The following is a 57671-nucleotide window of genomic DNA, read 5'->3' as shown; positions in this document are numbered from 1 at the left end:
GGCTGCACGCCGTGCTGCCACCGATCGCGGCGGACGGGACGTGTGTGTCGCTGCGGATCCTTCGTCCCGCTGTGCACGACCTGGCCGCGTTGCGCGAGCTGGGCACGTTCGGGGCCGAGGGTGCGGAACTGGTCGAGTCGGTGGTCGCCGCCCGGCTCGCCTTCCTCGTCACCGGTGGCACCGGCGCGGGCAAGAGCACCCTGCTCGCGGCGATGCTCGGGGCGGTGTCCCCGGCCGAACGGATCGTGTGCGTCGAGGACGCGGCCGAACTCCAGCCCGCGCACCCGCAGTTCGTGCGGTTGACCGCGCGGCCGCCGAACGTCGAGGGCGCCGGCGAGGTCAGCCTGCGGGACCTGGTGCGCCAGGCGCTGCGGATGCGGCCCGACCGGCTCGTGGTCGGCGAGGTGCGCGGCCAGGAGGTCTGCGAACTGCTCAGCGCGTTGAACACCGGTCACGACGGGAGTGCCGGAACGCTGCACGCCAACTCGACGGCGGAGGTGCCCGCCCGCCTGGAAGCGCTTGCCGCCCTCGGTGGCCTGTCCCGCTCGGCTCTGCACAGCCAGCTCGCCGCCGCGGTCCAGGTCGTGCTGCACATGCGCCGGTCCTCGTCGGGACAACGGGAGCTGGGCGAGGTCGGTGTGCTGAGCCGGAGCGACAACGGAGATGTCCGCGTGCTTCCGGTGTGGCAGGACGGCGGGTGGACCAAGCGGCGGGTGCTGTTCTCCGCGTTGCTGCCGCACGGAGGTGGGCCGTGCTGACGCACTCTCTGGCCTGCGCGGCGGCGGCCGCCTTGTGCTGGCCCCCGGTGCGGGGCGCGGTCGCCCGGCTGCGCGCGCTCGCACCGTCGGTGAGACGCCGCGGATTGCCGAAGCCGCGGAAAGCTTTCGCGCTCGGGCTGATGCCACTGCTGTTCGTCATGCCGCCGATGGTGTGGGCGACGGGTGCTCTGCTCGGCTGGGCCGGCTGGCGCCACTGGCACGCGCGCCGGCGATCGAAGTCCGGCCTGGCGATGCGGCGCGCGATGGCCGAGGCGCTGCACGCGATGGTGGTGGACCTCCGGGCCGGCGCCCCGCCCGCACTGGCCGCCGAGTCCGCCGCGTCCGACGCACCCCGTCCGGTCGCGGAGATCCTCGAAGCGGTGGCCGGTGCCGCGCGCTTCGGCGGGAACCTCGCGGAAACGCTGGCCACGATCCCGACGGTCGAGCCGTTGTCCGCGGCCCGGGCGCGACTGGTGCGGGCGTGGTCGCTGAGCCAACGGCACGGACTCCCACTGGCCGACCTGCTCGATGCGGCCCGCCAGGACATCACCGCGGAGCTGAGGTTCACCAGCCAGGCAGAGGCGGCGATGTCCGGCCCCCGCGCGAGCGCGATGGTCCTCGCCACCCTACCCGGTTTCGGCCTGCTGCTCGGCGAGGGAATGGGCGCTCACCCGGTCCACGTCCTGTTCGCCACCAGCAGCGGCAACGCACTCCTCCTGCTCGGCGCCGCGCTGATCGTCGCGGGCAGCGCCTGGAGCGCCCACCTCACAAAACGAGGAGCACCGCGATGAGCGCATCTACCACTGTGGGCGCAGCACTGCCGCCTCCGTTCACGAGCCGAGGAGCACGGCGATGAGCACGGCCGCCGTCGTGGTCGCATTGCTCGGCGCGGCCTTGCTGACCCTGCCGGGGAGGCCAGTCCCCGGTCTGCGGCTGGCCCACCTCTTCCCGTCGCCGCGCGCGCCTGCCCGGATCCGCACGCGCCGGCCGAGGAGTGATCCTCTCGACCTCGCCGCGACGTGGGACCTGCTCGCCGCGTGCCTGCGGTCCGGGCAACCCGTGCCTGCCGCGCTGCGCGCCGTGACCGACGACGTGACAGGTCCGGAAGCAGATGCCCTCCGTGCCACAGCCGGTCTGCTCGAACTCGGCGCCGACGCGACCGAGGCGTGGGCGCCCGCACTCGACTGCCCGGGCACCGCTGAGTTCGCTCGCGCGGCCAAACGGACCGCGCGCAGCGGAACCACCCTCGCCGACGCAGCCACCGGCCTCGCCCGGGGAATCCGTGCCTCCCTCGGCGACCGGGCCGAGGCGCGGGCGCAGCGTGCGGGCGTGCTGATCGCCGGCCCGCTGGGGCTCTGCTTTCTCCCGGCCTTCGTGTGCCTCGGGGTCGTCCCCGTGGTTCTCGGCCTGGCCGGACGCCTCAACGTGTTCTGACCGTCCACGACAGACAAAGGAGAATTCTCGTGTTGTTCCGCTCCAAGCCCACCGGCCGCCACGCCGCCCCGGCTCGCCCTCGGTGGTGGCGCCGCTGGTTCCGCCCGATCGTGACCGATGACGGCGGTATGAGCACCGCTGAGTACGCGATCGGCACGATCGCGGCCGCGGCTTTCGGTGCTCTGCTGTATTCCGTGGTCACCGGCGACTCGGTGGTCGCGGCGTTGACGGGATTGGTCGAGCAAGCGCTGACGGCGGAGTTCTGATGACCGCCCGTTCCCGAGCCGGTCCGGGGGACCGAGGCGCGGTGACCGTCGAGGCAGCGATCGCACTGTGCGCTCTGGCCGTGGTGGTCGGACTGGTGCTCGCAGGCTTCACGGCCCTCGCAAACCAGCTCCGCTGCACCGACGCCGCCCGGGAGGCCGCACGCCTCCTCGCCCGGGGCGAACCGCAGCTGGCCGCGCAGGCGGTCGAGCAGATCGCCCCACCCGGCGCATCGCTCTCGGTGAAGACGGAGGGCGACAGCATCACGGTGGAAGTCCGGGCCGCACCGGCGGGCGGGCCCTTCCCCGGCCTCCACCTGACAGCCAATGCGTTCGCCGTCCTCGAACCGGGAGCCGCCGATGCGCCTCCCTGACCTGATCCACCCGGCGAGCATGGTCACCCCTCGAACGAGAACGACCAGTCGGGGCGGAGGTGCTGCCCCGGACCGGCCTTCCGGATGGCCCTGCCCGAGGGAGGTACGGGTGCCGCCTGGGCAGGCACACGCGGCCCACGCACCCCGGCTACGGAACGACCGGGGCGCGGCGACCGTCTGGGCCGCCTGCGCCATCGCCGCGCTGGTGGTCGTCGCGGGGTTGCTGTGGGGGCTCGGTTCGGCTGCGATTGCCCGGCATCGGGCTGGTGGGGCGGCGGACCTCGCTGCCCTCGCGGCCGCCGGGCAGGTCGGGCACGGGACCGACCTCGCCTGTGGGCGGGCCCGCTGGGTCGCCGAGCGGATGGGGGCTCGGGTGGTGAGTTGCCGCTTCGAGGGGTGGGACGCCCTCGTCGAGGTGGCTGTCGACACCGGGCTCGGCTCGGCCGTGGGGCGGGCCCGTGCCGGTCCCTGAGGTCGGGCTCCTGCGGAACACGGCTGGCCGGGCCGGTGCTCGGCCCCTGGCGGGCAGGCGGCGCTGAAGCCGGGACGGCGGCTCATGGGCCGGCATTGACGGGCGGACCCGTGATCACCTCCGCCGGCTGGCCCAGCGGGGCCGCGTGGTGACTTCATGCCCGGTCCGGAAGGGCCGGTTCGTGCCGGACGTCGCAGGGGGCCTGGTGGGCGTCGCTGCGACGAACGGTCGGTTCCGCGCCGAACGGTAGGTGCACCGTCGGAGGTTGGGCGGTCGCCCTCGCGCGCCGAGCGGTCACGGGGCGTGGTCGGGGCGAGCGGTGACCCCGGGCCGGAAACCGTTGGTACGCAGGAGAAACGTGTGCTGGAGATCACGATTGACGATCAGTGCGGCCGGCCGCTCGTCGTCCGGCCGCACCGGCCGAGCGGCGTTCGGCCGGGCCGAGCAGGTGCTCGACGCTCGTCGCCTCGGAGCGGCCGGTTGTCGCGCGGCGGGTTCCGGCACTTTGCAACTTGCCGTTTATTGGACATCAGACAGCCACCCGGAGCGGTGGAACGAGCAAGGAGTTGTGGACGGAAATGTTGGACACGGATTGGTCGGACAGCTGGCGGGGCGCCTTCCGCATCGAGCTACGTGCGGAGGCCATCGGTCTCGCCTGGCACGGGTGGCCGGTGCTGCCCGGCACCTTTCCGGCGCAGGCGGACGCCGAGGGCTCCTGGACCGGCCCGGTGCCCGTCCACGAGGACTGGGCCGACCGGCTCGGCGCCCACCCCAACGAGGTGGCCGGCTGGTGGACCGGTCAGCCGTACAGCCTGCTCGTCGCGACCGGCACCGTGCTGGACGCCGTCGAGGTCCCGGATGAACTGGGCAAGCGCGCCGCCCGGCTGCTCCGTGCCACCGGCCACCCCGCGCCGATCGTCGCGACGCCCGACGGTCGCTGGCTGTTCCTGACCACGGTCGCCGACCGCATTCCGGAGGAGCTCGCCACCGACGGCGAGGTCCGCTGGCACGGCCAGGGCAGCTGGATTCCGCTCCCGCCCACGCCGTTCCAGCACGGTGTCGTGCACTGGCGGGTCAAGCCGGACGTGTGGGGCTGGCGGCTGCCGTCCGCCAAGGCCGTGCACTCCGTGCTCGCCCGCGCTCTCGACCAGCGGGGTTCCGACCGGACCGCCCTCGTCGGCGCCGGTCAGTTCGCCGCAGCCTGAGCCACCCCGTGGTCGTGCCGGGCACTGTGACGACTCACCGCCCCGAGCACGGTTTCCAGCACGGCCACCGCCCCCGCCTTGTCCAGTGGGTCGTTACCGTTCCCGCACTTCGGTGACTGCACACAGGACGGGCATCCCGCCGGGCACTCGCAGGAGATGATGGCCTCCCGCGTAGCGGCCAGCCAGGGGACAACAGCAGCGAAACCGCGATCGGCGAATCCCGCGCCTCCGGGATGGCCGTCGTGCACGAACACCGTCGCCTCCCCGGTGTCAGCGTGCAACGCGGTTGAGACGCCGCCGATGTCCCACCGGTCGCACGTAGCGAACAGCGGTAGCAGGCCGATCGCCGCGTGCTCGGCGGCGTGCAGGGCGCCGGGGATGCGCGCCGGATCCAGACCGGCGCCCCCCGGCGCCCCGCCGACCTCCCGCGCCCCGGTCGCTTCCGGAGCCCCGGCGGCCTCCGGCGGCCCGCCGACCCCCGACGATGCGGTGATCTCCTGCACTCCGGTGACTGCGCGGGCGCTGGCGACTTCTCTGGCCCCGGCGGCCTCCGGCGGCACGGCGGCTTGTCGTGCTCCGGCGACTGCGCGGGGGTTGGCGACTTCCTTTGCCCCGGGGGCCATGGGTGGCACGGCGACCTCCCGCGCTTCGGCGAGTGCGCGGGCGTCGGAAACTTCCCGCGCCGCGCTGGCGCTGGTGACCTCCCGCGCCTCGGCGATTTCGGAGGCGGCTTCTTGGGAGTTGGTGCCTTCCCGCGTCCCGTTGGCTTCTCGGGTGCTGGCGGCTTCCCCCGCTCCGCCGGTTTTCGGCGCTCCGCTCGGCTCCGCTGGTCGGCTGGCTTCCAGTAGCTCTGGGCTGATCGTGTACCAGACGGCCCGCGTCTCCAGCGTTTGTGCCGGTAGGTCCAGCGCCACCTGGTCCAGCACCTCCCCCGACGGGCGGCGTCGTAGGTAGCCCACCACCTGGGAAGTCACCGCGACCTCGCCCAGGCACACCGTCACGCCGCCGTAGTCCAGGCGCTCCTGGGTGTTCAGCACGGCGATGTCCGCGACCTCCCGGGCGGACGTCGTCCACTCCGGGTCCTCCGCGTGCACCAGCGCGATGCCCGCCTCCAGGTCCAGCTCGTCCACCACGTACGACGAACCCTGGTGCAGGTACACGGCCCCCGGGTGCACCGTCGTGCAGGCCGAGCCCGGGTCGACCGTTCCCAGCAGCCTCGACGTGTCCGCCTCGACCACCGCGATCTGCTCGCCGCCCGAACCGCGAATGTCCACCTCGTAGTGGGGGCGGTCCCGCGACGTCCAGTACCAGCCGCTGGGCCGGCGCCGCAGCAACCTGTCCGCCACCAGGCGGTCCAGCACCTCCCGCGCCGCCGCGCCGCCGAACGTCTCCAGCTCGCCAGTGGTCAACGGCAACTCCGCCGCCGCGCACGCCAGCTGCGGCGCCAGCACGTACGGGTTCGACGGGTCCAGCACCGCCGTCTCCACCGGCCGCTCCAGCACCGCCTCCGGGTGGTGCACCAGGTACGTGTCCAGCGGATCGTCCCGGGCCACGAACACCACCAGCGCGTCGTCACCCGACCGGCCGGCCCGGCCCGCCTGCTGCCAGAACGACGCCAGCGTGCCCGGATACCCCGCCAGCACCACCGCGTCCAGCCCCGCGATGTCCACACCCAGCTCGAGCGCGTTCGTCGTCGCCACGCCCTTGAGCTCGCCCGACAACAACGCCCGCTCCAGCGCCCGCCGCTCCTCCGGCAGGAACCCGGCCCGGTACGCCGCCACCTGACGAGGCAACTCACCGTCCACTTCGGACAACAACCGCCGGGCGCCCAGCGCCGTCAGCTCCGCACCCCGCCGCGACCGCACGAACGCCAGCGTCCGCGCGCCCTCGATGACCAGCTCCGCCAGGATCCGGCTCGCCTCCGCCCCGGCCGACCGGCGCACCGGCGCCCCGTTCTCACCCCGGTGGTCCTCCATCAGCGGCGGCTCCCACAGCGCCACTGTCCGCGCCCCGCGCGGCGACGCGTCCTCGACCACCGGCACGCAGTCCGCGCCCACCAGACGGCATGCGAACTCGCCCGGCTCCGCCGTCGTCGCCGACGCGAGGATGAACACCGGCGACGACCCGTAGTGCCGCGCCACCCGCTGCAGCCGCCGCAGCAACAACGCGACGTGCGACCCGAACACGCCCCGGTAGCTGTGGCACTCGTCGATCACGACGTAGGACAGCTTCCGGAACAGCCGTGCCCACCGCGAGTGCGCGGCCAGGATTCCGCGGTGCAGCATGTCCGGATTCGTGAACACCCACCGCGCGTGCGCCCGCACCCAGTCGCGCTCGGCCATCGGCGTGTCCCCGTCGTAGGACGCCGCCCGCACCCCCGGGATGTCCAAAGCGGACACCGACCGCAGCTGGTCGGCGCCCAGCGCCTTCGTCGGCGACAGGTACAGCGCGCACGCCTTGTCGTCGGCCGCCAGCGTCGACAGCACTGGCAGCTGGTAGCACAGCGACTTGCCCGACGCCGTGCCCGTGGACACCACGACGTGCCGCCCCGCGAAGGCCAGCGACGCCGCCTCCGTCTGGTGCGCCCACGGCCGCTCCACCCCGCCCGACCGCAGCGCATCCACCACGCGCGGATCCGCCCACGACGGCCAGTCGGTGTGCCGCGCCTCCCGGGCCGGCAGATCGGCCACGTGGGTCACCGGGTTCTCCCGGATCCCGGCGGTGACCCGGTGCAGCAACCGCCGCGCGCGCTCGGTTTCCGCCATGACATCCACGGTAGCCAGCTTCGCACAGGTGTACGACAGGACCGGTCGCGTGTGAAAAGATCATGAACCGTGAGAAGGCTCACATGTACCCAGCGTGATCGTTACGGGACGCCCTGACCGCGCCGGATCCATTACCAATACACTCCCCGCAACCGGCACCACTTGTGGTGTAGATCCCATGCCAGCGTCGGCACGGCTTCCCCTAGGCGGGCTGTCACTGGCGACAGGAACGTTTCCAGGAGGACGGATGTCCCGGCAGACCCTCGCGGAGGGCCTCGAGTTTTCCGGAGGTGACTACGGCATCGCGGCCGTGGTCGCCGTCATCGCCCTGGCCGCTCTGGTCATCGGCTGGCTCCTGCTCAAGGAGGTGCTGGCCGCCGGCCAGGGCACCACGAAGATGCAGGACATCGCCAAGGCCGTGCAGGAAGGGGCGGCCGCGTATCTGAAGCGGCAACGCAACACCCTCTCGATCTTCGGGGTCGTGGTGTTCCTGCTGCTGCTCGCGCTCCCGGCGGAGGACTGGAACGAGCGCATCGGCCGCTCGTTGTTCTTCCTCGTCGGCGCGGTGTTCTCGTTCCTCATCGGCTACACCGGCATGTGGCTGGCGACGCGGGCCAACCTGCGGGTCGCCGCTGCCTCCCGTGAGCCGGGCGGCCGGGAGAAGGCGATGCGCGTCGCGTTCCGCACCGGCGGCGCGGTCGGCATGTTCACCGTCGGCCTCGGCCTGTTCGGCGCCGCGGTCGTCGTGCTCGTCTACACCGGCCAGGCGCCGAAGGTGCTCGAGGGCTTCGGCTTCGGCGCCGCGCTGATCGCGATGTTCATGCGTGTCGGTGGCGGCATCTTCACCAAGGCCGCCGACGTGGGCGCGGACCTGGTCGGCAAGGTCGAGCAGAACATCCCGGAGGACGACCCGCGCAACGCGGCCACCATCGCCGACAACGTCGGTGACAACGTGGGTGACTGCGCCGGCATGGCCGCCGACCTGTTCGAGTCCTACGCGGTGACCCTGGTCGCCGCGCTGATCCTGGGCAGCACCGCCTTCGGTGTGGACGGTCTGCTGTTCCCGCTGATCGTGCCCGCCATCGGTGTCATCACCGCGGTCATCGGCGTCTACATCACGCGGGCCCGCTCCGGTGAGAACGGCCTGGTCACGATCAACCGCTCGTTCTACATCTCGGCCGGCATCTCGGCCGTGCTGTGCGCGGTCGCCGCGTTCGTCTACCTGCCCGGCTCGTTCGCCGAGTTCGGCCCGGAGCAGGCCGGCATCGACGGCAACCCGGCGCTGATCGCGTTCGTCGCGGTGGTCATCGGCATCGTGCTGGCCGGCGTCATCCTCAAGCTCACCGGCTACTACACCGGCACCGAGCACGGCCCGGTGAAGAACGTCGGGGAGACCTCGCGCACCGGTGCGGCGACGGTGATCCTGTCCGGCATCTCGGTCGGTTTCGAGTCGGCCGTCTACACCGCGCTGGTGATCGGCGCGGCGGTGTTCGGCGCCTACCTGCTGGGCGGCACGATCGCGTTGTTCGCGGTCGCGCTGGCCGGCACCGGCCTGCTGACCACGGTCGGTGTCATCGTCGCGATGGACACCTTCGGCCCGGTCTCGGACAACGCGCAGGGCATCGCGGAGATGTCCGGCGAGGTCGACGAGGACGCCGCGCAGATCCTGACCGAGCTGGACGCGGTCGGCAACACCACCAAGGCGATCACCAAGGGCATCGCGATCGCGACCGCCGTGCTGGCCGCGACCGCGCTGTTCGGGTCCTACCAGGACTCGATCTCCAAGGCGCTGGCCGACATCGGCGAGTCCGCTGCCGGCGTGAAGTCGTTCGTGGACACGATCGTCAGCCCGAACACGCTGGTCGGCGTGATCATCGGCGCCGCGGTGGTCTTCCTGTTCTCCGGTCTCGCGGTCAACGCCGTGTCCCGCGCCGCGGGCGCGGTGGTGTACGAGGTGCGCCGCCAGTTCCGCGACATCCCGGGGATCATGGAGGGCACCACGCGGCCCGAGTACGGCAAGGTCGTCGACATCGTCACCCGCGACTCGCTGCGTGAGCTGGCCACCCCGGGTCTGCTCGCGGTGTTCGCCCCGATCGCCGTCGGCTTCGGCCTCGGCACCGGCGCACTGGCCGGCTACCTGGCCGGTGCGATCGCGACCGGCACCCTGATGGCGATCTTCCTGGCCAACTCCGGTGGCGCCTGGGACAACGCGAAGAAGCTGGTCGAGGACGGCCACCACGGTGGCAAGGGCTCCGAGGCGCACGCCGCGACGGTCATCGGCGACACCGTCGGCGACCCGTTCAAGGACACCGCGGGCCCGGCGATCAACCCGCTGATCAAGGTGATGAACCTGGTCTCGGTGCTGATCGCGCCCGCCGTCGTGCAGTTCTCGATCGGGCCGGACGCCTCCGCCGGCGTGCGGATCGCGATCTCGCTGGTCGCGGTGGCGATCATCGTCGCCGCCATCGTGGTGTCGAAGCGCCGCGCGAGCGTCATGACCGAGACGCCGAGCGAGGACGCCACCCCGGCGAAGACCGCCTGATTTCCCGCGGAAGGCCGGGCCTGTCGCGCACGCAGCGTGACGGGCCCGGCCTTTTCCATGCCCGGCGGTTGCGATCCGCAATCGTCTCGGTACGGTCGGGAAAGAGCTTCGCGTCGGCAGCTGGAGGTGTGTGGGTGCGGCCCGGGAAGTCCGTGTTCCTGGTGGTACTGACCGGGCTCTGCGTGGGCCTTTCCGGATGCGGCCAGCAACCCGTGAGAAACGTTGAGCCCGGTGGGCCCGGCCTGTCGCGGGAGGAGGTCCAGCTGCAGGACGCCGCCGCGCGGTGGGCCGACGACTACTGCGTCGCGGTCGGCTCGCTGGTCCAGGGGCTGGCGACCATGCCGAGCGTGGACCCGAGCAGCCCGCAGCGCGCCGTGCGCACGTCGAGCGAGCTGCTCGGATCGGTGATCAACGGCCTGGACCGGGCACTGGACGGGCTCAACGAGCTGCCGCCGTCCCCGGTGCCCGGAGGTGACCAGGTGCGTGCCCAGGCCGTGACCGACTTCCAGGGCGTGCGGGACCGCGCCTCCGCCGCCCGGCAGCGGCTCGATTCGACCGAGCCGGGCGCCATCGACGAGGCCACGCTCGGGCAGGCGCACGGCCCGCTGGACGAGGTGGCCCGCCTCGACCTGCTGAACCGCTTCGAGGCCGTGCCCGAGCTGGCCACCGCGGTCGCGCACGCCCCGGTGTGCCGTCAGCTCACCGTGCAGGTGACCGCGACGCCCCGCTAGACGAGCAGTGCGCAACTCCGTTGGTGGTCCGGGCCAGGGCGCGGGGCGCGCTCGGCGGGGTGGCAGCCGGACTGGCTCCGCCTCGACCCGCTAGCTCATGCGAGCGCGGGCGTAGGCGGCCATGGCGTCGCTCAGGTACTCGGCGAATCCGGGCTGGATGGCCTCGTACTGGCTGCGGAAACGCTCGTCGTCGCGGTACAGGCGGCCCAGGCCGGTGTAGGACTCGGCGTCCGGCGTCCAGAAGTTCTCCAGCCAGGCGCGGTGCGCCGCGACCGCGTCGAGCACGCGCTCGTCGTCGACCGGCACGCCCTCGCGGGCCAGTTCGGCCAGGCGCTCGGCGGCCTCGCCGCCCTGCCGCTTGACCTCGGCCCACTTCTCGTCCGACCAGCGCTTGCTCCGCTCGTGCGACGCCAGGGCGTTCGCACCCCACCGTTCGGCCGCTTCCTGTGCCAGCCACTTCGCCTTCTCCGAGTGCGGTGAAAACCCCTCGAACAGTTCCTTGGCGGACATGTGTTCCCCTCCTTCCAGTTCTTCGATGGTCCGGGCGACGGTGTCGGCGAGCCGGTCCAGCCGATCGCGCTCCGCCAGCAGCCAACTCCGGTGCAGCCGCAGCGCCTCCGCCCGGGACACGGACCCGTCGAGGATCCGCGCGATCGTGTCCAGGCCGAGGCCCAGCTCCCGCAGCAGCAGGATCTGCTGCAACCGGATGAGCTGTTCCCGCTGGTAGTAGCGCCTCCCACTGGTGTCGGCGAAGGCCGGTGGCAGCAGGCCGATGTCGTCGTAGTGCCGCAGGGTCCGGGAGGTCACCCCGGAGGCCTTCGACACCTGGACGATCGACAGCGGTTCCTCCATCTCGTCTCCGTTCTCGCCCGTGAAAACCACGGTAGAGGTTGACGCCGCGTCAACTTCAAGAACTTTTTCTCCGCGACGACTCGCGGGAAATCGAACGGGTGTTCTACCCTGTCCGCTGTGGATCAGATGTCGCTCTTCTCGGCGGAGGCGAGCGGCCCGGACATCGCCGACCTGACCGGCGTCCTGTGCGGGCAGGGCCAGATCACCGGCTTCGCGCGCACGGCCGCCCGCCTCACCGTCGAGGTGGACGAGGTGTGGCGGGCGCGGGTGCTGGCCGCCGAGTTCGGCAGGCGCGGGGTGTCGCCCGCGGTGGGCCGCACCGAGGACGGCAGGCCGATGATCCGCACCGCGTTCCGGTCCGACCTGATCGGGCTGGCCAGGGCGTGGCTGGACGACGACGGGAAGTCGCTGCCGGGACGGTTCCGGCTGACCGGTGCGGCCTTGCGGCTGTGGGCGCTCGCGGCCGGACGGCCCGGCGTGCAGGGGTACCTGCTGGCCGTCGACGAACGGGCGCCGGACACGCACGAACCGCTCGCCGAGGCGTTCCGGCAGGTCGGCCTGCCGGCGCAGCTGATCGGGCCGAAGGGCGGTGGGCCGGCGGTCCGGGTCACCGGCCGCCGCAGGCTCGCGACGCTGGCCGAGCTGATCGGCATGCCCCCGCCGGGCGCCGAGCCGGTGTGGCCGCGGCACGCACCGGCCCGGCAGGCGGTCTGATCAGGCGGGGATGGGCACCGGAACGGGCAGCGCGGCCGGCTTGGGCAGCATGCAGCCGTCCCGCGTCAGGTTGAGCTGGTTGTTCTTCGCGAAGCAGGCCGGGATCCGGTAGGTCTGCTGGCCGTAGGTGAGGCCGCGCCGCGCGAACACCACGCCGTTCTCGTCGACCTCGCACGGGTTGTTGAACGTGCAGACCCCGCCGTCGTCGTTGCCCGTGTTGTTGACGCCGACGATCTGCCGGCTGCCCTGGTCGACGATCGGCGAGCCGGAGGTGCCGTGGATGGTGTCGCAGCCGGGGGCGTACCGGATCGAGTCCTTCCAGGTCCACTCCGCCTCGCGCACCGAGTACACCACCCGCTCGATCGAGCAGTTCCACGTGCGGGTGAAGAAACCGGAGACGACGCTGACCGGCGTGCCCACGTCGGCCGGCGAGGCCGCGAGCGTCAACGGGTGGCCGCCGAGCTCGCGGGCGATCTCCCGGTAGGACGAGTCGAGGGCGTACAGCGCGACGTCGGTGTCGGTCATCGTGGCGTAGACGAGCTTCGTGGCGCGGATCCGGCCCAGCTCGCGGCCGTCGGCGCCGAGCAGCACCATCTTGCGGTTGACCGGCTGGTTGACCAGGACCTCGCCCGCCTCCGGCATGCCCGACTCCAGGCAGTGGCCGTTGGTGAGGACGAGCGCCCGGTCGAACTCACCGGACTGGGGCAGCCGGACGAGTGACCCGGAGCAGTTGCTGAGCTTGACGATCCCGCTGTAGTCGTCGGCGGGAGCGGCGGACGCGGCGCTGACCCCGGCCAGTGCGGGAGCGGTCAGCAGGACGGCCAGAACGGTGAGCAGGCGGCGGAACATAGGCGGAGCGTAGCGGAACGGCTACTCAGAAGCCCCGCGCAGCGTGTGTCCGGCATCACGTGCTAGGTGTGGAAAGGGGGAGATGACGCACGCCGACGCCCATCCCGGCCGGGAAGCGCGACGGCGTGTTACGTCACCTCGGGGGACATTACCGGCAGGCAACGTGCACACTTGCTGGTTGAACAGGCGCCGCTGCTTTGGCGGCGGGACGGAGCAGGAGAGCGGACAGCGTGGCTGGATCGACGAAGACGAAGAAGAACGACGCCGGGGCGAACGGCGCCGGTCGTCGACGGTTGGTGATCGTCGAGTCGCCCGCCAAGGCCCGCAAGATCGCGTCCTACCTCGGTCCGGGCTACGTCGTGGAGTCCTCGGTCGGGCACATCCGGGACCTGCCGTCGAAGGCCGACGACGTCCCGGCCAAGTACAAGGGCGAACCGTGGGCGAAGCTCGGCGTGGACGTCGACCACGACTTCGAGCCGCTCTACGTCGTCTCCGCGGACAAGAAGTCCAAGGTCACCGAGCTGAAGAGCCTGCTCAAGGACGTCGACGAGCTGTTCCTCGCCACCGACCCCGACCGCGAGGGCGAGGCCATCGCCTGGCACCTGCTGGAGACCCTCAAGCCGAAGGTGCCGGTGCGCCGGATGGTCTTCCACGAGGTGACCGAGCAGGCCGTCCGCGCGGCCGCCGAGGACACCCGCGAGCTGGACGGCGACCTCGTCGACGCGCAGGAGACCCGCCGCATCCTGGACCGGCTCTACGGCTACGAGGTATCGCCGGTGCTGTGGAAGAAGGTCATGCCGCGGCTGTCGGCGGGCCGGGTGCAGTCGGTGGCGACGCGGCTGGTCGTCGAGCGCGAGCGGGAGCGCATCAAGTTCACCTCGGCCTCGTACTGGGACATCTCCGCCACGATGGACGCCGGCGAGGACGCGACCCCGCGCCAGTTCCCGGCGCGGCTGGTGTCGGTCGACGGCGCGCGCCTGGCCACCGGCAAGGACTTCGACGCCTCCGGGCAGCTCAAGGCGAACTCCCAGGACGTCCGTGTGCTCGAGGAAGCGGCGGCGCGGGCGCTGGCCCAGGGTCTGCAGCAGCGCGACTTCAAGGTCACCAGCGTCGAGGAGAAGCCGTACACGCGGCGGCCGTACGCGCCGTTCATGACCTCCACGCTGCAGCAGGAGGCCGGCCGCAAGCTGCGCTTCAACGCCGAGACGACGATGCAGATCGCGCAGCGGCTGTACCAGAACGGGTACATCACCTACATGCGTACCGACTCCACGACGCTGTCGGAGTCGGCGCTCGCGGCGGCCCGCAGCCAGGCGACCGAGCTGTACGGCAAGGACTACGTCTCGCCGACGCCGCGGCAGTACACCCGCAAGGTCAAGAACGCGCAGGAGGCCCACGAGGCGATCCGGCCCGCCGGTGAGGTGTTCCGGACGCCGGGCCAGGTCGCGGGCGAGCTGCAGGCCGACGAGTTCCGGCTGTACGAGCTGATCTGGCAGCGCACGATCGCCTCGCAGATGGCCGACGCCAAGGGCACCACCATGTCGGTGCGCATCACCGGCACCGCGAGCACCGGCGAGGAGTGCGTGTTCGCCTCGTCCGGCCGCACCATCACCTTCGCCGGCTTCCTCAAGGCCTACGTCGAGGCGGTGGACGCCGACTCCGGCGCCGAGGCCGACGACAAGCAGAGCCGCCTGCCGCAGCTGGTCAAGGACCAGGCGCTGACCGCGACCGAGCTGTCCCCGGACGGCCACGCGACCACGCCGCCGGCCCGCTACAACGAGCCCAGCCTGGTCAGCAAGCTGGAGGAACTGGGCATCGGCCGCCCGTCGACGTACGCGTCGATCATCAAGACCATCCAGGACCGCGGCTACGTCTGGAAGAAGGGCTCCGCGCTGGTCCCGTCGTGGGTCGCCTTCGCCGTGGTGGGGCTGCTGGAACGGCACTTCGAGCGGCTGGTCGACTACGACTTCACCGCGGCCATGGAGGACGAGCTCGACCGCATCGCGGCCGGGAACGAGCAGCGCACCCGCTGGCTGTCGCGGTTCTACTTCGGCGGCGAGCAGGGCGTGGACGGCTCGGTGGGCCGCCTGGGCGGGCTGAAGAAGCTGGTCAGCGGCGGCGTCGAGGACATCGACCCGCGCGAGATCAACTCCATCCCGATGTTCGAGGACAACGACGGCCGCACGGTGCACGTGCGGGTCGGCCGCTACGGCCCGTACCTGGAGCGCGAGGTGGACGGCAAGCCGCAGCGCGCGAACCTGCCCGAGGACCTGCCGCCGGACGAGCTGACCGTGGAGATCGCGGAGCGGCTGTTCGCGACACCGCAGGAGGGCCGTGAGCTGGGCGTCGACCCGGTCACGAACCACCGGATCGTGGCCAAGGAGGGCCGGTTCGGACCGTACGTCACCGAGGTGCTCGAGGAGCCCGAGGAAGCCGAGGGCGCCAAGAAGAGCAAGGCGAAGAAGCCGAAGCCGCGCACCGGTTCGCTGTTCCAGTCGATGTCGATCGAGACGGTGACGCTGGAGGACGCGCTCAAGCTGCTGTCGCTGCCGCGCGTGGTGGGCAAGGACCCGGAGTCGGGTGAGGAGATCACCGCGCAGAACGGGCGCTACGGGCCGTACCTGAAGAAGGGCACCGACTCGCGGTCGCTGTCCAGCGAGGACCAGATCTTCTCGATCACGCTGGACGAGGCGCTGAAGATCTACGCCGAGCCGAAGCAGCGCGGCCGACGCGGGGCCGCGAAGCCGCCGCTGAAGGAGCTGGGCGAGGACCCGGTGTCCAAGAAGCCGATGGTGGTCAAGGACGGCCGGTTCGGGCCGTACGTGACCGACGGGGAGTACAACGCGACCCTGCGCAAGGGCGACAGCATCGAGGGGCTGACCCCGGAGCGGGCGTCCGAGCTGCTCGCCGAGAAGCGGGCGAAGGGTCCGGCACCGAAGAAGAAGGCGCCGGCGCGCAAGGCCCCGGCGAAGAAGGCGGCCGCCAAGAAGTAGGCCTCGAACAGCAGTTCGAGCAAAACTGTCGTACCCCGGGGGCACACTGCCCCCGTGACGACGATCGACGAACTGCTGACCGAGGCCGCCCGGCCGGTGCTGGACACCGTGCCGGAGCGGGCCAGCACCTGGGACCTGTACGCGCCGTTCGCGACGGACGACGACGTCGAGCGGATCCGGTACCCGCTCAGTCGCTCGGCCGATCCGGCCGACCTGGTGGCCGAGGTCGAGGAGCACAACGCGTGGATGGCGCAGCTGCGGGACTCGCCGTTCGTCGAGGGCGGCGACCTGACCGACGACGCGATGCGGGCGTTCGCGCTGATGCTGCGCGGCCCGATCCGGATGGTGCTCACCGGCGTGCACAGCGGGCTGGACGGGCCGCTGGACGTGCGGGTCTACGCCGACACGGCGGCCGGGGTGCTGTGGAGCTGGCGTCCGGACACCACGCAGGTCGGCGGGTGGGGCTTCCGCGAGCTGCGCACCCTGTTCGACCAGGTGGTCGGGTTCGTGCCCGAGCAGCGCCGGGGCCGGTTCGAGTCGGTGATGCTGCAGGCCGGTCCCGCCGGTGAGCTGACCGGCCGGGACGCCGCGCAGGCGGAGCGCGTGCGGCAGTTCCTGCGGCGGCCGCGCACCGGCACCACCCTGGTCGACCTGATGGCGTTCGACCGCCGCTGCGCGCAGTTCCCGCGGCTGGGTTACGTCGTGGTGGACAACGATCTGGGCAGGCACGTGCTGGCCACGGTCACCGAGCCGGGGGAGGGCACGCAGCTGTTCCTGGTTCCGTCCGACCGCGACCGGCTGGCGCAGTGGATGACCGACGCGGTCGAGGCGGCGATGACCTGTGCCTGATCCGGTTGCGCAGAGTGATCGAGGGGTTGCCCGGATGGGCGCGTGCGAGCCGCGAAAAGCCCACTACGCTGGGACGAGGTGTTTCCGAACGCACGGGAGTGGTCACCATGAGTCCGGCGAAGGACGACGGGCGCTTCGACGGGGACGGCACGCAGTCCGGCCTGCCGCCGCTGACGTTCAGCGACGCCGTCTCGGGGTCGGTCAACGACGCCGAGGGCTACCAGCCGTTGAAGGTGGCCAAGCCGGTCGAGCCGGACCCGGAGAAGGTCCGCGAGATGATCGAGGCGATGTCGGACAAGCCGGCCGCGCCGGCCGAGGTGCCGGTGGACGACACGCCACCCGCGGCTCCCGCCCAGGCGGTGCCGCCCGCGCCGCCGCTGGGCATCCTGCCCCGGCAGCGCACCTGGACCGGGCGCAAGAAGCTCGCCTCGTGGCCGCGGCCGTCGTTCCGCCTGCCGCGGCCGGGCCAGGGCGGCTCGGTCCGCCGGGCGAAGCCGTCCAGCGGGTCCACGGCGTTCCTGGTCGCGATCCTGCTGATGGTCGTGTTCGGCGTGCTCGCGATCCAGTTCCTGTCGAGCCTGATCGACACGCTCAGCGGCATCTTCGACTAGCCCACGACGGGACGATCCACCTATTCCGGACACCTATCGCCCACCAGGACGGGCGCTCTCAGACCGTCAGAGCTACCCTGGCCCCACGGTTGGGGGACACCGGTTTGCCGCGCCAGGGGTTCTCCAGCGCCACGGGAGTAAGTGGGGTGGGTCCGATCAGCGAGGTCGTGCACGTGGAACCCGGCGCAGGAGGTGAGGCGCCGGCAGGGCGTGACGCCTCGACGATCCACCGGGCCCGTCGGGTGCTGGCGATCCGGCCGTTCCGGCGGCTGTGGGGGGTCACCTACCTCTGCAGCGTCGCCGACTGGCTGACCATCCTCGGCCTGACCAGCCTCGCGACCCAGCTGACCCCGAGCTACACCGCGCAGAACTTCGCCTTCACCGGCGTCCTGCTCTCCGCGCTGCTGCCCGGCCTGATCTTCGCGCCGCTGGGCGGCCTGCTCGCCGACCGCTTCGACCGGCGCAAGGTCATGTTCGTCGCGGACATCTTCCGCTGCGGTTTCCTGCTGTCGGTGGCGTTCGTCGGCACGTCCTGGTGGCTCTACGTCGCGAACTTCCTGGCCAGCGCGAGCGCGATGATGTGGATCCCGTCCAAGGAGGCGGCGGTCCCGAACCTGCTCAAGCGCCCGGACCAGGTGGAGACGGCCAACCAGCTCGGCCTGGTGATGACCTACGGGCTCGCCACGGTCACCGCGGGCGCTCTCTACGCCGTGGTGACGCGGATCGCGGCGTCGGTGGGCCTGCCGTCCGGGTTCTTCGGCGAACTGGGCGTCGCCAAGGTCATCGTCGTGCTCATCGCGCTGCTGTACCTGGCCAGCGCGATCCTGGTGCTGACCCGCATCCCGGAGCTGTCGGTCCGCAAGCCGCGGATGGCCGGGGTCTCGCACGAGCAGGCCGAGAAGGCCGCGAAGCCGGTCAAGGAGGCGGACAAGCCCGGCCTGGGCGAGCTGATCAAGGACGCCGGCAAGTACGTGCGGAGCACCCCGCTGGTGCGCGGCCTGCTCATCGGCGCCGCCGGCGCGTTCGCCGCGGGTGGCGCGGTGGTCGGGTCGGCCAAGACGTACTCGACGAGCCTGAACGCCGGCGACTCCACGTGGGGCCTGCTGGTCGTGGCCGTCTTCATCGGGCTGGCCACCGGGATGGGTGGCGCGCCGAAGCTGGCCCGGCGGCTGCCGCACGACCGGCTGTTCGGCATCTCGATCGTGCTCGCCGGCCTGGCGCTGATCCTGGTGGCGCTGTCCCCGCACCTGACCGTGTCGCTGCTCGCGGTGGCGATCGTCGGTGCGTGTGCCGGCGCCGCGTTCCTGACCGGTGTCACCATCATCGGCTCCCAGGTCGAGGACGCGATCCGCGGCCGGATCAACGCGATCTACCAGTCGATGATGAAGATCATCGTGTTCGGGTCGGTCGCGGTGGTGCCGCTGCTGATCGGTCTGACGAAGCCGCACCGGGTCACGGTGTGGGACCACGAGATCATCATCGACGGCACCCGCCCGGTGATGCTCGGCGGCGGCGGCCTCGGCGAGATCGTCGGCGTCGTCGCCTACCGGCAGATGGACTCGCGCCGGTCCGAGCCGATCATGGCCGACCTGCGCAACGCCATCCGGCGCCGCCCGCGCCGGGTGAACGGGCTGCTCATCGCGCTGGAGGGCACGACCGCCGCGGACACCGCGGTGCAGGCTTCGAAACTCGCCGAGTGGCTGCGGTCGGTCAGCCCGCGCCCGGTGGTGCTGGCCGCGGATCCGGCGCTGGACGACGAGCGCCTGGCCACGATCATCGGCAACGCTTCGCTGTCCGGGGCGCGGGCGCAGGCGCTCGCGGCCGCCGCGGTGCGCGCCGACCTCGTGGAGCGCAACGTCAACCCCGCGCTGGACGGCGGTTCGATCGTGGTGATGGAACGCTTCGTCGACTCGCCGCTGGCGCACCTGTCCGCCGTCGCCGGGCTGGACGCGAAGGAACTCGAAGGCCTGGCCGACTGGGCCACCGGCCGCCTGCGGCCCGACGTGACCGTGCTGCTGGACGCCGACCCCGGCGCGAACGCGCCCGGGCCGATCTCGGTCGAGGACCAGTGGCGCGTGCAGAACCTGCTCAGCGAGATGGCCGCCGCCGACCCCGATCACTACGTCGTGGTGGACGCCGACGGGCCCGCGGACGAGGTCGGCGACCGGGTGCGCACCGCCGTCGCGGCCGTGCTCGCCCAGCGCAAGCTCGGACTGGCGCCGCTGGCCGAGGGTGAGGACAGGTGACCGCTGTCGTCGCGCCGGCCGGGGTGTGGGCCCAGCTGGTCGGCCAGGATCACGCGGTCGACGTGTTGTCCTCCGCCGCGCGCGCGGCGGCGCAGATCGTGGCCGGGGAACCCGCTCCGGCGGGGGCGATGACGCACGCCTGGCTGCTCACCGGTCCACCGGGGTCGGGCCGGTCGGTGGCCGCGCGCGCGTTCGCGGCGGCCCTGCAGTGCATCACCGGCACCGGCTGCGGCCAGTGTCCCGGCTGCCGCACCGCGATGCACGGCACCCACGCCGACGTGCGGCTGGTCATCCCGGAGGGGCTGTCGATCTCGGTCGCCGAGATGCGCGCGCTCGTCCAGGCCGCCGCACGGCGCCCGACCACGGGCCAGTGGCAGGTCGTGATCATCGAGGACGCCGACCGGTTGACCGAGGGCGCGTCGAACGCCCTGCTCAAGGCGGTCGAGGAGCCGCCGGAGCGGACGGTGTTCCTGCTGTGCGCGCCCTCGGACCACCCCGAGGACATCTCGGTCACCATCCGCTCGCGGTGCCGTCTGGTGACGCTGCGGACGCCGGCCGCGGAGGCGATCGCCCGGGTGCTGGCCGACCGGGACGGCGTCGACCCGGAGCTGGCCGAATGGGCGGCCTCGGTGTGCGGTGGTCACGTCGGCCGGGCCCGCCGCCTGGCCACGGACGACAACGCCCGCCAGCGCCGGGCCGCGGTGCTGCGGATTCCGCTGGGCCTGTCCCGGCCCGGTGACGTGTTCCGGTGCGCCGACGACCTGATCGCCGCGGCCGAAGCGGACGCGACGGAGGAGAGCAAGGTCCGCGACGAGGCCGAGAAGGCCGAGCTGCGCAACGCGATGGGCGGTGACGCGACCGGCAAGGGCGTCGCCGGTGCCAAACGGGCCGCCGAAGCGGCGGTCAAGCAGCTGGAAAAGCGCCAGAAGTCCCGCGCGACCCGCACCCAGCGCGACACGCTGGACCTGGCGCTGGTCGACCTGGCCGGCTTCTACCGGGACGTGCTCGTGGCGATCAGCGGCGCGGACGCCCGGTACAACCACCCGGACCACGCCCAGGACATCGAACAGGCCGCCCGCCAGTGGACGGCCGAATCCACGTTGAAGCGCCTGGAAGCCGTGCTGGCCTGCCGCGAAGCGATCCTGTGGAACGTCAAGCCGCGGATCGCCGTGGAAGCGATGCTCACGGCCCTGCGCCACGGCTGAAAAAAAGGGCGGTGCCGGTTCCCCGGCACCGCCCCTTGTCATCGCCGAGACGTCAGTCCCGCGGGCGCGGCGACGGCTTCACCGGAACGGTCTTCATCCGCTTGCGGGCCGGGAACGCCGCCACGAGCACGACCCCGAGCAGCAGCATCGCGGTGCCGGTCCAGAACATCGGCACCGCCGAGTAAGCGCCGGCCGTGTAGGCGAGCTTCTGCGGCACACCCGGGGGAGCCGCGTTGCCCGCCGGCGGCGGGGGCGTCGTGGTGCTCCCGCAGACGACACCGCCCTCGGGCGCGTACGCCCGCCCGATCTGCTCGCCAAGGGAGATCTGCGCCAGCGACGACGGCAGCGAGTCGCTGCCGGCCGGGAGCAGGTCCTTCAGCCCGGTCGTCGGCAGGATCTTCAGGTCGAGCATCCGGGCGGCGGCGCCCAGCTGGTAGCCCTGGAACGGCTCGGTGAGGTTCTGGCCCTTCTGGGTCAGCTCGGCGATGCTCAGCCGCAGGACGCCGAGGTCGAGCACCTTGCCCGCGGTGTCCGACACCGGCTGCAGGCCCTTCTGCGCGGTCGCGACCAGGCCACCGACCACCGGCAGGTCCTGCAGCGGGCCGAACTGCTGGGACAGGCCGGACAGCGGCAGCCCGATCGGGATGTCCTTCGTCGGGTTGGTCGCGTCGAGCGTGTAGAGCACCTTGCCCTGCCGCTCGATCGTGATCACCGGCGCCGTGTACTCGACCTTCGAGGTCTTCTCGTCACCGGTCGAGGTGACCTTGAGGGTCGGCTGGCTGACGACCTTCAGCGTCAGCTCCAGCGGGGTGCCCTTGAGGATCTCGATGTCGGCGGCCTGCAACGTCGAGATCGACTGGACCGCCTTGTTCGGCGACCCCGGGATGTCGACCAGCTGCACCACCGACCGCGAGGACAGCGTGTTGGGCAGGCTGAGCACGGCGTTCGTGCCGTCGGACCTGGTCTCGGCGCCGCCGCTGAGCAGGCCGCCGAGGGTCTGCAGGCCCTTGGCCGGGTCGAAGCCGTCGGCCAGCTGCACGTTCTGCAGGTCCAGGCCGTCGATCGGCAGGTTCGGCAGCGACGGGATGACGTTGAGCAGCGACAGGCTCGCGACGGAGGTGCTGGCGTCGGCGATCGTGCCGACGCACGGGCCGAGCGTCGGGCTGTAACGCGCGTGCACCTTGCCGTTCAGCAGACCCACGTTGAGCAGCGGGTTCTCCGGCGCGTTGAGCCCGCCGGTGAGCGGCTGCTCGTTGTCCGGCAGCGCGGTCTGCACGAGGCTGCCCGGCGCCTGCGGCGCGTTGCCGCCCACCGCGAGCCCGAACGGGGACGACTGGGCGATCGCCTTCTCGTAGCTGAGCAGCGCCTCGGAGTTCGCCTGCGCGCTGGACAGGCCCATCCCGGCCTCGAGCGCGGACTGCTTCGGCAGCTGATCGCTGAAGCCGGGCAGGATCGTGCTGGTCGGGACCGAGTTCGGCAGCAGGCGCAGCACCACGATCGCGGCGGCCGCGTCGGCGACGGCGTGGCCGAGCGGCTGCGGGCCCTCCTGGCCGATGAACGGCGGCTGCCCCGGGTTGGCCGGCTGCGGGGTCGGGGTGGTGGGGATCGTGCTCTGCGCCACGGCGGGCGTGGCCGACAGGACGAGCACGGCCGCGGCGACCGGCAGCGCCAGCGCGCGAGGCATGCGTCGACGCATGTGGAAGGTCCTCCCAGTACGACGGGCCGATCCCGTGTGATCGGCGTCGCACAGCCTAACGACGCGGGGGGTGCTGAAGTGACGCGAAAGGGGTCGCTACACTAGTTCGTGTTGCCGCCTTAGCTCAGTCGGCCAGAGCGGCTCACTCGTAATGAGCAGGTCAGGGGTTCGATTCCCCTAGGCGGCTCCGGCAACGGTCGGGGGCTCTCCACTCGGAGGGCCCCCGATGTCGTTTCCGGCCTAGGCTCTCCGGCCATGGCCCGCCGCTCCGAGACGATCAGTCCGACCGCCCACTACACCGGTTACGTGTGGGTGCGGCACGGGCTCTCCGATCCCGCCTTCGCGACCGGCGAGGGCCGCGTGCTGCACCGGCTCCTGCGGCCGCTCATGGCGGTCAGCGGCGCGGTCGGCGGGCCGACCCTGGAGGGCTTCCTGCTGGCCCGGCACCGCCTGATCGACGACCTGCTCACCGACGCCATCGAGCGGCACGGGATCACGCAGGTCGTCGAGGTCGCGGCCGGATTGTCCGCCCGCGGCTGGCGCTTCACCCGGCGCCACCCCGCCCTGACCTACGTCGAGGCGGACCTGCCGGGCATGGCCGAGCGCAAACGCCGCACCCTGCGCCGCGCGAGCCCCGCCGGGCCCGGGCATCGCGTGGCCGAACTGGACGTCCTCGACGAGACGGCCCTGGACCGGCTGGTGGCCGGCCTCGACCCGGCGCCCGGGCTGGTGATCGTCACCGAGGGGCTGGTCAACTACTTCGACGAGGCGACCGTGCGGGCCATGTGGTCGCGCTTCGCGCGGGCGCTACGGCGGTTCGAGCGCGGCCGGTACCTGTCCGACCTGCACCTGGCGACCGCCGACTTCGCGGTGCGGGCGTTCGTCCAGGCGCTCTCGGCGTTCGTGCGGGGCCGCGTGCACCTGCACTTCGCCGATGAGACCGCGGCCCGCGAAGCGCTACTCACGGCTGGGTTCGGCCGGGCGGTGCTGCACCTCCCGGCGTCCACCGGGCTCGTCCGCGTCGTCGAGGCCGCGCCCTAGCAGCCGGTCGAGCAGCATCGCGCCGAACGCCAGCGCGACGAACAGCACCGCGATCACCAGGCAGTTCACCGCCACCCGCGGGTACCCGAGCGCGGTCACGTCGATGAACGGGTACGGGTAGAAGCCGTCGATCGCGCCCCGGACGAGCGTGAACGCCACCCACGCGAGCGGGTAGACCGCCGACCAGCCGATGATCCGCGAGGTGACCGCGCCGCGCGGCCCGAACAGCAACCAGCCGAGCACGCCCAGCAGCGGGGACACGGTGTGCAGCAACAGGTTCGCGACCCACGCCCACCCGGTGAGGTCCTGCAGCCCGGCCAGCACCAGGTGGAACACGATGCCGGTGACCGCGATCGCGAGCACCCCGTCCAGCCGCAGGGTCCGGAACACCGTGGACGTCCGATGTGGACGGATCGCCAGCAGCAGGCCGGTGAATCCCACGATCAGGTTGGACTGGATGGTGAAGTAGGCGAACACGTTCGCCATGCGGGCGGCGGCCGACTCGTAGCGCCCGCCCATCACACCCGAGGTGACGAACAGCTGCATGACCACGCCGGCCAGCACCACCAGGGCGTGCAGTCCGAACCAGACACGGGCGATCCTCATCCCGGGACGGTAAACGCCCCGGCCACCGCCCGCACCCGAGCCACGCCGGGCGCCGTTTGGGACACCGGTCCTGACAGGTAGGCTGACCGTCCTCATCCGAGTCAGGAGGACATCGCAGTGGCCGTCACCACGCCGGGGCAGCGCGAGCGGCTCTCCCCGAACCAGCTCGCCAAGCAGGAGCAGATCGTCGAAGCGGCGCGGCGGGTGCTCGCGCGGGACGGACTGGCCGGGTGCACGGCACGGGCGATCGCCGACGCGAGCCCGCTCACCAAGAGCGCCATCCACTACTACTTCACCGACATCGACGTGCTCGTCGACCGGGCGATGGCCGCGCACGTGACCGCCTTCCTGGACGAGCTGCGCGAGGTCGCCGGCCGGCACGCCGATCCGCGGGAGAAGCTGTGGGCCGTCCTCGAGTCCTACCTCGACAGCTTCGCCAAGGAGACCGAGTCGGCGTTCCTGTGGTTCGAGTACTGGATCGCGGTCAGCCGCGCCGACCACCCGGAGGCGATCGAGGCGATGCTGCGGTCGGTCACCGAGCTGCTCACCGAGCTGCTCGCCGGAGTCGGTGTCATCGACCCGCGGGCGCGGGCCCGGGCCCTGATGTCCTACCTGCTCGGCGCGGTGGTGCAGCAGCGTGTCCGGCGTCGTCCGTTCGCCACCCTCCGTGAGGAGATCGAGTCGCTCTGTCTGGCCTAAGGTTCCGGGTATGCCTCTGTTCTCCTTCGAGGGCGTGAGCCCCACCGTCCACCCGGACGCCTGGATCGCGCCCACCGCGACCCTGATCGGCGACATCGTCATCGAAAAGGACGTGTCGATCTGGTACGGCGCGGTCCTCCGGGCCGACTTCGGCAAGATCATCGTGCGCGAGGGCGCCAACATCCAGGACAACTCCGTGGTCCACGTCAACACCGGGGTGTGCGAGATCGGCCGCAACGTCACGGTCGGTCACATGTGCCTGGTGCACGACTGCACGGTCGGCGAGCAGGCGCTGATCGGCAACGGCTCCACCGTGCTCGACCAGTCGGTGATCGGCGAGCGGGCGCTGATCGCCGCCGGTTCCACGGTCACCCCGGGCACGCAGGTGCCGCCGGAGGTCATCGCGATGGGCAGCCCGGCCAAGAAGTTCGTGCCGCTGACCGACTCCGCGCGGGGCTGGGTCGACCACAACGCGGCCATCTACCAGCAGCTGGCCCGGCGGCACGCGGACGGTGTCGCACCCGTCGACTAGTGCTCCGGCTGCGATCTCGCCGGCCGGAGTGGGCGGACTGATCAGCGTTGCGCTGCCGGCCAGGCAGCCAGCGCCAGTTCGGCCACCGCGGCCAGCTGGGGGCGGTGGCGCCGTCCTGGGCTCGTTGCGACAGTCCCTGGAGGACGGTGGCGAAGTACTCGGCCAGGGTCCGGGGCTGGCCTGGGCTGGCAGTTCCTCCGCCCGCTGCGCCTCCCGCAGCCGGGCCTCGAACCCGTCCACGTTCCGGTTGCGCGGATCGCGGGGAACGCGCGCACTTCGGTGTCCTCCGAAGTGACGTTGGTCCCCGCGCTCATGGCCAGGCAGCCGGCCGGGTGCGCGGGGTCCGGGTAGATGACCGCGGCCTCGCGCAGGATGCGCGCGAACGCCCCGTATGCGGTCGGCTCCTCGCGAAGCGCCGCACCCGCGAAGCCGCCGATGCCCATCGCCTCGGTCGGATCGCCGATGGAAACGCCTTCATAGGAGCGCATCCGAACGGGCGGCGGCCGGGCCTTCGCCCTCCAGGCGCAGCTGGGCCGTCGCGGCGACGCCGCCGCCCTGTGGTCGGGATTCGACGCCCAGATCCACCGCCACGCACCCGATCGACGCGACCGGCGGCTCCGGCCGGTGAGCTGCGCGCGGCTGGTCGTGGGCGAGACCGGCGACGTGAGTACTAAGCTGGGCGCACAGCAATTTGCGACTGGCGCCGTAGAGGTGGAGCACCACCGGGAAGCGACCGACGAGGCCGGCACCGCGCGCCTGGGTGTGGCCAGTGTCAGGAGTAGGAAGATGACGCACCAGCCAGCCATCCCCACGCTCACCGCGGCCGACCCGCAGATCGCCGGTCTCGTCGAGGACGAGGCGCGCCGCCAGGCGGAGAAGATCCGCCTCATCGCCTCGGAGAACTACGTGTCCGAGGCGGTCCTCGAGGCCACCGGCTCCGTCCTCACCAACAAGTACTCCGAGGGCTACGCCGGCAAGCGCTACTACGAGGGCCAGCAGTTCATCGACCAGGTGGAGCAGGTCGCGATCGAGCGCGCCAAGGCGCTGTTCGGCGTCGACCACGCGAACGTGCAGCCGTACTCGGGCTCGCCCGCGAACCTGGCCGCCTACCTGGCCTTCGCCAGCCCCGGCGACACCGTGATGGGCATGGCGCTGCCCGACGGCGGCCACCTCACGCACGGCTGGTCGGTCTCGGCCACCGGCAAGTGGTTCAACCCGGTCCGCTACGGCGTGCGCAAGGAGACCGGCCGCGTCGACCTCGACCAGGTCCGCGAGCTGGCGCTGGAGCACCGGCCGAAGCTGATCTTCGCGGGCGGCACCGCGATCCCGCGCACCATCGACTTCCCGGCCTTCGCGGAGATCGCGAAGGAGGTCGGCGCCGTGCTGGTGGCCGACATCGCGCACATCGCCGGCCTGGTCGCCGGTGGCGCGCACCCGTCGCCGGTCGGCCACGCGCAGGTCATCACCACCACCACGCACAAGACCCTGCGCGGCCCGCGCGGCGCGATGATCATGACCGACGCAGACCACGCGAAGGCCATCGACAAGGCCGTGTTCCCCGGCCTGCAGGGCGGCCCGCACAACCACACCACCGCCGCGATCGCCGTCGCGCTGGGCGAGGCGTCCAAGCCGGAGTTCCGCGACTACGCCCACGCCATCGTCGCCAACGCCAAGGCGCTCGCCGAGGCGCTGATCGAGCGCGGCTTCGACCTGGTGTCCGGCGGCACCGACAACCACCTGCTGCTGGTCGACCTGACCAGCAAGCAGATCGGCGGCAAGCCGGCCGCGCAGGCGCTGGACCGCGCCGGCATCGAGCTGAACTACAACACGGTGCCGTTCGACCCGCGCAAGCCGTTCGACCCGTCCGGCATCCGGCTGGGCACCGCGGCCATCACCACCCGCGGCCTCACGCCGGAGCACCAGCCGCAGATCGCCGAGTGGATCGACCGCACGATCACCGCGGCCGCCGCGAACGACGAGGCCGCGATCACCAAGATCGCCGGTGAGGTGCGCGACCTGCTCGCCGCCTACCCCATCCCCGGCTACCGGGCCTGATCAGCAACGACGAACGCCCCTTCCCCCGCGCAGGGAAGGGGCGTTTCGCGTTGACCGGCACTCAGTGGTGCTCGCCGCCCTCGGCGGCCTCCTTCGCGAGCCGGTCGATCTCACGCTGGTAGGAGCGCTTGATCTCGGCCTCCGCCTCCGTGCGGCCCACCCACTGCGAGCCCTCGACGCTCTTGGCCGGCTCCAGGTCCTTGTAGACCTGGAAGAAGTGCTCGATCTCCAGCTTGTGGAACTCGTTCAGGTGGTGGATGTCACGCAGGTGCTCCAGCCGCGGGTCGTCCGACGGCACCGCGAGGACCTTGTCGTCCGGGCCCTTCTCGTCGGTCATCCGGAACATGCCGATCGCGCGGCAGCGGATCAGGCAGCCCGGGAACGTCGGCTCCTGGACGAGCACCAGCACGTCGAGCGGGTCGCCGTCCTGCCCAAGGGTGTCGTCGATGAAGCCGTAGTCGGCCGGGTACTGGGTGGCCGTGAACAGGGTCCGGTCCAGGCGGATGCGGCCCGTCTTGTGGTCCACCTCGTACTTGTTGCGCTCCCCCTTGGGGATTTCGATCGTGGCGTCGAACTCCACGGCGTCCTCGCTGACCTCGTCTTTTTCCCGCCGGTACCGGCGGCTTACGGTTTCGCTAACTTGTCGTCACTAGTGTGGACCACGCGCCGTTGGGAAGTCGCACTGATGTCGTCTTGACAACAGTGAGTTTGCCCGGCGGCGTGTCGCCGGTGAGGAGGAGGGGTGCGTGCCGAGCAACGACCAGCCCGAGTGGCCGTCCGAAGATGCGGACGTCTCCGCCGAGGAGAAGCCCGCTGACGGTGGTGCCACGGCCCAGCTGCCGGTGCCCGGCGAGGCCTCGCTGCCCGAGTCGCCGACGCTGTTCGTGCCGGCGCCCAAGCCGGACGCGGAGCGCACGCAGGTGATCGACCTGCGGCAGGAGCAGGAGACCGAGCCGCACCAGCTCCCGAAGCCCGAGCCGCGGCCGGCGCAGCCGCAGCAGCCGGGACCTGGGCCGCAGCCCGCCGCGCGGGGCGAGCAGAGCCCCGGCCGGCCGGAGCAGGGCGCGCCGCCGGAGCGGCCCCGGCCACAGCCCGCGCCGAATCCCGAGGCCCCGCAGCCCGCGCCGCACCCTGAACGCCCGCAGGGCGAGCAGCCGGTGCCGCACCCCGAGCGCCCGCAGGGCGAGCAGTCGCAGCTGGGGCAACCTGCCGCGCCGAATGCCGAGCGTCCGCGGGGCCCGCAGCCGGTGCCGCCCGCCGCTGCTCCGCTCATGCAGCCGATGCGCATCGAGCCCAGCGGCGAAATCCACCCCGCCGAGGCGACCACCGGCGAGGAGAAGCCGCCCGCCGAGCCCGCGGCGAAGCCGAAGCGCCGCCGCAAGCGCGTGCTGATCACCAGTGCCCTTGCGCTGCTCCTGGTCATCGCGGTGGGCGCCGCGCTCGCCACGCCCTACGTCTCCAACCGCCTCGGCCTGCCGTGGGCGCCGAACCTGCCCAAGGGCGACACCCCGGAGCCGGTCCCGGTGGCCCTCTCGCTCAAGGCGCCCAGCGAGTCGGCGCCGCAACCGACGTCGGCCGGCGTGTCCGCGGCGCTGGCCGGCCCCGCCGCGAGCTCCGCGCTGGGCACGCTCACCGGTGCCGTGATCGACCCCCAAACCGGCGAACTGCTGTGGGACCGCAACTCCGGCCAGTTCCGCACCCCGGCGTCGACCACCAAGCTGCTGACCACCTCCGCCGCGCTGCTCGCGATGGACCCGGGCACCCAGCTGAGCACCAAGGTCGTCCAGGGCGCCTCGCCGGACACCGCGGTGATCGTCGCGGGCGGGGACATCACGCTGTCCTCGCTGCCGGCCGGGCAGCAGTCGGTGTACTCCGGCGCCGCCCACCTCGACGACCTCGTCACGCAGGTCAAGCAGGCCAGCGGCGGCGCGATCGAGAAGGTGCAGATCGACACCTCGATCTGGTCCGGCCCGCTGACCGCGCCCGGATGGGCGCCCGACGACGCGCCGATCTACACGGCCGCGATGACGCCGGTGATGCTCGACGGCGGTCTCACCGACCCGACCAACGACCACTCGATGCGCGTCGCCCAGCCGGCGAACACCGTGCTGCAGACGTTCGCCCAGCGCCTCGGCGCCAGCGCGGCCGGGCAGGCGAAGGCGCCCCAGGACGCGAAGGTGCTCGGCGAGGTGAAGTCGGCACCGCTGAGCGAGCTGATCGCGCACGCGCTGGAGGCCTCGGACAACACCCTCGCCGACGCCATCGGCCGGATGACGGCGATCGCGACCGGCACCGAGGCGTCGTTCGCCGGCGCCGCGCAGGCGACGCTGTCCGTGTTGTCCCAGAACGGGTTCGACGTGTCGCAGGTCGAGCTGAGCGACAACAGCGGCCTGTCCCCGCAGAACAGCGTCCCGGCGAAGCTGCTCGCGCAGGTCCTGGCGGTCGCCGCCGAACCGGACGGCAAGGACCCGCGCACCGCGAAGCTGCGCCCGATGCTGGCCGGGCTGCCGGTCGCCGGCGGCAGCGGCACCCTCGCCGACCGCTACAACGCCGCGAACTCGCGGTCCGGCAAGGGATGGGTCCGCGCCAAGACGGGCACTCTGTCCGGGGTCCACACGTTGGCAGGGGTAGTGCTGGACGAGGACGGCCGGGTCCTGGTGTTCGCGTTGATGTCCGACGGCCCCGACCAGGATCCCGCGCGGGCGGCACTGGACGTCGTCGCGGCCTCGCTGCGGGGCTGTGGCTGCCGATAGCTTCCGGAAAGGTGTGAACACGATGAGCGAGGTCGCGTCCCGGCCGGTCGTGGACTGGTCGCTGGCCGCCGCCACGGGCGCGTTCCTCGCCCGCGGCGGGCCGGTGGTCTCCCGTGAGGAGGCCGGCCTGGCCGTGACCGAGTTGCGTGAGCTGACGGTCGACGCCGAGGCCCACGTCCGCGACCTGACCGGCCTGGGAGCCGGGCTGCCGCTGCTCCCCGGTGACGTGGTGGACCGGCCCGGCTGGGTGCGCTCGGCCGCCGCCGGGCTGGACGCGCTCACCGCGAAGGCACTGCCGCCCAACCCGGCCGGCCCGCTCGGGCCCGTCCTGGCCGGTGGCGCCGGCGTGCAGACCGGCGTGGTGCTGGCCTTCCTGGCCTCCCGCGTGCTGGGCCAGTACGACCCGTTCGGCGGGCCGGACGGCGGCGGGCGGCTGCTGCTGGTGGCGCCGAACGTGGTCACCGCCCAGCAGGCGCTGCAGGTGCCGGGCCGCGACTTCCGGCTGTGGGTGTGCCTGCACGAGAGCACCCACCGGTTGCAGTTCACCGCCGTGGACTGGCTGCGCGACTACTTCGCCGACGAGGTCGAGCGCCTGGTCGGCGGCCTCACCAGCGACAACGACGGGATGACCGACCTGCTCGGCCGGCTGCCGGAGGCGCTGCGCGAGGCCCGGCGCGCCAAGGCCGACGGGCTGGTCGCGGTCGGTCAGCTGCTGCGGTCGCCGGAGCAGCGCGAGGTGTTCGACCGCCTGCTGGCGCTGTCCACCCTCCTCGAAGGGCACGCGGACTACGTGATGGACGCGGTGGGGCCGAGCGTGGTGCCCAGCGTCGAGACCATCCGCGCGCGGTTCACCGAGCGGCGCAAGGGCGGCGGCCTGCTGGACCGCCTGCTGCGCGCGCTGCTCGGGGTGGACGCCAAGATCCGCCAGTACGCGCAGGGCGCGGCCTTCACCCGGCACGTGGTCGACCGGGTCGGGATGGCCGGGTTCAACGCCGTCTGGACCTCGCCGAACACGCTGCCGACCCGGGCCGAGATCGCCGATCCCGAGGCGTGGGTGCGGCGCGTCCACCCGTGACCGGCCCGCACCCCGCGGTCGCCGCGGTGCGCCGCGCGGTGCGGAACCTCCTGGCCGAGTGCCCCGGCGTGCCCGCGATCGACGTCGCGTTGTCCGGCGGGGCCGATTCCCTGGCGCTCACCGAGGCCGCCGTGTTCACCGGGCGAGCGCTCGGGTTGCCGGTGCGCGCGCTGGTCGTGGACCACGGGCTGCAGGCGGACTCGGCACGCGTGGCCGCGGAAGCGGCCGGGGTCGCGCGCAAGCTCGGCGTGGACTCCGCCGAGGTCCTGACCGTCGACGTGACCGGTGCCGGCGGACCCGAGGCGGCGGCCCGGAACGCCCGGTATGCGGCACTTCGCGAGCACCAGCGCGGGATCGTCCTCCTCGGGCACACGCGTGACGACCAGGCCGAGACCGTCCTCCTCGGACTCGCCCGCGGCTCCGGTCCGCGGTCCATCGCCGGGATGCGTGCTGTGGATCTCCCGTGGGGTAGGCCACTTCTCGACGTGCCCCGCGCGACGACCCGGCAGGCGTGCCACGCGCTCGGCCTGACCCCGTGGGAGGACCCGCACAACAGCGATCCGCGCTACACCCGGGTGCGCCTGCGCACGGAAGTGCTGCCACTGCTGGAAGACGTCCTCCACGGCGGGGTCGCGGCCGCGCTCGCCCGCACGGCCGCCCAGCTCAGGGAGGATTCCGAGGCGCTGGACGCGCTCGCCGCGGACTTCCTGGCGCGGCACGGGAAACCGGACATCCCGGCCCTTTCGCCGCTGCCGGCATCCCTCCGGCGGAGGATCCTGCGGAACTGGCTCGTCGCGCACGGCGCGCGCGGCCTCACCGACGCCCACCTGCGGTCCGTCGACGCGCTGGTCGGCGACTGGCGTGGTCAGGGCGGCGTTTGGCTACCCGGCGGCTTGGTGGTGACCCGGACGCATGGCAGGCTTGCCATGAATCCACCGGAAACAAGAGGGGACTGACCCGTGTACGAAGGCGAGATCGCCTCCGTCCTCATCACCGAGCAGCAGATCAACGACAAGATCACCGAGCTCGCCAAGCAGATCGCCGCCGACTACGAGCGCGAGACGTCTGCCGGCGACCTGCTGCTGGTGGGCGTGCTCAAGGGCGCCGTCATGTTCATGACCGACTTCGCCCGCGCGCTGCCGATGCCGGCGCAGCTGGAGTTCATGGCCGTCTCCTCGTACGGTTCGTCCACGTCGTCCTCGGGCGTGGTGCGGATCCTCAAGGACCTCGACCGGGACATCACCGGACGGCACGTGCTGATCGTCGAGGACATCGTCGACTCCGGACTGACCCTGTCCTGGCTGCTGAAGAACCTGGCGAGCCGCAACCCGGCGTCGCTGGAGGTCGTCACGCTGCTGCGCAAGCCGGAGGCGGTCAAGGTGGACGTGCCGGTGCGCTACGTCGGGTTCGACATCCCGAACGAGTTCGTCGTCGGCTACGGCCTGGACTACGCGGAGCGCTACCGCGACCTGCCCTACATCGGCACGCTCGATCCGAAGGTGTACGGCGCCTGAACACGGTGCGTGAGCACCGGAAAATCGTGAACCCGAACGTGCCGGAACGCGTCATAAGTGTCGGTGCGGTGCGTTAACCTGTGCGAACGAGGGTGACGCGCCGCAATGCGGTACGGACGTGGGGTAGGGAGAACTGATGGGGAGCTACGCGGACGCCGCGGCGTTCCGGAACGCCGCTGTCAACGGCCAGCTGGGGGTCGACCCGGATGCCGCGCAGGCGGTTCTGAAGAAGATCCGCCTCGGCAAGGACCAGGTGGAGAACCTGCTGCGCAACGCCGGGGCACTGGCCGAACCGCCGAAGCTGGGCAACAACCCGGTGGGCAACGCCATCGCCGCGAAGTTCGTGCAGCGCGCCGACGGGGGCGGCGAGTCGTACGCGACCGCGCTGCGCAACCTCTACAACCAGTACCAGCAGGCCGAGGACGCCATCGTCGCGGCGATGAGCCACTACGACAAGATCGAGCAGGCCGCCGAGGACGCGCTGGCGTCCGGGCGTCAGGTCTGAATCCGGGGGGACGATGACGATGACTTCTCCGAGCAGCGAGCCCAGAGGCGAGGCCGTCCAGCTGGGCGACAACGGCGAGTCCGCCGCGCTGGTGCAGCAGGCGCGCAACAGCGCGGGCGGGTTCACCTACGGCGGCGACCGCGCCATCGGCAGCCCGCCGAACTGGGCCTCGCAGGAGAGCAACCAGCTCTACCTCGGCGCCACCCAGAACAACGACCCGGCCACGGCCGAGGCCACCGGGCGGCAGTGGCAGTCGCACGGCGAGAGCCTGCACCAGGCGGCCGACGACCTGTACAACGCGATCACCGAGCTGGGCAACGCGTGGATCGGCCAGGGCGCCGGCTCCGCGCAGGGCGCGCTGGTCGGCATCGCGAACTCCAGCAAGCAGGCCGGCGACGCGGCGCACACCATGTCCCACCGCATGGCGCAGCAGGCCGCCGCGGCCGCCGAGGTCAAGAAGATGCCGGCGCCGAAGGAGTTCGACCCGGCCAAGCAGACGGCGGCGATGCTCGCCGGCGGCCCGGCCGCGATGGTCGCCGACATGAAGGTGCAGGCCGACGAGGCCCGCGCCGTGCACGCGCAGCAGGTCCAGTACTTCAACGCCTACACCCAGGCGATGTCCGAGGTCGACAGCGCGACCCCGAGCTTCGGCCCGGAGTCGCTCGGGCTGCCCGCGGACGGCCGCTTCGGCAGCACCTCGGCGCAGTCCGTCGGCGCCGGTTCCGGCGCGGTGCCGGGCGGTCTCGGTTCGGTCGGGATCGGCCCGGTCGGCGGTGTCACCGCCGGGCTCCCGGGCGGCGGCACGGGTGCCTTCGCCGCCGGTGGGCAGCCCGGTGGCGCCCCGGGGCCGCACGGTGTCCCCGCGCCTCCGGCGCAGGCGCCCGGCGCGGTCTCCGGTGCCGGTCAGGCCGCGGCGCCGACCTCGTCCGGCGGCGGCGGTTCGGCGGCGCTGGGCGCGGCGGTCGGCCTGGGCGCCGCGGGTCTGGCCGCGGTGGGCGGCAAGGCCGCGCTCGGCCGGGGCAGCAAGTCCGGCGCCAAGGAGCGCCCGGCCGGCGACGAGACGGCGGCCAGTTCCGACCAGTCGCAGCAGGCCCACGGCGCCGCGCAGCAGCAGGCCCAGCAGAGCCTGATGAGCACCAGTGGCACCATCGGCGGGGCGGGCACCCCGCCGCCCGCCTCGGGCATGGGCGGCGGCATGGGGGCCGGCGGCGCGCAGGGTGCGGAGGACGAGGAGCACACCAGGGCTTCCTTCCTCGTCGAGGCCGACCCGGACGAGGCGTTCGGCGCCAACGTGGCGACCGCGCCGCCGGTCATCGGGGCCTGGAACGACGAGGACGACCGCTGATCCGGCGCAACCGCGCGAACCCGGAAAGAGGGACTTGATGGTGCGAGCGGAGCTGCTCACTCCGCTGGAACTGGACTTCCTGTGGGAGTCTTTCGGAGCAGGTGAACTGCCGTACCCGCTGGAGGTGCGCTCGCACGGCGCGACGATGGACGAGCGCGCCCAGCTGCGGCGGCAGACCCTGGACCGGCTGGCCGTGCTCGGCGCGGCCGACGGCCGGGGCCGGCCCGCGCCGCACGTCGAGGAGTTCTTCGAGGTGCTGTCGGGGTCGGAGACCAGCCTGGACAGCGTGCACATCACCGCGCCCGACGCGCGTCCGCTGCTCGCAGTGGCGGCGGCGCTCGCCGGGCGCGGTGTGCTCGCGGTGCACGACGACCGGGGCTTCCACTTCCAGCCGATGCCTGCGGACGGTCTCGCGAGCGCCATCGTGTCGCTGCTGCCCGCCGCGCCGCGGGGCACCGAGAAGTCGATCACCGTGCCGCTCGAGCAGCTGATGACGGCCACCGGGGCCGACTTCCTGCAGCGCCGCACCGCGGGCGGCGACCGCACCGGCGCCGACGACGATCGCAAGGCGCTGGCCCGGCTGCAGGCCCAGCCGCGCCTGCGTGGCGGGCAGATCGGCGCCAACGCCCGCAGCCGCAGCGGCGCGAAGACCAGGCCACCGGTGCTGAGCTGGTTCGACACCGACAGCGGCCGCTACTTCACGCAGGCCAGCCGAGGCCACGACGGACGCGACTGGATCACCATCGCCCCCGCCGACGCACCGACCCTGAGGCACCGCCTCGGCGAGATGCTGGCCCGTGCTGCCGGTGAGACCCTGACGCCGGGAGGTGCGTGGTGAACCGCTTCGCGCTGGCTGGGTTCGGGCGTGGGTGGCTGGCCGTCGCGTCCGGTGAGATCTCGACCCTGGAGAGCGCCTGGTGAACCGCCCCGAGTTCTTCACCCCGATGACCTTCGACTTCCTCTGGGAGGCGGTCGGCATCGGCGAGCTGCCCTACCCGCTGCAGGTCCGCTCGCACGGCGCGACCATGGACGAGCGCGCGAAGCTCCGCCAGCAGGCCCACGAGGAGTTGAAGGCCCGCGGCCTGCGCGACCACTACGGCCGCCTGGAACCGCGGGTCGAGGACTGGTTCCGGGTGCTCTCGCAGCCGACCACCAGCATCGACGCCGTGCACATCCCGGACTTCCAGGTGCCGCCCGTTTCGATCCTCGCGGCCACCGACGGCACGCTGGGCGTGGTGGCGATCCAGGACGCCGACGGCATCTGGATCCGGCCCGCCTTCCCCGAGGGGCTGGCCTCGACGGTCGTCGACCTGCTGCCACCGGGCACGCGCGGCACCGAGGCTTCCATCACACTTCCGGTCGACGAGGCACTGCGGATCCAGCCGGCCCGGGCGGCGGTCCCGGTCGGCGGCGACGCGAAACCACGGCGCCGGTCGCTGTCCGAGGGCTCGTCGGACCCGCGCGAGGCCTACGCCCGGCTCGCCGGCCAGCCCCGGCTGCGCGGCGGTCAGCTCGCCGCGAACAGCCGCTCCGAGGTGAGCGGTCGTCGCAGGTCACCGGTGCTGGGCTGGTTCGACACGGCCACCGGCCGGTACCTGAGCCTGTCCCGGCCGGGCGCCGACGGGCGCGAGTGGGTGACGGTGTCCTCGGCGGACGCGAAAACGCTGCGGACCAGGCTCGGCGAGATGGTGGCGAGCGTCACATCCGACCCGGGCTACTGACCCGGACCGCCCCGGGGAACCCGAACGCGACACCGGCCGTTGACCTGCTTGAGACTCGTGCAGGTGCCCATGTCGGCCGGACTGTACCCTGGATGGACGGGGTGTTCCTCGCACACCGCAAGTTGTTGTCTACACCGTGACGGCGGATGTGACATCTACCGCCTAGCCAGGGAGGGTCGAGGCCGAACGGCCGAGGCATATGGACCGGAAGCGCCTGCTCAGGAACCCGCTGCTGTGGATCGTCGCGGTTGTGTTGATCTTCCTCGCGGTCAACACCCTTTTCGACAGCGACCGTGGTTATACCCAGGTCCCCACTTCACAGGCGATTGCCCAGATCAACGGCAACAACGTGAAGGAAGCCAACCTGGAGGACAAGGAGCAGCAGCTCAAGCTGTCGCTCACGAACAAGATCGACGTCGACGGCCAGCAGGTCGACCAGATCATCACCTCGTTCCCGTCCCAAGGGGCGCGACCGATCTACGACCTGTTGATCGACAAGCAGAACGTCAAGTTCAACACCACGGTCACGCAACAGGGCTTCTTCACGCAGATCCTGTACTACATCATCCCGCTCGGCCTGCTGCTCCTGCTGCTGATGTGGATGATGAACAACGCCCAGGGCGGCGGCAACCGCGTCCTCAACTTCGGCAAGTCCAAGGCCAAGCAGCTGAACAAGGACATGCCGAAGACGACGTTCGCCGACGTGGCAGGTGCCGACGAGGCGGTCGAAGAGCTCTACGAGATCAAGGACTTCCTGCAGAACCCGGCCCGCTACCAGGCGCTGGGCGCGAAGATCCCGAAGGGCGTGCTGCTCTACGGCCCGCCCGGCACCGGTAAGACGCTGCTCGCGCGAGCCGTCGCCGGTGAGGCCGGCGTGCCGTTCTACACGATCTCCGGTTCGGACTTCGTCGAGATGTTCGTCGGTGTCGGCGCCTCCCGGGTCCGCGACCTGTTCGAGCAGGCCAAGCAGAACGCCCCGTGCATCATCTTCGTCGACGAGATCGACGCGGTCGGCCGCCAGCGGGCGGCCGGCCTCGGCGGCGGTCACGACGAGCGCGAGCAGACGCTGAACCAGCTGCTCGTCGAGATGGACGGCTTCGACTCGCGCGGCGGCATCATCCTGATCGCCGCCACCAACCGCCCGGACATCCTGGACCCCGCGCTGCTGCGCCCGGGCCGCTTCGACCGGCAGATCCCGGTGTCCGCGCCGGACCTGGCCGGCCGCCGCGCCATCCTCGAGGTGCACTCGAAGGGCAAGCCGCTGGCCCAGGGCGTCGACCTGAACGCGCTGGCCAAGCGCACCGTGGGCATGTCCGGTGCCGACCTGGCCAACGTCATCAACGAGGCCGCGCTGCTCACCGCCCGCCAGAACGGGCACGTGATCACCGACGCCGCGCTGGAGGAGTCGGTCGACCGGGTCATCGGCGGCCCGGCCCGCAAGAGCCGGATCATCTCCGAGCAGGAGAAGAAGATCACCGCCTACCACGAGGGCGGGCACGCGCTGGCCGCGTGGGCGATGCCGGACCTGGAGCCGGTCTACAAGCTGACCATCCTGCCGCGCGGCCGGACCGGTGGGCACGCGCTGGTCGTCCCCGAGGACGACAAGCAGCTGATGACCCGCTCCGAGATGATCGCCCGGCTGGTGTTCGCGATGGGTGGCCGCACGGCCGAGGAGCTGGTGTTCCACGAGCCGACCACCGGTGCGTCCTCCGACATCGAGCAGGCGACCAAGATCGCCAAGGCGATGGTCATGGAGTACGGCATGAGCGCCCGCCTGGGTGCCGTGAAGTACGGCCAGGACCAGGGCGACCCGTTCCTGGGCCGCTCCGCCGGGCGCCAGGCGGACTACTCGCTCGAGGTCGCGCACGAGATCGACGAAGAGGTCCGCAAGCTCATCGAGACCGCGCACACCGAGGCGTGGGAGGTGCTCAACACCTACCGCGACGTGCTCGACGAACTCGTGGTGGAGCTCCTGGAGAAGGAGACGCTGACCCGCAAGGACCTCGAGCGGATCTTCGCCACCGTCGAGAAGCGGCCGCACATCACCGTGTTCAACGAATTCGGTGAGCGCACCCCGTCGGACAAGCCGCCGGTCAAGACCCCGGGTGAGCTGGCGATGGAACGCGGCGAGCCGTGGCCTCCGCCGGAGAAGAAGCCGGCGCCGCGCCAGGTGCCGACCCCGGTCGGCACCGCGCCGGGCGGCAGCGACCTGCCCGGTGGCCCGCCGTACAGCCAGCCGGAACCGCCGTCGAACCCGTACGCGCCCCCCTCGGGCGGGAACTACCCGCCGCCGCCCAACGGTGGCGGCCGCCCGTACGGGCCGAACGGCACCGGCCAGTGGCCGCAGCCCTACAACGGGGGCAACCAGTCCGGCCCGCCGAACTACGGTGCGCCTCCGGGCTGGACCCCGGCGACCCAGCCGGGTGGCCAGACGCCGTGGCGCCCGAACCAGAGCGAGCAGCCGCGGCAGGGTGACTGGTTCGGTGGCTCCGAGGAGGGCCAGGGCCAGCACCGGCGGAATTCCGACGAGCAGGACGGTCAAGATCGACAGTGAGCTGACGCCCGAGGAAGGACCGGTCTTCGATCAGGCGCGCGCCGAGAAAGCGGTGCGTGAACTGCTGGAAGCCGTGGGCGAGAACCCGGACCGGGAGGGCCTTCGGGACACCCCGGCCCGGGTGGCCCGTGCCTACCGGGAGATGTTCGCCGGGCTGTACACGGACCCGGCGGAGGTGCTTTCGCGCACCTTCGACGAGTCGCACGAAGAGATGGTGCTGGTCACCGACATCCCGATGTACAGCACGTGCGAGCACCACCTGGTGCCCTTCCACGGCGTCGCCCACGTCGGCTACATCCCGAACAGCCACGGCAAGGTCACCGGCCTGTCGAAGCTGGCCCGGCTGGTCGACCTCTACGCCAAGCGCCCGCAGGTGCAGGAGCGGCTGACCTCGCAGATCGCCGACGCGCTGGTGCGCAAGCTGGAGCCGCGCGGCGTGATCGTCGTGGTCGAAGCCGAGCACCTGTGCATGTCGATGCGCGGCATCCGCAAGCCGGGCGCGCGCACCACCACGTCGGCGGTGCGCGGCATGCTGCAGACGTCGGCGACCTCCCGGGCGGAGGCACTGGAACTGATCAAGGGCCGTCGATGACCACCGGGGTGCCGGACCGCTGTCTGGTGATGGGCGTCCTGAACGTCACGCCGGACTCGTTCTCCGACGGCGGCCGGTACCTCGACCTGGACGCGGCGCTGGCCCACGCGCACGAGATGTGGAAGCGCGGCGCGGACATCATCGACGTCGGCGGCGAGTCCACGCGTCCCGGCTCGTCGCGAGTGGACGCGGAGACCGAGATCGCCCGCGTGCTGCCCGTCGTGCGCACGCTGGCGGCCGACGGCCTGCGGCTCTCGGTGGACACCACGCGTGCGGCGGTCGCCGAAGCGGCGCTCGACGCGGGGGCGGAGATCATCAACGACGTGTCCGGTGGCCTGGCCGATCCGGACATGGCGAAAGTGGCCGCGACCAGCCAGGCGCCGTGGGTGCTGATGCACTGGCGCGGGCACAGCAAGGACATGAACGCGCTCGCGAAGTACGACGACGTGGTCGCGGACGTTCAGCGCGAGCTGCGGGGGCGGATCGACGCGGCGCTGGCCGCCGGCGTCGCGCCGGAGAAGATCGTCATCGACCCGGGCCTGGGGTTCGCGAAGCGCGCCGAGCACGACTGGGCGCTGCTGAACGGGCTCGAAGCGTTCCTCGACATGGGGTTCCCGGTGCTGGTCGGGGCTTCGCGCAAGCGGTTCCTGGGCAGCCTGCTGGCGGACGCCGACGGCTCGCCGCGCCCGCCGGACGGCCGGGAGGACGCGACGGCGGCGGTGTCCGCGATCGCCGCGGTCAAGGGGGCGTGGGGCGTGCGGGTGCACAACGTGGGTTCGTCGCTGGACGCCGTCGCGGTCGCCGCGGCGTGGAGGCGTGGGCGTGCCTGACCGGATCACGCTCACCGGGCTGCGCGTGTTCGGGCGGCACGGGGTGTTCGAGCACGAGAAGCGGGACGGGCAGGAGTTCGTCGTCGACATCGTGGCGTGGCTGGACCTCGCGCCCGCCGCCGCATCGGACGATCTGACGCAGACCCTGCACTACGGCGAGCTGGCGCAACTGGCGGCCGACATCGTCGGCGGCGAGCCGTACGACCTGATCGAGAGCGTCGCGGGCCGGATCGCCGACGAGGTGCTCGAGGATGCGCGCTTGTCCGCGGTGGAGGTGACCGTGCACAAACCGTCCGCGCCGATTCCGTTGAACTTCGCCGACGTCGCCGTGACCGTGCACCGGGAGCGCGTGTGAGGGCGGTCCTGTCGCTGGGCTCCAACCTGGGCGACCGGTTGGCGTACCTGAAGTCCGTGGTGGACTCCCTGGGCTCCGCGGTGGTCGCGGTGTCCAGTGTGTACGAAACGGCGCCGTGGGGCGTCGAGGACCAGCCGGACTTCCTGAACGCCGTGTGCATTGTGGACGATCCGGCGCGGGACGAGTGGGCCTGGCTGCGGGCGGGCCAGGAGCTGGAACGCCGGGCCGGCCGCGTGCGCGAGCTCCGGTGGGGCCCGCGCACGCTGGACGTGGACGTGGTGACGGTGGACGGAGTGCGCTCGGACGATCCGGAGCTGCTGCTGCCGCACCCGGGCACCCCCGAGCGCGCCAGCGTGCTGATCCCGTGGCTGGAGATCGATCCCGACGCGGTGCTGCCGGGCCACGGCCCGATCGCCGAGCTGTTGCGGGCTCGCCCCGATTCGGACCGTGCCTCGGTGAACCGCCTGTACCCCTTCCCCCGCTGACCCCGGGTCAGGCGCGGAGCGCCGCCGTCAGCCACTCCACGGCGGGGACCCGCGTCGGCACCTCCGGCCAGCCGTTCATGATCGCCATCAACTGCCAGTACCGCTCGGCCCGGTGATCGGTCCCGACGGCGATCCGGTCCGCCACCGAATTCCGGAACGCGGGATCATCCGGATCCTGCCCCTCCGGCGCCCGCACCCGGGCGATGTCGTCGGCCAGCGCGCGGCCCTCCGCCGAGTCCGGCGACAGCCCGGCCTCCAGCGCCTGGTGTGCCCGCTCGCTCCACTCGATCCACTCCGCCTGCGCCGGTACGGTCGCCTCGCCGGCCCGGAGGTCGTCGGCGTGCCGTTCGCTCATCCGCCGGGTCACCGCGCGGAACCGCGGATCCTGGATCAGCTCGGCGAACTCGATCCACGCCTCCAGCTGCTCGGGCGACGGATCGTCGGGCAGTTCGGGCTTCGCCGCCCGCATCCGCTCGTAGAACTCGGCGTCGACGGGCAGGCCCTCGGTCACCTCCTGCCAGAACTCGTCGAGCAGACGGGCCCGCTCCTCGTCGGACATCGTCGCCAGCCTGGTCATCAGCTTCACTTCCGCCAGCTCGGATTCGCGTTTCACGACCGCACGCAGGACCGCGCGCCGCAGCCGCAGCCTGCGGATCTGCTCGTCGAGCGCGTCGATGTGCCGCCGGGCCAGCCGGGGGACGCTCGTCTCCCGCGCCAGCACCGCCGACACGTCGACCAGCCCCAGACCGAGCTCGCGCAACGTCTTGATCAGTTCGAGCCGGGCCATGGCCGTGACGTCGTAGAGCCGGTAGCCGGAACTCGTGCGGTCGGCGGGCGGGAGCAGCCCCTCGTCGGAGTAGAACCGGATGGTCTTGACCGGCAACCCGGTCCGCCGGCTCAGCTCGCCGATGGTGAACGTCCCGTCCGCGCGTCCCATGCTCAACCCTCCGGCCAGTGGAGAGTCAACTGTGCCACGATCACCTGGGTACCGTGGCGGTATGCACTTCACCCGGCCCCGTGAACTGGTGATCGCCGGGCTGATCGGGCTCGTCGTGGCGTACCTGCTGTTCCGGTTCGCCTACGGGGACCTGCCCCGCGTGCCGCGCCCGGTCGGCATCACGCTGTTCCTGCTCGCGGTGATCGAAGTCGCACTGGCGTTCACGATGCGGTCCCGGGTCCGGTCCGGCCGGCTCGTCAACGCGGTCTCGGCGGCGCGCACGGTCGCGCTCGCGAAGGCCTCCTCGCTCCTCGGCGCGATCATGCTCGGCGCGTGGGCCGGGATCGCCGGCGCGCTGATCCCGCGGGCGTCGGAGCTGGCCGCGGCGTCGAGCGACCTCCGCAGCGTCGCGATCGGGGCGGTGTGCGCGGCGATGTTGATCGCCGCGGCGCTGTGGCTGGAGCACTGCTGCCGCACCCCCGAGGACGACGAAAGTGATCCCGATCATCACCCGACCGGTTAACGCGGGGAACCGACCGCTCGAAGTACCAACTAGGTCTCAGACGCATAACTAGCGGGTACGGTGTTGGTCATGACTGGCGAGGGTGACGAGACGCGCGGCCGCGTCGTGGACAGGCCGTGGTTTCTCATCGGCCTCGTCCTCGCGGTCGGCGCCACGATTCCGCTGGTACTGGCCGACGACATCCGCTACGTGCGGCTGGGCATCGTCGCCGCGTTGTGGGCGGCGCTGATCGGCGCCTTCCTCGCCGTGCGCTACCGCCGCCAGGCGACGACCACAGAGGAGGCCGTCGCGCAGGCGCAGGAGGTCTACGAGCTGGAGCTCGAACGGGAGATCGCCGCGCGGCGCGAGTTCGAGCTGGAGGTCGAAGCCGAGACGCGGCAACGGATCGAGTCCGAGTCCCGCAGCGAACTGGACGCGCTGCGCTCGGAAATCGCGTCGCTGCGGGACAACCTGCAGAGCCTCTTCGGTGGCGAGGTGCTGCTGGAGCGCGTCGCGCTGACCGCGCAGGCGACCCGGATGCGGGCGCTGCGCGAGGAGCAGCGGGTCGTCGAGTCCGGCACGAGCCAGCCCCCGCAGCTCACCGCCGCGAAGAAGCGGGAGATCACCGACCGGCCGACCGAGTTCATCGAGCGGGTGCGGGAGAAGGAGCCGGTGCGTTCCGGTGGCCGCCCGAGCGCGCCGGAGCCGCGGCGGCCCGAGGTGTCGATGGACCTGCCCGTCCGCCGCGGCGCCGCCGCCGAGCCGGTGGACCCGGAGCGCACGCGGGTCCAGCCGGCGGCGAAGAAGCCGCAGGCCCGCCCGGTCGAACCGAGCCGTCCCGCGCCCAGCCGTCCCGAGCGGGTGCGCCCGGCCAACGCGACGGCGCCCGTCAAGCGTGAGCCGCCGCGAGCCGAGCAACCGACGCAGGTGGCGAAGGCCGTCGACGCGGACCGGACGCCGCGCGCCGAACGCTCCGCGACCGATCTGTCCGCCGCGTTCCCGACGCGCGTGACGCGACCGGTGCAGCCCGAGCCGCCGCGTGCGGAGCCGGTGGCCGCGGTGCCGGAGGACCATCCGGTGGTCAACGAGACGTTGCCGGTCGAGGTCCGGCGGCTGGCGCAGCAGGGCAGGCCGGGGGGCCGTCGCCGCCGCGCGGAGGAGGACGAAGCGCCTGCCGGCCGCCGTCGCCGCGCGGCGGACGAGGCGGGCGCGCCGATGCCGGAAGCCGAGGAGGCGCCGGGCCGGCGTGCGCCGGATGCCGATGAAGCGCTACCGAGGCTGTCGGCAGCCGAGACACCCGGGGGCCGCCGCTCGGCGGGTGCCGCGGTGACTGGGGACGACGGGTTGGCTGGCCGCCGCTCGGCGGGTGCCGCGGTCACTGGGGACGGCGAGCTGGCGAGCCGCCGCTCCGCGGGAGCCGCGGTCACTGGGGACGACGGGTTGGCTGGCCGCCGCTCGGCGAATGCCGCGGTCACTGGGGATGACGAGCCGACGGGTGGGCGCTCGGCCGCGGGTGCCGCGGTCACCGGCCGTCGGTCGGCTGATTCGAGTGGGTACCGGTCCGCCGCCGCGATCTCCGGGCGCCGCTCGGCCGAGGCGACCGGCGCGGCCGAGGCCACCGGCCGCCGCCACCGCCCCGATGACGAGCCACGGACCAGCGCGAGCACCGGCCGCCGCGCGAAGCCCGAGCCGGAGGCCCCTCGCGGCCGCCGCGCCGCCGTGGAGGAGGACACCGGATCCCACTCGGCGGGCCGCTCCGTGAGCGAACTGCTGGCGGCCAACGGCAAATCGGCGACCCCACGACGACGCCGCCGCGCCGAGGACTGACGCGGGAGCCAGCGGGGCGGGTCGTTCGGTGAGCGAGCTGCTGGCGGGTAACGGGGATGCCCGCCGCGCCGAGGACTGACGCGGTAGTCACCGGGGCAGGCGGGCCGCTCGGTGAGCGAACTGCTGGCGGGCAACGGGGATGCCCCGCCGCGCCGAGGACTGACGCGGTAGTCACCAGGGCAGGGAGATTCCGGCGCGCGAGGCCGCCACACCGTTGTCGTGGTCGTGGCTCCCGGGGGACCAGCACCGGCCGCAGGGCAGTGGGTTGATGCCTCGGCCACCGTGCCGGCCAACAGCCCACCGGAGCGGGGGCGAGGTGGGGCCCGCCCGCTGAACCCGTCACCGTAAAGTGCCGGGCTGTGACGGCACCCCCTCGCAGGCTCACCGTGCTCCTGCCCGTGCTCGGCCTCGTCGTCCTGGCCGTGTGCGGGCTGACCGTCCTCGGCCTGGTCACCGTGCAGATCGGGCCCGTCGCGGTGGCCATCGGCGTCGCCGCGGCGCTCGTTCCCGTCGCGGTCGTCGTGGCGACCATCCTGTGGGCCGACCGCTGGGAGCCGGAGCCCGCGAAGCTCCTCCTCGTCGCCTTCTGCTGGGGTGCCTGCGTCGCCGCGATCACCGCCCTGCTGATCAACAACACCGCCGAAACCGTGGGCGACCTGCTCCTCGGCGAGGGCAGCGGCAGCAAGCTGTCCGCGCTCCTGTCCGCCCCGCTCGTCGAGGAGGCCGCGAAGGCCTCGTTCGTGCTCGCGATCCTCCTCCGCCGCGCCGACGAGTTCGACGGGATCATCGACGGTGTCGTCTACGCGGGCTTCACCGCCGCAGGCTTCGCGTTCACCGAGAACATCTACTACTTCGGCCGCGCCTTCGCCGACTACGGCTTCGGCGACGCCACCAGCACCGGCGTGATCGCCGCGTTCGTGCTGCGCGGCGTGATGTCACCGTTCACGCACCCGCTGTTCGCCGCCATCACCGGCATCGGCCTCGGTTACGCCGCCCGCGCCGACAACCGCACCGTCAAGGTCCTCGCCCCGCTCGGCGCCTACCTCGCCGCCGTCCTGCTGCACGCCCTGTGGAACGGCGCGGCCGTCCTCGGCGGCGCCCAGACGTTCCTCAACGTCTACTTCCTGATCATGGTGCCGATGTTCGTCGCGGTCGTGATGCTCGTCCTCCTGCAGCGCCGCCGCGAGCAACGCATCGTCACCGCCGCCCTGCCCGCCATGGTCCAGGCGCGGCTGATCGCGCCGTCGGAGGTCGAGCTGCTGTCCACGCTCGCCGGCCGCCGCGAGTGGCGCCGCCAGGCCCGCCGGCAGTCCGGGCGGGACGCGGCGAAGGCCGTCGCCCGCTACCAGGCCAGCGTGACCGAACTCGCGTTCCTGCGCCGCCGCCGGGCGACCCCGGACCACGAGAAGCGCAAGCGGGAACTGCTCGCCGCGCTGTGCTCGTCCCGGGCCGACGCGGTCCGGCTGGCGGGTGAAGGCAGTCATACCGGGTAAACCGGGTCGGGTGAAGCTGGTCACCTGCCGCCGACCCGGGGCGTTTCCGCGAGCTACCCTCGCCCCGTCGTCCGGTACCCGCGCCAGGAGCGGGACTGGAACGAGCCGAGGAGTTCTGCTGCCATGAGCGTCCACAGGGGCACGCCGTGAGTCGTCCCGCCAGGCTCGGCGTCGGGGTGATCTCCGCCGGCCGCGTGGGCAGCGTCGTCGGCGCCGCGCTGGCCCGGTCCGGGCACGCCGTGGTCGCCGCGTCCGGTATTTCCGCCGCCTCCCAGGCCCGCGCCGAGCGCATGCTGCCCGGTGTCCCGCTGAAACCGCCGGACGAGGTCGCCGCGGCCGCCGACCTCGTGCTGCTGGCCGTGCCCGACGACGAACTCGCCGGCCTGGTCCGCGGCCTGGCCGCCACCGGGTCCTGGCGTCCCGGCCAGATCGTCATCCACACCTCCGGCGCGCACGGCCTCGACGTGCTGGCCCCGGCCGCCGAAGCCGGTGCGCTGCCGCTGGCCCTGCACCCGGTCATGACCTTCACCGGCCGCTCCGAGGACCTGGACCGGCTGACCGCGTGCAGCGTCGGCGTCACCGCCGCGGCCGGCGACGAGGCCGCGTGGAGCGTCGGGGAGGCGCTGACCGTCGAGATGGGCGCGGAACCGGTGCGCGTGCCGGAAGCCGCCCGGGCGCTGTACCACGCGGCGCTCGCGCACGGCGCCAACCACCTGATCACGCTCGTCGAGGACTGCGCGGACCTGTTGCGCGGCGCGGGAATCGGCAACGCCGAGCGCATGCTGGGCCCGCTGTTGTCGGCGGCGCTGGACAACGCGCTGCGGCACGGTGACCGGGCGCTGACCGGTCCGGTCGCCCGCGGCGACACCGGTACGCTGCGCAAGCACCTCGGCGTGCTCGAAGCCACCGAGCCCGCGATCGTGCCCGCCTACACCTCGCTCGCCCGGCGCACCGTGCAGCGAGCCGAAGCGGCCGGCCTGCTCGACGCCGGTGCCGCCGCCGAGATCACCGAACTCCTCGAAAGGCCGGAACACCCGTGACCACACCGAAATTCAGCCGCGGGCAGCTGAACACCTACCAGACGCCCGGCGACGTCCACCGGGTCACCGCGGCGCTGCGCTCGGTGGGCCGCAAGGTCGCGCTGGTGCCGACCATGGGCGCGCTGCACGCCGGCCACCGCGAGCTGATCCGCCGTGCCAAGCGGCTGCCGAACACCGTCGTCGCCGTCTCGATCTTCGTGAACCCGCTGCAGTTCGGTGAGGGCGAGGACTTCGACGCCTACCCGCGGCCGCTGGAGCGGGACCTGGAGATCCTCGCCGAGGACGGCGTCGAGATCGCGTTCGTGCCCAAGGTCGGCGACCTCTACGCCGAGGGCCACGCGGTGACCCTGCACCCCGGCCCGCTCGGCGACGAGCTGGAGGGCGCGCACCGCCCCGGCCACTTCGCCGGCGTGCTGACGGTGGTGGCGAAGCTGTTCCACATCGTCACGCCCGACTACGCGTTCTTCGGGGAGAAGGACTACCAGCAGCTGGTCCTGATCAAGCGGATGGTGCGCGACCTGAACCTGGACGTCCGCGTGATCGGGGTGCCGACGGTCCGGGAGGCCGACGGGCTGGCGCTGTCCTCGCGCAACGTCTACCTCACGCCGGAACAGCGGGAATCGGCGGTGGTGCTGTCCGCGGCGCTGGCGGCGGGCGGGCACGCCGGTCCGAACGGCGCGGAGGCGGTCCTCGCGGCGGCGCGCGAGACGCTGGCCGCTCGTCCCGAGGTCGACGTCGATTACCTCGAATTGCGGGGAACCGATCTCGGTCCCGCACCCGTCGATGGGGAAGCACGGTTGCTGATCGCCGCCCGCGTGGGGCGGACCCGGCTGATCGACAACGTCCCGGTGGTGCTGGGCGCGTCGGAGGAAGAGAGATAACCATGTACCGCACGATGCTGAAGTCGAAGATCCATCGCGCGACGGTCACCCAGGCCAACCTGCACTACGTCGGGTCGGTCACGATCGACGAGACGCTGATGGAGGCGGCCGACCTGCTGCCCGGCGAGCAGGTGTCCATTGTGGACGTCACGAACGGCGCGCGGCTGGAGACCTACGTCATCCCCGGCGAGCGGGACAGCGGCGTGATCGGGATCAACGGCGCGGCCGCGCACCTGGTGCACCCGGGCGACCTGGTCATCCTGATCTCCTACGGGCAGATGGACAACGCCGAAGCGGCCACCTACCAGCCGCGGATCGTGTTCGTCGACGACGAGAACCGGATCAAGCACGCCGGCAGCGACCCCGGCCACGCGCCGGCCGGGTCGGGTCTGGTGAGCGGCAGCATCCCGATCGCGTCGCCGGACCGGGAGAACCCGTTCCCGGTCGCCGAGACCGTCGACGCGGCGCGCCTGGACGCACTGCTGCACGCCGAGAGCTGACGCAGGTGCTCCTGACGATCGACGTCGGCAACACGAACATCGTGCTCGGCCTGTACGAGGGCCGGGGGGACGCGGCCAAGCTCGTCGGCGACTGGCGGATGCGGACCGACGCGCAGATGACCGCCGACGAGCTGGCGCTGACCATGCGCGGCCTGCTCGGCGAGCACGCCGACGCGATCACCGGGATCAGCGCGCTGTCGACCGTGCCCGCGGTGCTGCGTGAGATGCGGGTCATGCTCGCGCGCTACTACGCGCGGGTGCCGAAGGTCGTCGTCGAGCCCGGCGTGCGCACCGGCGTCCCGCTGCTGGTCGACAACCCGCGCGAGGTGGGCGCGGACCGGCTGGTGAACACCCTGGCCGCGCACCACCTGTACCGCACGGCGTGCGTGGTCGTGGACTTCGGCACCTCGACCAACGTCGACGTCATCTCCGCGAAGGGCGAGTTCCTCGGCGGCGCGTTCGCGCCGGGCATCGAGATCTCGGTCGACGCGCTGGCCTCGCGCGCGGCGGCGCTGCGCAAGGTCGAGCTGGTCCGGCCGCGGTCGGTGATCGGCAAGAACACCGTGGAGTGCCTGCAGTCCGGCATCGTGTTCGGGTTCGCCGGTCAGGTCGACGGCCTGGTGCGGCGGATCGTGCGGGAGCTGACCGCGCGCACGCACGAGCCGGTCACGGTGCTCGCCACCGGCGGCCTGGCGCCGCTGGTGATCGGCGAGTCGGAGACGATCACCGAGCACGTGCCCGACCTGACGCTGCTGGGCCTGCGCCTGGCCTTCGAACGCCAGGCGCGTTAGCGGCGGACCGCGCGCAGCACGGTCGTCACCAGCGGCAGGTCGAATTCGCCCCCGGCGGTGTCCGGGTGGGTGCGGAGGAATTCCAGCAGCTGCTCCCGCGTCCGCGCGCGCTCGCCGGCCTCGGCGACGATGAGGTGGGAATGCGTGGAGATCGTTTCGACCAGGCTTTCGGGCGTGCGGCGGTGCGCGTGCCGGAAAGTCGTCTCCTCGAACGGACCGAACGCCGGGTGGTCGCCCCAGATCGGCCACCCACCGGGCGCCGGACGAAACCGGCGACGCGCGCCATTTCGGCGACCCACGGCACGGAATCGTCGTAGCCGTTCCACAGCCCGGCCACCACGACGCCCGGGCGCAGCACGCGGGCGATCTCGGTGAGCGCGGCGTCGACGTCGAACCAGTGGAACGCCGGCCGGCACCGGCACTCCGCTCATCGGAGGGTGTGCGGGCGCGTATGCCGAACACTGCCCGGCTTACCTGCTCGACGCGCTGCGCACCGGATGCGCCGCTTTCAAGCTGCCGAGGTGATCGATCTGCAGACCGGCTCCGCGAAGCTGTTCCAGAGCTCACGCTCCGCCGATGAGGTGGCTTCGCTCACTCGCGCGATGCCATCGGTGAACATCCGCAGGTCGATACAGGTAATCCGGTTGGCCTAGTCGGAACGGCCTTGAATACCCTGTCCGCATGACGGATTCCCCCTCCCCGGAGCGCCCGGTGCCCGCTGACGACCTGCCCGAGCAAATGCGGGTCCGTCGGGCCAAGCGCGACCGGCTGCTCGCGGAGGGCGTGGAGCCGTACCCGGTGGAAGTGCCGCGCACCCACACGCTCGCCGAGGTGCGTGCGGCCCACCCGGACCTGCCCGCCGACACGGCCACCGGCGACGTCGTCGGCGTGACCGGTCGCGTCATGTTCTCGCGCATCGGGGGGAAGCTGTGCTTCGCGACGCTGCGCGAGGGCGACGGCACGGAACTGCAGGCGATGATCAGCCTCGCGAACGTCGGTGCAGAGGCGCTGGCCGCCTGGAAGTCCGACGTCGACCTCGGTGACCACGTGTACGTCCACGGTGAGGTCATCACCTCCAAGCGCGGCGAGCTGTCGATCATGGCCGACGAATGGCGCATGGCCGCGAAGTCGCTGCGCCCGCTGCCGGTCGCGCACAAGGAGCTGGCCGAGGAGACGCGCGTCCGCCAGCGTTACGTCGACCTGATCCTGCGCCCGCAGGCGCGCGACGTGGTGCGGACGCGGGCGTCGGTGGTCCGCTCGCTGCGGGATTCGTTCCACCGCCGCGGTTTCACCGAGGTGGAAACGCCGATGCTGCAGACGCTCCACGGTGGTGCGTCGGCCCGGCCGTTCGTCACCCATTCGAACGCGTTCGACATCGATCTGTATCTGCGGATCGCCCCGGAGCTGTTCCTCAAGCGGTGCGTGGTCGGCGGGATCGAGAAGGTCTTCGAGATCAACCGCAACTTCCGCAACGAGGGCAGCGACTCCTCGCATTCGCCGGAATTCGCCATGCTGGAGTACTACGAGGCCTACGCCACCTACGACACCAACGCGGCGATGACGCGCGAGCTGATCCAGGAAGCCGCGCAGGCCGTTTTCGGTGGCCTGGAGGTCACGCTCGCCGACGGCACGCCGTACGACCTGTCCGGTGAATGGACCTCGCTGAGCATGTACGACTCGTTGTCGGACGCGCTGGGCGAAGAAGTGACGCCGGAAACGTCGGTCGAGAAGCTGCGGGGGTTCGCCTCGGCGCGCGGGCTGGAGGTCGACCCGAAACTCGGCCACGGCAAGCTGGTCGAGGAACTGTGGGAGCACCTCGTCGGCGACCACCTGCACGAGCCGACTTTCGTGCGGGATTTCCCGATCGAGACCTCGCCGCTCACCCGCCAGCACCGGACCAAGCCCGGCGTGGCCGAGAAGTGGGACCTCTACGTCCGCGGATTCGAGCTGGCCACCGGATACTCCGAGCTGGTCGACCCGGTGATCGAGCGGGAAAGATTGCTGGATCAGGCCCGGCAGGCCGCGGCAGGCGATAGCGAAGCGATGCGCCTCGATGAGGATTTCCTGCGCGCGCTCGAGTACGGAATGCCACCGAGTGGTGGCGTGGGAATGGGCATCGATCGCTTGCTGATGGCCCTGACCGGCCTGGGCATCCGCGAGACCATCCTCTTCCCCCTGGTGCGCCCCGAATAGCAGGCAGGAACTGGTCACGGTATCGGTAACGTGATTTGCGTGCTGCCCTGATTCCGGGTATTAATGTCCTAGTCAATGGCTTCTGGTCAGGGCGCCTGCCCCTGCCCGATCATTCGTGGCTGGCCTAAAACAGGAGGAAACACATGGCACAGAAGGTGCTGGTGTCGCTCATCGACGACATCGACGGCTCGGAGGCGGACGAGACCGTCGAGTTCGGACTGGACGGCATCTCGTACCAGATCGACCTGTCGGCGGAAAACGCCGAGGAACTCCGTGACGCGCTGGCCCAGTACGTCGAGCACGCGCGGCGTGCCGGTGGCCGCAAGCGGGGCACGGCGGGTCGCCAGCCGGCGGGCAAGGTGGCGGGCCGTTCCGCCTCGGTCGACCGCGAGCAGAACCAGGCCATCCGGGCCTGGGCGCGCAAGAACGGGTACCAGGTTTCCGACCGCGGGCGTATCCCGTCCGAGGTCGTGGAGGCCTACCACAAGAAGAACTGAGCACAGTTCGGGTAAAGAGGGGCGTGGAAGGGCCGCCGGGGATTCCCGGCGGCTTTTTTCATTGCGCGACAGGTTGAACACGGTTCTGTCCGCCCGGTCATTCGCGAGCGGCTGTCGCTTTTGTTCAAGACGGCGGCGCCGCCATTCGGCTGAATGGAGGCATGACAGACCTTCGACCGATGCTGGAGCGGGCCGCGCGCGAGTTCACCGCGCTGCTGCGCGCCATCGAACCCGGACAACTGGACAACCGGACGCCGTGCGCCGAATACGACGTGCGGGGCCTGCTCAACCACCTGCTCTATTGGGGGCCGTGGATGGCGGCGGCGCTGCGGCGCGAACCGGCGCCCACGGTCGCCGCCGGGGAGCGAGACACCGATCTCACGCAGGGTGACTGGCTGAGCGAGCTGTGCACGCTTGTGGATGGAATTGTGGATGCCTGTGGACGGCCGGGGGCGCTGGAGGGCACCACGAAGTTCGGCGGTTCGGAGATGCCGGCGCCGATGATCGCCGAAATGGTGCTCACCGAATGGGTGGTGCACGGATGGGACCTCGCCCGCGCAACGGGCCACCCGCTGACCGTGGACCCGGCGACGGCGGAGGCGCTGTTCACCTCCGCGCAGGCGACGGCCGAGCAGGCGCGGGAGATGAAGATCTTCGGACCGGAGGTGCCGTGCGCCGCGGACGCGCCGACGCTGGACCGGCTGCTGGCCCTGACGGGCCGCGATCCGGGGTGGCGCGAACCTCAGCGGTAGCCGCGGCGATCAGGGTGTGGTGAAAGTCACCGGCGGCAGGTGCGTGGGCAGCCCTCGCAGAGGGGCTGTTCCGGCAGCAGGTACGAAAAACAGCAGCTCTCCCGCCGCCGGGCCCACCCGTCCGCCGTCTGCTTCAGCCGGGTCGACGCCGTCAGCGGCGGGTAGTGCTCGTCGAGCACGAGGTGCGCGTCCGCGACGCCCGCCTCCTCGTTCCCGGCGTACAGCCCGGCCCACCACAGCGTGCTGTCCAGGGCATCCGTCGCCGCGGCCCACAGCATCCGCCGCCCCAGCCTGCTCAGCGGGGCGTAGGCCCGCACGAACTGCGCCGCGTGCGCCGTGTACCGGGCGCGCAGCACCGCGGCCAGCGCCTTCTCGTCCGCGACCACCGTCGCCTCGGGGCTGCCCGCCGCCGGGTCGCCGGGCAGGCAGTAGAACTCGTCCCCCAGCACCGCCACACCTTCGGGGTGCGGGCGGTCGGCGCACAGGCGGAAGGCGAGTTCACCCGGTCGCAGCATGGGTACTCGCCGTTCGTGATGGAGCAGCAACGCACCGGTGAACGCCGGCACGTGCAGGTACCACGACATGACGAAACCCGCGGTCGTCCGATCGGGCGCCTCGCCGAAGTTCGCCCGCAGCCATTCGCCCAGGAGCTTGCGCCACACGTCGAACCGCGCGGGGTCGGCCAGCAGGTCGCTGCAGCGCTGCCAGGAGCCCGTGGCGGGCAGGCCGGTGCGCACTTCCATGCGGTCCTGCAGGGCGGCCACCCTCGTGACGGACGCGTCGAGAGCGCCCAGCGCGGTGTCGATGGCGGACCTCCCTGCTCCGTCCGGGTGGTTAGGTTGGCCTTACCTTACTCATTCCGGGCGCGAGCGCCAGTCCCGTCCCCGCAACGGGGGTGTTCGCGGTGAGCGGACAAACCGGGGCTTGCGGAATCGCCGGGAGAAGTCCCGCGTTGACCCTTACGTCAGCTACCAGCGCAGACTCAGTCGCCGGGAGTTCCCGGCATCTACATCAGCTGTGACCTAATCCGCCCCAGTGGTAGTCCGGTGGGACCGCATGGCTACTACAGTGGACTCACGGTGCTGAATCCATCGCGAAGTGATGGATGCTCACCGCCGGCGCAGCAGTCGAGGGAGTGGGAATGTTCGAGAGGTTCACCGACCGCGCGAGGCGGGTGGTCGTCCTGGCCCAGGAAGAGGCCCGGATGCTCAACCACAACTACATCGGCACCGAGCACATCCTCCTGGGCCTGATCCACGAGGGTGAGGGTGTCGCCGCCAAGGCGCTCGAATCGTTGGGTATCGCGCTGGAAGGCGTCCGCCAGCAGGTCGAGGAGATCATCGGCCAGGGTCAGCAGGCGCCGAGCGGGCACATCCCGTTCACCCCGCGTGCCAAGAAGGTGCTCGAGCTGTCGCTGCGCGAGGCGCTGCAGCTCGGCCACAACTACATCGGCACCGAGCACATCCTGCTCGGCCTGATCCGCGAAGGCGAAGGCGTGGCCGCTCAGGTCCTCGTCAAGCTGGGCGCGGACCTGAACCGGGTGCGCCAGCAGGTGCTGCAGCTGCTGTCCGGTTACCAGGGCAAGGAGCCGGCCGAGGCCGGTTCCGGCCGCGGCGAGGGCACCCCGTCCTCCTCGCTGGTGCTCGACCAGTTCGGCCGCAACCTCACCCAGTCCGCGCGTGAGGGCAAGCTGGACCCGGTCATCGGGCGCGGCAAGGAGATCGAGCGGGTCATGCAGGTGCTGTCCCGCCGCACCAAGAACAACCCGGTGCTGATCGGCGAGCCCGGCGTCGGCAAGACCGCCGTCGTCGAGGGCCTGGCCCAGAACATCGTCAAGGGCGAGGTGCCCGAGACGCTGAAGGACAAGCAGCTCTACACGCTGGACCTGGGCTCCCTGGTCGCCGGCTCCCGGTACCGCGGTGACTTCGAAGAGCGCCTGAAGAAGGTGCTCAAGGAGATCAAGACCCGCGGCGACATCATCCTGTTCATCGACGAGCTGCACACGCTCGTCGGCGCGGGTGCCGCCGAGGGCGCGATCGACGCCGCGTCGATCCTCAAGCCGATGCTGGCCCGCGGCGAGCTGCAGACCATCGGCGCGACCACGCTCGAGGAGTACCGCAAGTACATCGAGAAGGACGCCGCGCTGGAGCGTCGCTTCCAGCCGATCCAGGTGGGCGAGCCGTCGCTCGAGCACACCATCGAGATCCTCAAGGGCCTGCGGGACCGCTACGAGGCGCACCACCGCGTGTCGATCACCGACTCCGCGCTGGTCGCCGCGGCCACCCTGGCCGACCGGTACATCAACGACCGGTTCCTGCCGGACAAGGCGATCGACCTGATCGACGAGGCCGGTGCCCGCATGCGCATCCGCCGCATGACGGCTCCGCCGGACCTGCGCGAGTTCGACGAGAAGATCGCCAAGGTGCGCCGCGACAAGGAGTCCGCGATCGACGCGCAGGACTTCGAGCGCGCCGCCCGGCTGCGTGACGAGGAGAAGAACCTGCTCGCGCAGAAGTCCGAGCGGGAGAAGCAGTGGAAGGACGGTGACCTGGACGTCGTCGCCGAGGTCGACGACGAGCAGATCGCCGAGGTCCTGGCCAACTGGACCGGCATCCCGGTGTTCAAGCTCACCGAGGAGGAGACCACGCGTCTGCTCCGCATGGAGGACGAGCTGCACAAGCGGATCATCGGCCAGGAGGACGCCGTCAAGGCCGTCTCCCAGGCGATCCGCCGCACCCGGGCCGGCCTGAAGGACCCGAAGCGCCCGTCCGGCTCGTTCATCTTCGCCGGCCCGTCCGGTGTCGGTAAGACCGAGCTGTCCAAGGCGCTGGCGGAGTTCCTGTTCGGCGAGGACGACGCGCTCATCCAGATCGACATGGGCGAGTTCCACGACCGCTACACCGCCTCGCGGCTGTTCGGTGCCCCTCCGGGGTACGTCGGCTACGAGGAGGGTGGCCAGCTGACCGAGAAGGTCCGCCGGAAGCCGTTCTCCGTGGTCCTGTTCGACGAGATCGAGAAGGCCCACCAGGAGATCTACAACACCCTCCTGCAGGTGCTGGAGGACGGCCGGCTCACCGACGGTCAGGGCCGCACGGTCGACTTCAAGAACACGGTGCTGATCTTCACCTCGAACCTGGGCACGTCGGACATCTCCAAGACCGTCAGCCTCGGCTTCTCTTCGGGTAACGACGAGGGATCGCGTTACGAGAAGATGAAGCAGAAGGTCAACGAGGAGATGAAGAAGCACTTCCGGCCCGAGTTCCTCAACCGGATCGACGACATCATCGTGTTCCACCAGCTCACCCAGGAGCAGATCATCCAGATGGTCGACCTGATGGCGACGCGGGTGGAGAAGCAGCTGAAGGCCAAGGACATGGCTCTCGAGCTGACCGACAAGGCGAAGGCGCTGCTGGCCAAGCGCGGCTTCGACCCGGTGCTCGGTGCCCGTCCGCTGCGCCGGACCATCCAGCGGGAGATCGAGGACCAGCTGTCCGAGAAGATCCTGTTCGGCGAGGTCGAGGCTGGTCAGATCGTGATCGTCGACGTCGAGGGCTGGAGCGGCAACCCGGAGGACCGCGACGACGAGGCGCGCTTCGTCTTCCGCGGCGAGCCGAAGCCGTCCGACGTCCCCGACGCCCCGCCGGTGAGCATCGGCGCGGGTACCCACGAGGACGACGCCGAGGGCGAGCGCTGATCTTCTAGGCCGCCGAAGCGAGTGCCCCCAGGGACTGGTTCCCTGGGGGCACTTCGCGTCCCGGGCGCCCCGATAGTGTGATCGGGCCGAGGGGAGGCTCATGAACGTCCTGTCGATCGACCTGGGTACGTCGAGCACGGTGGCCGTCCTGTCCGCGTTCGGGCGCGGGCCGCGGGTCATCGAGATCGACGGGTCGGTGACCATGTCGTCCGCGATCTTCGCGGGCGAGGACGGCACGCTGGTCGTCGGGCAGGACGCGGAGCGCCGGGCGCGCCTGGATCCGGCCCGGTTCGAGCCCAATCCCAAGCGCCGCATCGACGACGCGACCCTCCTGCTCGGCGACACCGTCGTCGAGGTGACCGACGCCCTCGCCGCGGTCCTGCGCCGCGTCGCGGAGGAGGCCCACCGCCAGCTCGCCGGGCAGCCGCTCGACCAGGTCCGCCTCTCCCACCCGGCCCGCTGGGGCGCCACCCGCCAGCAGCTCCTCCGCCAGGCCGCGATCAAGGCCGGTCTCGGCGCCGACCCGGTCCTCATCCCGGAACCGGTCGCCGCCGCCGCGCACTACGCCTCCCTCGGCCGCGCCCTCGCGCCCGGCAGCACCCTGGCCGTCTACGACCTCGGCGCCGGCACGTTCGACTGCGCCGTCATCGGCGTCACCGACCGCGGCTTCACCGTGCTGGCCGACAACGGCCTGCCGGACCTGGGCAGCCTCGACATCGATCAGGCCCTCCTCGAACACGTCGGCCGCCAGGTCTCCCACACCGACCCGGCCCAGTGGCAGCGCATGCTGCGGCCGGGGAGCCTCGCCGACTGGCGCACCCGCCGCGCCCTCCTGCAGGACGTGCGCGAGGCCAAGGAGACCCTCTCCCGCCACGCGCACACCGAAGTGCCGATGCCCGAACCGTTCGACGACGTGCTGGTCACCCGCGCCGAGCTGGAGGCGCTCGTCCGGCCGAACCTGCTGCGCAGCGCCGAGATGCTCGCCGCGACCATCCGCGACGCCGGGCGCACCCCGCAGCAGCTCACCGGCGTCTACCTGGTCGGCGGGCCGAGCCGCATGCCGCTGGTCGCGACACTGCTCGCCGAACAGCTCGGCGTCCTGCCGACCTCCCAGGACCAGCCGGAGACCGCGGTCGCGTTCGGACTGCACCACGTCCCGGCCGGCCCGCCGCCGACGCCGCCCGCGATCGACGGCCGCACGCTCCCGGCGATGGCGCCGGCCACCCCACCCGCCGCCTGGCAGCCACCGCCGCCCCGGCCGAAGCCCACGGGCGTGCGCACGCCGCTGCTCATCGGCGCCGGCGTCGGCGTGCTGGTGGGCGCGCTGGTGATCACCCTCCTGG

General features: G+C 71.8%; 53 protein-coding genes, 1 tRNA gene and 1 riboswitch (1 of these 55 running past the window's edge). Of the genes, 45 read left to right on the top strand and 9 right to left on the bottom strand.

Features of this window, described 5'->3' with window-relative positions:
• From D0D15_RS16685 to D0D15_RS16655, 7 genes are all read left to right on the top strand, one after another.
• On the top strand, positions 1–758 hold the 3' portion of the coding sequence (locus tag D0D15_RS16685) for a TadA family conjugal transfer-associated ATPase (RefSeq protein ID WP_094005594.1). It extends 406 nt beyond the left edge of the window; 758 of the gene's 1164 nt are visible here — the last part of the coding sequence; the start codon falls outside the window, past its left edge; it ends in the stop codon at positions 756–758.
• The gene (locus D0D15_RS16680; protein WP_233157274.1) at positions 752–1549 is read left to right on the top strand and encodes a type II secretion system F family protein; all 798 of its coding nucleotides are present in this window, start codon (positions 752–754) and stop codon (positions 1547–1549) included. Before D0D15_RS16685 ends, D0D15_RS16680 begins: the two co-directional genes overlap by 7 nt.
• Before the next feature lie 61 nt (positions 1550–1610).
• On the top strand, positions 1611–2192 hold the full coding sequence (locus tag D0D15_RS16675; RefSeq protein ID WP_094005595.1) for a type II secretion system F family protein: 582 nt from the start codon (positions 1611–1613) through the stop codon (positions 2190–2192).
• The gene (locus D0D15_RS37820) at positions 2135–2458 is read left to right on the top strand and encodes a DUF4244 domain-containing protein (RefSeq protein ID WP_420836360.1); all 324 of its coding nucleotides are present in this window, start codon (positions 2135–2137) and stop codon (positions 2456–2458) included. Before D0D15_RS16675 ends, D0D15_RS37820 begins: the two co-directional genes overlap by 58 nt.
• A complete protein-coding gene (locus tag D0D15_RS16665) occupies positions 2458–2829 on the top strand; it encodes a TadE family type IV pilus minor pilin (protein WP_094005597.1) in 372 nt (123 codons plus the stop codon). Before D0D15_RS37820 ends, D0D15_RS16665 begins: the two co-directional genes overlap by 1 nt.
• A 109-nt stretch (positions 2830–2938) precedes the next feature.
• Positions 2939–3301 (top strand): Rv3654c family TadE-like protein, encoded by a 363-nt coding sequence (locus D0D15_RS16660; RefSeq protein ID WP_233157276.1) that lies wholly within the window; start codon positions 2939–2941, stop codon positions 3299–3301.
• A gap of 578 nt (positions 3302–3879) precedes the next feature.
• Positions 3880–4506: a bifunctional DNA primase/polymerase gene (locus D0D15_RS16655; RefSeq protein WP_094005598.1), complete on the top strand. Its 627-nt coding sequence runs from the start codon at positions 3880–3882 to the stop codon at positions 4504–4506.
• Here D0D15_RS16655 and D0D15_RS16650 read toward each other — a convergent pair.
• The gene (locus D0D15_RS16650) at positions 4488–7271 is read right to left on the bottom strand and encodes a DEAD/DEAH box helicase (RefSeq protein ID WP_094005599.1); all 2784 of its coding nucleotides are present in this window, start codon (positions 7269–7271) and stop codon (positions 4488–4490) included. The genes D0D15_RS16655 and D0D15_RS16650 overlap by 19 nt on opposite strands.
• Positions 7272–7518: 247 nt before the next feature.
• Here D0D15_RS16650 and D0D15_RS16645 point away from each other — a divergent pair, with 247 nt between their 5' ends.
• Positions 7519–9813: a sodium-translocating pyrophosphatase gene (locus D0D15_RS16645; protein ID WP_094005600.1), complete on the top strand. Its 2295-nt coding sequence runs from the start codon at positions 7519–7521 to the stop codon at positions 9811–9813.
• A 212-nt stretch (positions 9814–10025) separates the two neighbouring features.
• The gene (locus D0D15_RS16640) at positions 10026–10544 is read left to right on the top strand and encodes a hypothetical protein (RefSeq protein WP_233157277.1); all 519 of its coding nucleotides are present in this window, start codon (positions 10026–10028) and stop codon (positions 10542–10544) included.
• A 90-nt stretch (positions 10545–10634) separates the two neighbouring features.
• On the opposite strand, the gene D0D15_RS16635 is transcribed toward D0D15_RS16640, so the two are convergent.
• On the bottom strand, positions 10635–11396 hold the full coding sequence (locus tag D0D15_RS16635; RefSeq protein ID WP_094005602.1) for a MerR family transcriptional regulator: 762 nt from the start codon (positions 11394–11396) through the stop codon (positions 10635–10637).
• Positions 11397–11522: 126 nt separating this feature from the next.
• Between D0D15_RS16635 and D0D15_RS16630 the strand changes: the two genes are divergently transcribed.
• The gene (locus D0D15_RS16630; protein ID WP_115944550.1) at positions 11523–12110 is read left to right on the top strand and encodes a hypothetical protein; all 588 of its coding nucleotides are present in this window, start codon (positions 11523–11525) and stop codon (positions 12108–12110) included.
• Here D0D15_RS16630 and D0D15_RS16625 read toward each other — a convergent pair whose 3' ends face one another.
• Positions 12111–12959, bottom strand: coding sequence for a trypsin-like serine peptidase (locus D0D15_RS16625; protein ID WP_094005604.1), 849 nt, complete (start codon positions 12957–12959; stop codon positions 12111–12113). It abuts the gene before it with no gap.
• Positions 12960–13189: 230 nt separating this feature from the next.
• On the opposite strand from D0D15_RS16625, the gene topA reads away from it, so the two are divergent.
• The 5 genes from topA (at position 13190) to D0D15_RS16600 (ending at position 20863) form a co-directional block, all read left to right on the top strand.
• A complete protein-coding gene (gene topA / locus D0D15_RS16620; protein WP_094005605.1) occupies positions 13190–15952 on the top strand; it encodes a type I DNA topoisomerase in 2763 nt (920 codons plus the stop codon).
• A gap of 54 nt (positions 15953–16006) precedes the next feature.
• Positions 16007–16801 (top strand): hypothetical protein, encoded by a 795-nt coding sequence (locus D0D15_RS16615; protein WP_094005606.1) that lies wholly within the window; start codon positions 16007–16009, stop codon positions 16799–16801.
• A gap of 107 nt (positions 16802–16908) precedes the next feature.
• A complete protein-coding gene (locus tag D0D15_RS16610) occupies positions 16909–17412 on the top strand; it encodes a hypothetical protein (protein WP_233157278.1) in 504 nt (167 codons plus the stop codon).
• Between the two features lie 146 nt (positions 17413–17558).
• Positions 17559–19658, top strand: coding sequence for a bifunctional MFS transporter/dTMP kinase (locus D0D15_RS16605; protein WP_115944549.1), 2100 nt, complete (start codon positions 17559–17561; stop codon positions 19656–19658).
• Positions 19655–20863 carry a DNA polymerase III subunit delta' gene (locus D0D15_RS16600; RefSeq protein ID WP_094005609.1) on the top strand — a complete coding sequence of 403 codons (1209 nt, stop codon included), beginning with the start codon at positions 19655–19657 and terminating at the stop codon, positions 20861–20863. The genes D0D15_RS16605 and D0D15_RS16600 overlap by 4 nt, the downstream gene beginning before the upstream one ends.
• Positions 20864–20915: 52 nt before the next feature.
• Here the strand turns inward: D0D15_RS16600 and D0D15_RS16595 are convergent, their stop codons facing one another.
• Positions 20916–22559, bottom strand: coding sequence for a hypothetical protein (locus tag D0D15_RS16595; RefSeq protein WP_244214963.1), 1644 nt, complete (start codon positions 22557–22559; stop codon positions 20916–20918).
• Between the two features lie 113 nt (positions 22560–22672).
• On the opposite strand from D0D15_RS16595, the gene D0D15_RS16590 reads away from it, so the two are divergent.
• Together D0D15_RS16590 and D0D15_RS16585 are read left to right on the top strand one after the other, a co-directional pair.
• Positions 22673–22746 (top strand) — tRNA-Thr (locus D0D15_RS16590).
• A gap of 68 nt (positions 22747–22814) precedes the next feature.
• A complete protein-coding gene (locus D0D15_RS16585; RefSeq protein WP_115944547.1) occupies positions 22815–23600 on the top strand; it encodes a class I SAM-dependent methyltransferase in 786 nt (261 codons plus the stop codon).
• Here the strand turns inward: D0D15_RS16585 and D0D15_RS16580 are convergent.
• The gene (locus D0D15_RS16580; protein WP_094005612.1) at positions 23517–24206 is read right to left on the bottom strand and encodes a Pr6Pr family membrane protein; all 690 of its coding nucleotides are present in this window, start codon (positions 24204–24206) and stop codon (positions 23517–23519) included. The two genes, D0D15_RS16585 and D0D15_RS16580, sit on opposite strands and share 84 nt — an antisense overlap.
• Positions 24207–24323: 117 nt before the next feature.
• Between D0D15_RS16580 and D0D15_RS16575 the strand changes: the two genes are divergently transcribed.
• From D0D15_RS16575 to D0D15_RS16560, 3 genes are all read left to right on the top strand, one after another.
• A complete protein-coding gene (locus D0D15_RS16575; RefSeq protein WP_094005613.1) occupies positions 24324–24905 on the top strand; it encodes a TetR/AcrR family transcriptional regulator in 582 nt (193 codons plus the stop codon).
• 10 nt (positions 24906–24915) lie between these two features.
• Positions 24916–25437 (top strand): gamma carbonic anhydrase family protein, encoded by a 522-nt coding sequence (locus D0D15_RS16570; protein WP_094005614.1) that lies wholly within the window; start codon positions 24916–24918, stop codon positions 25435–25437.
• 683 nt (positions 25438–26120) lie between these two features.
• Positions 26121–26206: riboswitch (ZMP/ZTP riboswitch) on the top strand.
• Positions 26207–26223: 17 nt separating this feature from the next.
• Positions 26224–27492 (top strand): serine hydroxymethyltransferase, encoded by a 1269-nt coding sequence (locus D0D15_RS16560; protein WP_094005615.1) that lies wholly within the window; start codon positions 26224–26226, stop codon positions 27490–27492.
• Positions 27493–27553: 61 nt separating this feature from the next.
• On the opposite strand, the gene D0D15_RS16555 is transcribed toward D0D15_RS16560, so the two are convergent.
• The gene (locus D0D15_RS16555) at positions 27554–28072 is read right to left on the bottom strand and encodes an inorganic diphosphatase (RefSeq protein WP_094005616.1); all 519 of its coding nucleotides are present in this window, start codon (positions 28070–28072) and stop codon (positions 27554–27556) included.
• A gap of 166 nt (positions 28073–28238) precedes the next feature.
• Here D0D15_RS16555 and dacB point away from each other — a divergent pair, with 166 nt between their 5' ends.
• The 13 genes from dacB (at position 28239) to folK (ending at position 41221) form a co-directional block, all read left to right on the top strand.
• A complete protein-coding gene (gene dacB / locus D0D15_RS16550; RefSeq protein ID WP_094005617.1) occupies positions 28239–30245 on the top strand; it encodes a D-alanyl-D-alanine carboxypeptidase/D-alanyl-D-alanine endopeptidase in 2007 nt (668 codons plus the stop codon).
• A 22-nt stretch (positions 30246–30267) separates the two neighbouring features.
• Positions 30268–31320, top strand: coding sequence for a zinc-dependent metalloprotease (locus tag D0D15_RS16545; protein ID WP_094005673.1), 1053 nt, complete (start codon positions 30268–30270; stop codon positions 31318–31320).
• Positions 31317–32276 (top strand): tRNA lysidine(34) synthetase TilS, encoded by a 960-nt coding sequence (gene tilS / locus D0D15_RS16540; protein ID WP_094005618.1) that lies wholly within the window; start codon positions 31317–31319, stop codon positions 32274–32276. Before D0D15_RS16545 ends, tilS begins: the two co-directional genes overlap by 4 nt.
• 3 nt (positions 32277–32279) lie before the next feature.
• A complete protein-coding gene (gene hpt, locus D0D15_RS16535; RefSeq protein ID WP_094005619.1) occupies positions 32280–32834 on the top strand; it encodes a hypoxanthine phosphoribosyltransferase in 555 nt (184 codons plus the stop codon).
• A 136-nt stretch (positions 32835–32970) separates the two neighbouring features.
• Positions 32971–33339: a hypothetical protein gene (locus D0D15_RS16530; protein WP_020422650.1), complete on the top strand. Its 369-nt coding sequence runs from the start codon at positions 32971–32973 to the stop codon at positions 33337–33339.
• 19 nt (positions 33340–33358) lie between these two features.
• Positions 33359–34684 (top strand): hypothetical protein, encoded by a 1326-nt coding sequence (locus tag D0D15_RS16525; RefSeq protein WP_094005620.1) that lies wholly within the window; start codon positions 33359–33361, stop codon positions 34682–34684.
• A 37-nt stretch (positions 34685–34721) separates the two neighbouring features.
• Positions 34722–35522: an ESX secretion-associated protein EspG gene (locus tag D0D15_RS16520; RefSeq protein WP_115944546.1), complete on the top strand. Its 801-nt coding sequence runs from the start codon at positions 34722–34724 to the stop codon at positions 35520–35522.
• A 79-nt stretch (positions 35523–35601) separates the two neighbouring features.
• The gene (locus D0D15_RS16515) at positions 35602–36405 is read left to right on the top strand and encodes an ESX secretion-associated protein EspG (RefSeq protein WP_094005622.1); all 804 of its coding nucleotides are present in this window, start codon (positions 35602–35604) and stop codon (positions 36403–36405) included.
• 199 nt (positions 36406–36604) lie between these two features.
• Entirely contained in the window at positions 36605–38959 is a 2355-nt protein-coding gene (gene ftsH, locus D0D15_RS16510) for an ATP-dependent zinc metalloprotease FtsH (RefSeq protein WP_115944545.1), read from the top strand.
• Positions 38949–39551 (top strand): GTP cyclohydrolase I FolE, encoded by a 603-nt coding sequence (folE, locus tag D0D15_RS16505; protein ID WP_198958236.1) that lies wholly within the window; start codon positions 38949–38951, stop codon positions 39549–39551. The genes ftsH and folE overlap by 11 nt, the downstream gene beginning before the upstream one ends.
• The gene (gene folP / locus D0D15_RS16500; RefSeq protein WP_094005624.1) at positions 39548–40381 is read left to right on the top strand and encodes a dihydropteroate synthase; all 834 of its coding nucleotides are present in this window, start codon (positions 39548–39550) and stop codon (positions 40379–40381) included. The genes folE and folP overlap by 4 nt, the downstream gene beginning before the upstream one ends.
• Positions 40374–40736, top strand: coding sequence for a dihydroneopterin aldolase (gene folB, locus D0D15_RS16495; RefSeq protein ID WP_094005675.1), 363 nt, complete (start codon positions 40374–40376; stop codon positions 40734–40736). Before folP ends, folB begins: the two co-directional genes overlap by 8 nt.
• The gene (gene folK / locus D0D15_RS16490; RefSeq protein WP_094005625.1) at positions 40733–41221 is read left to right on the top strand and encodes a 2-amino-4-hydroxy-6-hydroxymethyldihydropteridine diphosphokinase; all 489 of its coding nucleotides are present in this window, start codon (positions 40733–40735) and stop codon (positions 41219–41221) included. Before folB ends, folK begins: the two co-directional genes overlap by 4 nt.
• Before the next feature lie 7 nt (positions 41222–41228).
• On the opposite strand, the gene D0D15_RS16485 is transcribed toward folK, so the two are convergent.
• The gene (locus D0D15_RS16485; RefSeq protein WP_094005626.1) at positions 41229–42158 is read right to left on the bottom strand and encodes a helix-turn-helix domain-containing protein; all 930 of its coding nucleotides are present in this window, start codon (positions 42156–42158) and stop codon (positions 41229–41231) included.
• A 61-nt stretch (positions 42159–42219) separates the two neighbouring features.
• On the opposite strand from D0D15_RS16485, the gene D0D15_RS16480 reads away from it, so the two are divergent.
• The 7 genes from D0D15_RS16480 to D0D15_RS16450 all read left to right on the top strand — a co-directional run bounded on the left by D0D15_RS16480 (position 42220) and on the right by D0D15_RS16450 (position 49192).
• Positions 42220–42681: a DUF3180 domain-containing protein gene (locus tag D0D15_RS16480; protein WP_094005627.1), complete on the top strand. Its 462-nt coding sequence runs from the start codon at positions 42220–42222 to the stop codon at positions 42679–42681.
• A 69-nt stretch (positions 42682–42750) separates the two neighbouring features.
• A complete protein-coding gene (locus D0D15_RS16475; RefSeq protein WP_115944544.1) occupies positions 42751–44487 on the top strand; it encodes a DUF6779 domain-containing protein in 1737 nt (578 codons plus the stop codon).
• Positions 44488–44873: 386 nt separating this feature from the next.
• The gene (locus D0D15_RS16470; protein WP_094005629.1) at positions 44874–45980 is read left to right on the top strand and encodes a PrsW family intramembrane metalloprotease; all 1107 of its coding nucleotides are present in this window, start codon (positions 44874–44876) and stop codon (positions 45978–45980) included.
• Positions 45981–46075: 95 nt separating this feature from the next.
• Entirely contained in the window at positions 46076–47020 is a 945-nt protein-coding gene (locus D0D15_RS16465; protein WP_420836361.1) for a Rossmann-like and DUF2520 domain-containing protein, read from the top strand.
• Positions 47017–47901, top strand: a complete 885-nt coding sequence (gene panC, locus D0D15_RS16460; RefSeq protein ID WP_094005631.1) for a pantoate--beta-alanine ligase — start codon at positions 47017–47019, stop codon at positions 47899–47901. The genes D0D15_RS16465 and panC overlap by 4 nt, the downstream gene beginning before the upstream one ends.
• A 2-nt stretch (positions 47902–47903) precedes the next feature.
• Positions 47904–48401: an aspartate 1-decarboxylase gene (gene panD / locus D0D15_RS16455; RefSeq protein WP_094005632.1), complete on the top strand. Its 498-nt coding sequence runs from the start codon at positions 47904–47906 to the stop codon at positions 48399–48401.
• 5 nt (positions 48402–48406) lie between these two features.
• Positions 48407–49192, top strand: coding sequence for a type III pantothenate kinase (locus D0D15_RS16450; RefSeq protein WP_094005633.1), 786 nt, complete (start codon positions 48407–48409; stop codon positions 49190–49192).
• Here D0D15_RS16450 and D0D15_RS16445 read toward each other — a convergent pair.
• Positions 49189–49491, bottom strand: a complete 303-nt coding sequence (locus D0D15_RS16445; protein ID WP_233157280.1) for a hypothetical protein — start codon at positions 49489–49491, stop codon at positions 49189–49191. The genes D0D15_RS16450 and D0D15_RS16445 overlap by 4 nt on opposite strands.
• A gap of 382 nt (positions 49492–49873) precedes the next feature.
• On the opposite strand from D0D15_RS16445, the gene lysS reads away from it, so the two are divergent.
• From lysS to D0D15_RS16430, 3 genes are all read left to right on the top strand, one after another.
• The gene (lysS, locus tag D0D15_RS16440) at positions 49874–51385 is read left to right on the top strand and encodes a lysine--tRNA ligase (RefSeq protein ID WP_094005634.1); all 1512 of its coding nucleotides are present in this window, start codon (positions 49874–49876) and stop codon (positions 51383–51385) included.
• Positions 51386–51528: 143 nt separating this feature from the next.
• Entirely contained in the window at positions 51529–51882 is a 354-nt protein-coding gene (locus D0D15_RS16435) for a histone-like nucleoid-structuring protein Lsr2 (RefSeq protein WP_017985420.1), read from the top strand.
• 161 nt (positions 51883–52043) lie between these two features.
• Complete coding sequence (locus D0D15_RS16430; protein ID WP_341867305.1) at positions 52044–52634, top strand: TIGR03086 family metal-binding protein; 591 nt, start codon at positions 52044–52046, stop codon at positions 52632–52634.
• Positions 52635–52660: 26 nt separating this feature from the next.
• Here the strand turns inward: D0D15_RS16430 and D0D15_RS16425 are convergent, their stop codons facing one another.
• Positions 52661–53398, bottom strand: a complete 738-nt coding sequence (locus tag D0D15_RS16425; protein ID WP_094005636.1) for a (2Fe-2S)-binding protein — start codon at positions 53396–53398, stop codon at positions 52661–52663.
• Positions 53399–53775: 377 nt separating this feature from the next.
• On the opposite strand from D0D15_RS16425, the gene D0D15_RS16420 reads away from it, so the two are divergent.
• Positions 53776–56328, top strand: coding sequence for an ATP-dependent Clp protease ATP-binding subunit (locus tag D0D15_RS16420; RefSeq protein ID WP_094005637.1), 2553 nt, complete (start codon positions 53776–53778; stop codon positions 56326–56328).
• A gap of 100 nt (positions 56329–56428) precedes the next feature.
• Positions 56429–57671, top strand: a 1243-nt coding sequence (locus tag D0D15_RS16415) for an Hsp70 family protein (RefSeq protein WP_244214962.1), incomplete at its 3' end; no start/stop codon positions are given.

The sequence above is a fragment of the Amycolatopsis thermalba genome, assembly GCF_003385215.1.
Taxonomy (GTDB): Bacteria; Actinomycetota; Actinomycetes; order Mycobacteriales; family Pseudonocardiaceae; genus Amycolatopsis_E; species Amycolatopsis_E thermalba.
The sequence above is the reverse complement of the archived record's forward strand: the minus strand, read 5'-3'. Positions and strand labels throughout refer to the sequence as shown.

Coding starts and splice junctions, on each gene's coding strand:
- D0D15_RS16675 (WP_094005595.1), top strand. CDS start 1,611: ATGAGCACGGCCGCCGTCGTGGTCGCATTGCTCGGCGCGGCCTTGCTG.
- D0D15_RS16665 (WP_094005597.1), top strand. CDS start 2,458: ATGACCGCCCGTTCCCGAGCCGGTCCGGGGGACCGAGGCGCGGTGACC.
- D0D15_RS16655 (WP_094005598.1), top strand. CDS start 3,880: ATGTTGGACACGGATTGGTCGGACAGCTGGCGGGGCGCCTTCCGCATC.
- D0D15_RS16650 (WP_094005599.1), bottom strand. CDS start 7,271: ATGGCGGAAACCGAGCGCGCGCGGCGGTTGCTGCACCGGGTCACCGCC.
- D0D15_RS16645 (WP_094005600.1), top strand. CDS start 7,519: ATGTCCCGGCAGACCCTCGCGGAGGGCCTCGAGTTTTCCGGAGGTGAC.
- D0D15_RS16635 (WP_094005602.1), bottom strand. CDS start 11,396: ATGGAGGAACCGCTGTCGATCGTCCAGGTGTCGAAGGCCTCCGGGGTG.
- D0D15_RS16630 (WP_115944550.1), top strand. CDS start 11,523: ATGTCGCTCTTCTCGGCGGAGGCGAGCGGCCCGGACATCGCCGACCTG.
- D0D15_RS16625 (WP_094005604.1), bottom strand. CDS start 12,959: ATGTTCCGCCGCCTGCTCACCGTTCTGGCCGTCCTGCTGACCGCTCCC.
- D0D15_RS16610 (WP_233157278.1), top strand. CDS start 16,909: ATGAGTCCGGCGAAGGACGACGGGCGCTTCGACGGGGACGGCACGCAG.
- D0D15_RS16595 (WP_244214963.1), bottom strand. CDS start 22,559: ATGCGTCGACGCATGCCTCGCGCGCTGGCGCTGCCGGTCGCCGCGGCC.
- D0D15_RS16585 (WP_115944547.1), top strand. CDS start 22,815: ATGGCCCGCCGCTCCGAGACGATCAGTCCGACCGCCCACTACACCGGT.
- D0D15_RS16580 (WP_094005612.1), bottom strand. CDS start 24,206: ATGAGGATCGCCCGTGTCTGGTTCGGACTGCACGCCCTGGTGGTGCTG.
- D0D15_RS16570 (WP_094005614.1), top strand. CDS start 24,916: ATGCCTCTGTTCTCCTTCGAGGGCGTGAGCCCCACCGTCCACCCGGAC.
- D0D15_RS16560 (WP_094005615.1), top strand. CDS start 26,224: ATGACGCACCAGCCAGCCATCCCCACGCTCACCGCGGCCGACCCGCAG.
- D0D15_RS16545 (WP_094005673.1), top strand. CDS start 30,268: ATGAGCGAGGTCGCGTCCCGGCCGGTCGTGGACTGGTCGCTGGCCGCC.
- D0D15_RS16530 (WP_020422650.1), top strand. CDS start 32,971: ATGGGGAGCTACGCGGACGCCGCGGCGTTCCGGAACGCCGCTGTCAAC.
- D0D15_RS16525 (WP_094005620.1), top strand. CDS start 33,359: ATGACTTCTCCGAGCAGCGAGCCCAGAGGCGAGGCCGTCCAGCTGGGC.
- D0D15_RS16520 (WP_115944546.1), top strand. CDS start 34,722: ATGGTGCGAGCGGAGCTGCTCACTCCGCTGGAACTGGACTTCCTGTGG.
- ftsH (WP_115944545.1), top strand. CDS start 36,605: ATGGACCGGAAGCGCCTGCTCAGGAACCCGCTGCTGTGGATCGTCGCG.
- folP (WP_094005624.1), top strand. CDS start 39,548: ATGACCACCGGGGTGCCGGACCGCTGTCTGGTGATGGGCGTCCTGAAC.
- D0D15_RS16485 (WP_094005626.1), bottom strand. CDS start 42,158: ATGGGACGCGCGGACGGGACGTTCACCATCGGCGAGCTGAGCCGGCGG.
- D0D15_RS16480 (WP_094005627.1), top strand. CDS start 42,220: ATGCACTTCACCCGGCCCCGTGAACTGGTGATCGCCGGGCTGATCGGG.
- D0D15_RS16475 (WP_115944544.1), top strand. CDS start 42,751: ATGACTGGCGAGGGTGACGAGACGCGCGGCCGCGTCGTGGACAGGCCG.
- panD (WP_094005632.1), top strand. CDS start 47,904: ATGTACCGCACGATGCTGAAGTCGAAGATCCATCGCGCGACGGTCACC.
- lysS (WP_094005634.1), top strand. CDS start 49,874: ATGACGGATTCCCCCTCCCCGGAGCGCCCGGTGCCCGCTGACGACCTG.
- D0D15_RS16435 (WP_017985420.1), top strand. CDS start 51,529: ATGGCACAGAAGGTGCTGGTGTCGCTCATCGACGACATCGACGGCTCG.
- D0D15_RS16430 (WP_341867305.1), top strand. CDS start 52,044: ATGACAGACCTTCGACCGATGCTGGAGCGGGCCGCGCGCGAGTTCACC.
- D0D15_RS16420 (WP_094005637.1), top strand. CDS start 53,776: ATGTTCGAGAGGTTCACCGACCGCGCGAGGCGGGTGGTCGTCCTGGCC.